50 protein-coding genes, 1 tRNA gene and 1 pseudogene (1 of these 52 only partly in view) are annotated in these 47,227 nt (G+C 50.1%); 32 read left to right on the top strand and 20 right to left on the bottom strand.

Annotation, left to right across the window (positions count from 1 at the left end):
* Positions 1-31 precede the first annotated feature (31 nt).
* Positions 32-139, top strand: coding sequence for a hypothetical protein (locus tag Hfont_RS15200; RefSeq protein ID WP_421800990.1), 108 nt, complete (start codon positions 32-34; stop codon positions 137-139).
* A gap of 96 nt (positions 140-235) precedes the next feature.
* Here Hfont_RS15200 and Hfont_RS07360 read toward each other — a convergent pair.
* Positions 236-427 (bottom strand): annotated as a pseudogene (locus Hfont_RS07360) (YkvA family protein); the annotation flags it as partial.
* A gap of 731 nt (positions 428-1,158) precedes the next feature.
* On the opposite strand from Hfont_RS07360, the gene Hfont_RS07355 reads away from it, so the two are divergent.
* Genes Hfont_RS07355 through Hfont_RS07345 form a run of 3 tightly spaced genes read left to right on the top strand, consistent with a single transcriptional unit; the run spans position 1,159 to position 3,904 of the window.
* On the top strand, positions 1,159-2,112 hold the full coding sequence (locus Hfont_RS07355) for a chromate resistance protein ChrB domain-containing protein (RefSeq protein ID WP_112991608.1): 954 nt from the start codon (positions 1,159-1,161) through the stop codon (positions 2,110-2,112).
* The gene (gene chrA / locus Hfont_RS07350; protein WP_112991607.1) at positions 2,109-3,494 is read left to right on the top strand and encodes a chromate efflux transporter; all 1,386 of its coding nucleotides are present in this window, start codon (positions 2,109-2,111) and stop codon (positions 3,492-3,494) included. Before Hfont_RS07355 ends, chrA begins: the two co-directional genes overlap by 4 nt.
* A gap of 59 nt (positions 3,495-3,553) precedes the next feature.
* The gene (locus Hfont_RS07345; protein ID WP_112991606.1) at positions 3,554-3,904 is read left to right on the top strand and encodes a DUF3147 family protein; all 351 of its coding nucleotides are present in this window, start codon (positions 3,554-3,556) and stop codon (positions 3,902-3,904) included.
* Positions 3,905-4,008: 104 nt separating this feature from the next.
* Here the strand turns inward: Hfont_RS07345 and Hfont_RS07340 are convergent, their stop codons facing one another.
* The 6 genes from Hfont_RS07340 to Hfont_RS07310 all read right to left on the bottom strand — a co-directional run bounded on the left by Hfont_RS07340 (position 4,009) and on the right by Hfont_RS07310 (position 9,882).
* Entirely contained in the window at positions 4,009-4,119 is a 111-nt protein-coding gene (locus Hfont_RS07340) for a YHYH domain-containing protein (RefSeq protein ID WP_241523042.1), read from the bottom strand.
* A 430-nt stretch (positions 4,120-4,549) separates the two neighbouring features.
* Positions 4,550-6,502, bottom strand: a complete 1,953-nt coding sequence (locus Hfont_RS07330; RefSeq protein ID WP_112991603.1) for a hybrid sensor histidine kinase/response regulator — start codon at positions 6,500-6,502, stop codon at positions 4,550-4,552.
* A gap of 1,401 nt (positions 6,503-7,903) precedes the next feature.
* The gene (locus Hfont_RS07325; RefSeq protein WP_112991602.1) at positions 7,904-8,287 is read right to left on the bottom strand and encodes a hypothetical protein; all 384 of its coding nucleotides are present in this window, start codon (positions 8,285-8,287) and stop codon (positions 7,904-7,906) included.
* Between the two features lie 14 nt (positions 8,288-8,301).
* The gene (locus Hfont_RS07320; RefSeq protein WP_112991601.1) at positions 8,302-8,538 is read right to left on the bottom strand and encodes an AlpA family phage regulatory protein; all 237 of its coding nucleotides are present in this window, start codon (positions 8,536-8,538) and stop codon (positions 8,302-8,304) included.
* Between the two features lie 147 nt (positions 8,539-8,685).
* Positions 8,686-9,372, bottom strand: a complete 687-nt coding sequence (locus Hfont_RS07315) for a hypothetical protein (RefSeq protein WP_112991600.1) — start codon at positions 9,370-9,372, stop codon at positions 8,686-8,688.
* Positions 9,373-9,805: 433 nt separating this feature from the next.
* Positions 9,806-9,882 (bottom strand) — tRNA-Arg (locus tag Hfont_RS07310).
* A 262-nt stretch (positions 9,883-10,144) separates the two neighbouring features.
* Between Hfont_RS07310 and Hfont_RS07305 the strand changes: the two genes are divergently transcribed.
* From Hfont_RS07305 to Hfont_RS07255, 11 genes are all read left to right on the top strand, one after another.
* Positions 10,145-11,635 (top strand): PAS domain-containing sensor histidine kinase, encoded by a 1,491-nt coding sequence (locus Hfont_RS07305; RefSeq protein WP_241523030.1) that lies wholly within the window; start codon positions 10,145-10,147, stop codon positions 11,633-11,635.
* Positions 11,636-11,762: 127 nt separating this feature from the next.
* On the top strand, positions 11,763-12,410 hold the full coding sequence (locus Hfont_RS07300; RefSeq protein ID WP_112991599.1) for a response regulator: 648 nt from the start codon (positions 11,763-11,765) through the stop codon (positions 12,408-12,410).
* A gap of 179 nt (positions 12,411-12,589) precedes the next feature.
* Positions 12,590-14,149, top strand: a complete 1,560-nt coding sequence (locus Hfont_RS07295; protein WP_112991598.1) for a GGDEF domain-containing protein — start codon at positions 12,590-12,592, stop codon at positions 14,147-14,149.
* Between the two features lie 491 nt (positions 14,150-14,640).
* The gene (locus Hfont_RS07290; protein WP_112991597.1) at positions 14,641-16,179 is read left to right on the top strand and encodes a flagellin N-terminal helical domain-containing protein; all 1,539 of its coding nucleotides are present in this window, start codon (positions 14,641-14,643) and stop codon (positions 16,177-16,179) included.
* Positions 16,180-16,258: 79 nt separating this feature from the next.
* On the top strand, positions 16,259-16,630 hold the full coding sequence (locus tag Hfont_RS07285; protein WP_112991596.1) for a flagellar protein FlaG: 372 nt from the start codon (positions 16,259-16,261) through the stop codon (positions 16,628-16,630).
* A 96-nt stretch (positions 16,631-16,726) separates the two neighbouring features.
* A complete protein-coding gene (gene fliD, locus Hfont_RS07280; protein ID WP_112991595.1) occupies positions 16,727-18,748 on the top strand; it encodes a flagellar filament capping protein FliD in 2,022 nt (673 codons plus the stop codon).
* Positions 18,749-18,772: 24 nt separating this feature from the next.
* Complete coding sequence (gene fliS / locus Hfont_RS07275; protein WP_112991594.1) at positions 18,773-19,261, top strand: flagellar export chaperone FliS; 489 nt, start codon at positions 18,773-18,775, stop codon at positions 19,259-19,261.
* A 3-nt stretch (positions 19,262-19,264) separates the two neighbouring features.
* Positions 19,265-19,603, top strand: a complete 339-nt coding sequence (locus Hfont_RS07270) for a flagellar protein FliT (protein ID WP_421800985.1) — start codon at positions 19,265-19,267, stop codon at positions 19,601-19,603.
* A 4-nt stretch (positions 19,604-19,607) separates the two neighbouring features.
* Positions 19,608-20,750 (top strand): flagellar hook-length control protein FliK, encoded by a 1,143-nt coding sequence (gene fliK / locus Hfont_RS07265; protein ID WP_112991593.1) that lies wholly within the window; start codon positions 19,608-19,610, stop codon positions 20,748-20,750.
* 5 nt (positions 20,751-20,755) lie between these two features.
* Complete coding sequence (locus Hfont_RS07260; protein ID WP_112991592.1) at positions 20,756-21,040, top strand: EscU/YscU/HrcU family type III secretion system export apparatus switch protein; 285 nt, start codon at positions 20,756-20,758, stop codon at positions 21,038-21,040.
* Between the two features lie 54 nt (positions 21,041-21,094).
* Positions 21,095-21,850, top strand: coding sequence for a flagellar brake protein (locus tag Hfont_RS07255; protein WP_112991591.1), 756 nt, complete (start codon positions 21,095-21,097; stop codon positions 21,848-21,850).
* Positions 21,851-21,969: 119 nt separating this feature from the next.
* Here Hfont_RS07255 and fliE read toward each other — a convergent pair whose 3' ends face one another.
* Positions 21,970-22,320, bottom strand: coding sequence for a flagellar hook-basal body complex protein FliE (gene fliE / locus Hfont_RS07250; RefSeq protein ID WP_112991590.1), 351 nt, complete (start codon positions 22,318-22,320; stop codon positions 21,970-21,972).
* 264 nt (positions 22,321-22,584) lie between these two features.
* Here fliE and fliF point away from each other — a divergent pair, with 264 nt between their 5' ends.
* The 13 genes from fliF (at position 22,585) to fliR (ending at position 33,728) form a co-directional block, all read left to right on the top strand.
* Positions 22,585-24,303, top strand: coding sequence for a flagellar basal-body MS-ring/collar protein FliF (gene fliF, locus Hfont_RS07245; protein WP_112991589.1), 1,719 nt, complete (start codon positions 22,585-22,587; stop codon positions 24,301-24,303).
* Positions 24,296-25,291, top strand: a complete 996-nt coding sequence (fliG, locus tag Hfont_RS07240; protein ID WP_112991588.1) for a flagellar motor switch protein FliG — start codon at positions 24,296-24,298, stop codon at positions 25,289-25,291. Before fliF ends, fliG begins: the two co-directional genes overlap by 8 nt.
* Positions 25,284-25,994, top strand: coding sequence for a flagellar assembly protein FliH (gene fliH, locus Hfont_RS07235; RefSeq protein WP_241523029.1), 711 nt, complete (start codon positions 25,284-25,286; stop codon positions 25,992-25,994). Before fliG ends, fliH begins: the two co-directional genes overlap by 8 nt.
* Positions 25,994-27,424: a flagellar protein export ATPase FliI gene (gene fliI, locus Hfont_RS07230; RefSeq protein ID WP_112991586.1), complete on the top strand. Its 1,431-nt coding sequence runs from the start codon at positions 25,994-25,996 to the stop codon at positions 27,422-27,424. The genes fliH and fliI overlap by 1 nt, the downstream gene beginning before the upstream one ends.
* Before the next feature lie 35 nt (positions 27,425-27,459).
* Complete coding sequence (fliJ, locus tag Hfont_RS07225; protein ID WP_112991585.1) at positions 27,460-27,900, top strand: flagellar export protein FliJ; 441 nt, start codon at positions 27,460-27,462, stop codon at positions 27,898-27,900.
* A 23-nt stretch (positions 27,901-27,923) separates the two neighbouring features.
* Entirely contained in the window at positions 27,924-29,120 is a 1,197-nt protein-coding gene (locus Hfont_RS07220) for a flagellar hook-length control protein FliK (protein ID WP_112991584.1), read from the top strand.
* Between the two features lie 387 nt (positions 29,121-29,507).
* On the top strand, positions 29,508-30,008 hold the full coding sequence (gene fliL / locus Hfont_RS07215) for a flagellar basal body-associated protein FliL (RefSeq protein WP_112991583.1): 501 nt from the start codon (positions 29,508-29,510) through the stop codon (positions 30,006-30,008).
* 3 nt (positions 30,009-30,011) lie between these two features.
* Positions 30,012-31,010, top strand: coding sequence for a flagellar motor switch protein FliM (gene fliM / locus Hfont_RS07210; RefSeq protein ID WP_112991582.1), 999 nt, complete (start codon positions 30,012-30,014; stop codon positions 31,008-31,010).
* Positions 31,003-31,428: a flagellar motor switch protein FliN gene (gene fliN / locus Hfont_RS07205; RefSeq protein ID WP_112991581.1), complete on the top strand. Its 426-nt coding sequence runs from the start codon at positions 31,003-31,005 to the stop codon at positions 31,426-31,428. Before fliM ends, fliN begins: the two co-directional genes overlap by 8 nt.
* On the top strand, positions 31,425-31,862 hold the full coding sequence (gene fliO, locus Hfont_RS07200; RefSeq protein WP_112991580.1) for a flagellar biosynthetic protein FliO: 438 nt from the start codon (positions 31,425-31,427) through the stop codon (positions 31,860-31,862). The genes fliN and fliO overlap by 4 nt, the downstream gene beginning before the upstream one ends.
* A gap of 10 nt (positions 31,863-31,872) precedes the next feature.
* Complete coding sequence (gene fliP / locus Hfont_RS07195) at positions 31,873-32,619, top strand: flagellar type III secretion system pore protein FliP (protein ID WP_277740104.1); 747 nt, start codon at positions 31,873-31,875, stop codon at positions 32,617-32,619.
* A gap of 10 nt (positions 32,620-32,629) precedes the next feature.
* On the top strand, positions 32,630-32,899 hold the full coding sequence (gene fliQ / locus Hfont_RS07190) for a flagellar biosynthesis protein FliQ (protein WP_112991578.1): 270 nt from the start codon (positions 32,630-32,632) through the stop codon (positions 32,897-32,899).
* A 34-nt stretch (positions 32,900-32,933) separates the two neighbouring features.
* Complete coding sequence (fliR, locus tag Hfont_RS07185) at positions 32,934-33,728, top strand: flagellar biosynthetic protein FliR (RefSeq protein WP_112991577.1); 795 nt, start codon at positions 32,934-32,936, stop codon at positions 33,726-33,728.
* 52 nt (positions 33,729-33,780) lie between these two features.
* On the opposite strand, the gene flgL is transcribed toward fliR, so the two are convergent.
* From flgL to flgB, 11 genes are all read right to left on the bottom strand, one after another.
* Positions 33,781-34,995 (bottom strand): flagellar hook-associated protein FlgL, encoded by a 1,215-nt coding sequence (gene flgL / locus Hfont_RS07180; RefSeq protein WP_112991576.1) that lies wholly within the window; start codon positions 34,993-34,995, stop codon positions 33,781-33,783.
* 15 nt (positions 34,996-35,010) lie between these two features.
* Complete coding sequence (gene flgK, locus Hfont_RS07175; RefSeq protein WP_112991575.1) at positions 35,011-36,948, bottom strand: flagellar hook-associated protein FlgK; 1,938 nt, start codon at positions 36,946-36,948, stop codon at positions 35,011-35,013.
* Between the two features lie 126 nt (positions 36,949-37,074).
* On the bottom strand, positions 37,075-38,004 hold the full coding sequence (flgJ, locus tag Hfont_RS07170) for a flagellar assembly peptidoglycan hydrolase FlgJ (RefSeq protein WP_112991574.1): 930 nt from the start codon (positions 38,002-38,004) through the stop codon (positions 37,075-37,077).
* A gap of 7 nt (positions 38,005-38,011) precedes the next feature.
* Entirely contained in the window at positions 38,012-39,064 is a 1,053-nt protein-coding gene (locus tag Hfont_RS07165; protein WP_241523028.1) for a flagellar basal body P-ring protein FlgI, read from the bottom strand.
* A 130-nt stretch (positions 39,065-39,194) separates the two neighbouring features.
* Entirely contained in the window at positions 39,195-39,863 is a 669-nt protein-coding gene (locus tag Hfont_RS07160; RefSeq protein ID WP_112991572.1) for a flagellar basal body L-ring protein FlgH, read from the bottom strand.
* 79 nt (positions 39,864-39,942) lie between these two features.
* Positions 39,943-40,725 carry a flagellar basal-body rod protein FlgG gene (flgG, locus tag Hfont_RS07155; protein WP_112991571.1) on the bottom strand — a complete coding sequence of 261 codons (783 nt, stop codon included), beginning with the start codon at positions 40,723-40,725 and terminating at the stop codon, positions 39,943-39,945.
* A gap of 69 nt (positions 40,726-40,794) precedes the next feature.
* Entirely contained in the window at positions 40,795-41,535 is a 741-nt protein-coding gene (gene flgF, locus Hfont_RS07150) for a flagellar basal-body rod protein FlgF (protein WP_112991570.1), read from the bottom strand.
* A gap of 104 nt (positions 41,536-41,639) precedes the next feature.
* A complete protein-coding gene (flgE, locus tag Hfont_RS07145; RefSeq protein ID WP_112991569.1) occupies positions 41,640-42,890 on the bottom strand; it encodes a flagellar hook protein FlgE in 1,251 nt (416 codons plus the stop codon).
* 49 nt (positions 42,891-42,939) lie between these two features.
* Complete coding sequence (locus Hfont_RS07140; protein WP_112991568.1) at positions 42,940-43,611, bottom strand: flagellar hook assembly protein FlgD; 672 nt, start codon at positions 43,609-43,611, stop codon at positions 42,940-42,942.
* Positions 43,612-43,630: 19 nt separating this feature from the next.
* Positions 43,631-44,035, bottom strand: a complete 405-nt coding sequence (flgC, locus tag Hfont_RS07135; RefSeq protein ID WP_112991567.1) for a flagellar basal body rod protein FlgC — start codon at positions 44,033-44,035, stop codon at positions 43,631-43,633.
* A 2-nt stretch (positions 44,036-44,037) separates the two neighbouring features.
* Positions 44,038-44,457 (bottom strand): flagellar basal body rod protein FlgB, encoded by a 420-nt coding sequence (gene flgB, locus Hfont_RS07130; RefSeq protein WP_112991566.1) that lies wholly within the window; start codon positions 44,455-44,457, stop codon positions 44,038-44,040.
* A 185-nt stretch (positions 44,458-44,642) separates the two neighbouring features.
* Here flgB and flgA point away from each other — a divergent pair, with 185 nt between their 5' ends.
* The 3 genes from flgA (at position 44,643) to Hfont_RS07115 (ending at position 46,271) form a co-directional block, all read left to right on the top strand.
* Positions 44,643-45,362, top strand: a complete 720-nt coding sequence (gene flgA, locus Hfont_RS07125; protein ID WP_112991565.1) for a flagellar basal body P-ring formation chaperone FlgA — start codon at positions 44,643-44,645, stop codon at positions 45,360-45,362.
* A gap of 120 nt (positions 45,363-45,482) precedes the next feature.
* Positions 45,483-45,785: a flagellar biosynthesis anti-sigma factor FlgM gene (flgM, locus tag Hfont_RS07120; RefSeq protein ID WP_112991564.1), complete on the top strand. Its 303-nt coding sequence runs from the start codon at positions 45,483-45,485 to the stop codon at positions 45,783-45,785.
* A gap of 6 nt (positions 45,786-45,791) precedes the next feature.
* Positions 45,792-46,271, top strand: a complete 480-nt coding sequence (locus tag Hfont_RS07115; RefSeq protein WP_112991563.1) for a flagella synthesis protein FlgN — start codon at positions 45,792-45,794, stop codon at positions 46,269-46,271.
* Positions 46,272-46,405: 134 nt separating this feature from the next.
* Here the strand turns inward: Hfont_RS07115 and Hfont_RS07110 are convergent, their stop codons facing one another.
* Positions 46,406-46,726 carry a hypothetical protein gene (locus tag Hfont_RS07110; RefSeq protein ID WP_112991562.1) on the bottom strand — a complete coding sequence of 107 codons (321 nt, stop codon included), beginning with the start codon at positions 46,724-46,726 and terminating at the stop codon, positions 46,406-46,408.
* A 168-nt stretch (positions 46,727-46,894) separates the two neighbouring features.
* On the opposite strand from Hfont_RS07110, the gene ompR reads away from it, so the two are divergent.
* Positions 46,895-47,227, top strand: the 5' end (the start) of a protein-coding gene (gene ompR / locus Hfont_RS07105) for an osmolarity response regulator transcription factor OmpR (RefSeq protein WP_112991561.1). It continues 435 nt past the right edge of the window; the window shows 333 of its 768 coding nt (coding positions 1-333); its start codon is at positions 46,895-46,897; the stop codon falls past the right edge of the window.

Below are 47,227 nucleotides of genomic sequence, written 5' to 3'. Positions count from 1 at the left end.
ACGGAAATCTGGTGCCGGGCTCGGCTTAGCAATTGTCAAATCCATTGTTGAAGCGCATGGCGGTACCGTGAAAGCTAGCTCACAAAACGGATGGAACAAGTTCCAGATAAACCTCCCTGTCATCCACGCGGCTAAATGAGTGCGTTTTACGTTTATTGACAATCTGTTCCCTTACTGAAGCCTATGTCAAGACCGTTGGGAGAACACGATCAGCAAGAAAATCAATGCCAACCAAAATAATATTCGAGGGCAGTAGGCATAGAGCAAGCCAAATTAGGGCGGGCAATAAAATCACATCGTCAACATCCCAGCACCGGAATAAAATCTGGAATTAGGTTAAGCGGACTTAACGCATAGGCTACTGTAAATACGCATAAAGCTTTAGCCAAAAAAGCGTGTCTTGAAGTCTACGAGCGAACCAAAGCATTACTGCATCTCGTTTAACACGCTTCGCCCAACATTTGATTTTTTGAAAATTGTCATTGCGGAAGTGCTTTCATCTCAAAGTGTATTTAGAAGAATAGTTTCATATTGAGATTCTCCCTTCTTCCATCGATCCCATAAAAGCTTTTCGCCTATCGGTATAGATGATCCTCGGCGGACCATGACACACTCCCGCTACCGGTATAGCCTTTGTCTGTTCTACCCAGCGGTTGAACCACCACCTGAATCGGCATTAACAAACTAAAGACTGCAGCGATATTACGATCTTTCGCCCCGAATAATTGAAATAAAACGGTAGTATCCAAAACGAAACTGACGATTTGAAGCGAGGGATGCTCGTAAACTTACCAAGTCAACCGAACAAGGCGTAGGGCCTTTGAATGGCAAACGCAGACTTCCATCAAGAGCAGCGCCTATCAAAAGTAGAATCTCTGGTAGCTGAACACATGCTATGGCGAGATTCTCATCCGTCTCAATGCACCTCATTAAATTCATAGCTTCTTGTCGAACCACGGTTTTGTCTATATCAACCAGCCAGCCACCTTCGTCTAACTCTTTTGAGCACGTGGACATCTCGGGCATATCCGCACAGTCTGGTCGCCATCTCTTGAACTCATTAATCATGTAATGATGTCTACAAATTGTATTTATTAATACATTTTAATGTAAAAATATAGTTTTGTAGAGCTATATGCATTGCGTAGAATCTGTTACATGAATAAATCTAGCTCATGGCTTCTTCTTATAGCGAGCCTACCCACCTCAAGTGCTACACCTCGTATGCGGCTGTGGCGCGCCTTGAAATCCCTTGGCTGCGCGCCATTGCGAGATGGCGCTTATCTCCTGCCAAACACTCCAATACATACAACAGCATTTGTCGAACTTGCAGAGCAGACAAATGCTGATGGTGGTCAAGCTTGGGTTGTGGATATGAGCGCAAGGTCTGGGAGCGATGATGCAAACTTTCAAGCATTGTTCGACCGTTCAAACGATTATGTAGAGCTCATCACCGCATTGAACCAAGCTCGTAAACAGTTGAGTACCCAGACTCAGGCAGAAGTAACGAAGACCTTTAAAAAGCTTCGAAAGGAGCGTGAAGCGCTCAAACGTGTTGATTTTTTCCCTAATGACGCTTCAATGGCTGCTGTCGCTGCTTGGTCAGACTTCGAAGATGCGACTAATACAGTTTTAGCGCCTGGAGAACCTAGCATGGAGTCGAGGCACATTCCATTGCTAAACATTGGCGACTATCAAGGGCGCGTATGGGCCACACGTCGTAATCCGTGGGTCGACCGTCTTGCGAGCGCATGGTTAATACGTCGTTTTATCGATTCTTCGGCCAAATTACTTTGGTTGGACAAGCCCGAAAACTGCCCTAAAGACGCATTGGGCTTTGACTTTGACAACGCAGCCTTCACGCATATTGATAACAAAGTTACGTTTGAAGTTTTACTCGCCAGTTTTGGATTAGAACAACCTGCACTTGTCCGCATGGGCGCTCTGGTTCATTACCTTGACGAAGGTGGAGCGCAGCCTCCAGAAGCAAGCGGCGTAGAAAGCGTCTTGGCAGGCTTACGAGAAACCGTTCAAAACGATGACCAACTTTTGGCAATGGCAAGCAGCTTATTCGATGGTCTTCTCAGTACATTTGAAAAAAATCCTCAATGAATACATCAGACACGGTTTTAAACGATAAGTCGCTTAATGAAGCCAATATATTGGACGATGTTCCTCCAAAAGAGGTCACGTTTCGACAAGCTCTGAAACTCTGGTTCAAGCTTGGCTTTCTTGGTTTCGGTGGTCCTGCCGCCCAGATAGCATTGATGCACCGAGAACTTGTGGAACAACGGCGTTGGATTAGCGAAAGGCGATTCCTGCATGCGTTGAACTATTGCATGCTTCTCCCCGGGCCTGAAGCACAACAACTTGCTACATACATGGGTTGGCTGATGCACCGCACGAAAGGCGGTATAGCAGCTGGTGTGTTATTCGTTCTACCGGGATTGTTCTTTCTAATCACGTTATCTTGGCTCTACATTGCTTATGGCCATGTACCGCTGATTGCAGGTCTGTTTTATGGCATTAAGCCAGCCATTACTGCTGTGGTTGTCCACGCTGTGCATCGCATCGGGTCACGAGCGTTGAAGAATAGTTGGATGTGGTCGATTGCAGCGGCTTCTTTTGTCGCTATTTTTGCATTGAACGTGCCGTTCCCTATCATCGTACTGACTGCGGCGCTGGTTGGGTATCTAGGTGGTCGTTATGTTCCTGAGAAGTTCACGGTAGGCGGAGGACATGGTGCAGCTAAGAAATCCTATGGCGCCGCTTTTATCGATGACAATACCCCGACCCCCGAACATGCGAAATTTCGCTGGCCTCGCTTACTCAAAATTGCTGTCGTTGGTGCCCTGCTGTGGTTTGTACCGATGGCATTCTTGACCCTGCAATTTGGGTGGGACCATACGCTTACCCAAATGGGCTGGTTCTTCACGAAGGCTGCATTGCTAACCTTTGGTGGCGCGTACGCTGTTCTTCCATACATTTATCAAGGTGCAATTGGCCATTACAACTGGCTGACGCCAACACAGATGATTGACGGACTCGCACTGGGCGAAGCGAACCCGGGACCTCTTATCATGGTGGTTGCGTTTGTTGGCTTCGTTGGCGCCTATGTTCAATCTGTTTTTGGCGCGGATTTGCAATTCGTGGCGGGGGTAACTGCAGCAGTTCTGGTAACTTGGTTCACCTTCTTGCCTTCATTTATTTTTATTCTGGCAGGCGGTCCACTGGTCGAGTCGACTCACGGCAATTTGAAGTTCACTGCGCCATTGACCGGAATCACTGCGGCTGTCGTGGGTGTGATTTTGAATCTGGCTGTGTTCTTTGCTTATCACGTGCTGTGGCCGCAAGGCTTTACTGGCTCTTTCGATTGGGTTGCAGCTCTTATGACTGTTGCCGCAGCGATTGCTCTGGTGAGATATAAACGTAACGTAATTCAGGTGATTGCAGTGAGTGCAATCATCGGCTTGTTACTGAAAACACTTGCTTAGAATGGAAGCGATTGAAACGTTTTCAGTAGCTCTTGGCAAAACATGAATTGAGGACAAAGATGTCTTGGTTAATCACTAAATATTTAATTACTGCTGGCGTCGTTGTGCTTATTTCTGAGTTAGCAAAACGTAGCGATAAACTCGGTGGATTAATTGCTGCACTACCGATGATTACGGTACTCACTCTGATTTGGCTTTATATCGAAAAGCAACCCGAAACAAAAATCGCAAATCACGCTTGGTACACATTTTGGTATGTCGTACCCACCCTGCCGATGTTTCTAATTTTTCCGATGTTACTGTCGCGGATAGGATTTTGGCCTACGCTTTTAGCATCGGTCGTAATAACGGTGATTTGTTTTGCTGCCTTCGCATTTGTTATGCGTCGTTTTGGCGTGGAACTGATGTAGAAGGTTGTTGAATTTATCAGATGTAGGCGTAGCCAGCTAAGAGGACTGCCGCGTTTACTTGGAACAAAAAAAACCGGCGCATGCCGGTTTTTTATATTGCAGGATTAATGACAGTGATAGCCGCCGTTTTTTCGGTCGTTGTGGCAACCGTTTTTATCAGTCCCGCCAGAGTGAGCAAAAGCAAACGAGGCTACCGCAGTGAGCAGTAATGTCATGATTATTTTCTTCATCGCTAATTCTCCTATATTATTTATCTGCATGGAGTGTAAGCGAGGGGGAGTTCTTTTACACCATGAATATGAAAATAGCAGCAATGTCACGCGCCTGTGCATCGTTACCGAGTAGGAAAACTGTGTGTCCGCTGGACCATTGATTACCACCCAGTTCCTCACATGAAAAATAGTGGTGCATTGACTTATGCGAATGGTCGGCGACTGTGAGATTCGAATTTGCGGTTACTTTCTGATGCGGCTTCCTGGCTATTTTCATGCGAATACTCACTGGCTCGTTTGTTCGGCAGCCAGTTTAGAGTAGCGGGAACGCGGTTAGACCTGCGCCACTCCTTTGGAAATATGAAAAACCCGACACTGCAGGGTTTTCATATTTCAGCTTTGCGATTCAATGTTTGAGGGGAAAATGGACGTCTTAGCAGATCGCGTCTAAAAACGTTTCGGCGTCAACTGGCCTCACAAAATGAGCGACAAATCCGGCTCGCTGAGATCGCTCCCTGTCAATTTGCTGACCAAATCCGCTCACTGCATACATCTTGCATGATGACGGATTGTCTAGAACTCCCCTTAAATGGAGAGCAAAATCATATCCGTTCATCACTGGCATTCCAATGTCGGTAATAAGTATTTCTGGCTGATACGATTTAGCTATGGCAAGTGCGGTAATAGGGTCGTAAGCCACCATTGTGGTGTGCCCATTTATCATGAGCAATTCATTGAGCGTGTCCGCCGCGTCTTTGTTATCGTCAACAATTAAAACTCGGCGGGTTGCGATGGAAATTTTACGTTTGAGCGGCTCAATGTTTGATTGAGAAACATTCTTCAGTAACGGCAGTCGAATTATAAATTCGCTTCCTTTGCCCTCGCCTTCACTAAAAGCTTGAACCGTACCGCCGTGAGCTAAGACAAGGCTGTTAACTAGTGACAAACCAATACCCAAACCACCTTTAGCACGTTCGCTTTTGCCTGGAACCTGATAGAAGAGCTCGAAGATTTTTGACAGAGCTGCTTCGGAAATACCAATTCCATTGTCGGCAACAGAGATGCATACGTGATCGTTTTCCTTCCACCACCGTAAAGAGATTCGCCCGTCCGAAGGCGTATAGTGGATTGCGTTAGTCAGGAGATTCGTAACGACTTGCGCCAATCTGATAGGGTCACCGTACCATTCTAATCCGCTAGCCTGTTCATCAATTTGTATAGTGTGATGTTTCTGTTCAGCCAACACGCTAACCATTTCTACTGCTTTTATTATGACCTCTCGCACAGCAGTGGTAGTCTTGCGCAGATCCACTTTACCGCGCGTTATTCGCGAGACATCAAGTAAATCATCAACTAGCCTAAGCAAATGCTTAACCTGCCGCTGAAGAATGCCGTACTCTTTGGTTGCACCTATATCACCGCGCATTTTCATCAGGTCTAATGCCGTTACGATCGGAGATAATGGGTTTCGTAATTCATGGCCGAGAATTGCCAGAAATTCATCTTTGGCGCGATCCGAGGCTTCCAGTTTCTGTAGCAGCGCGTCCCTCTCAGCTTCATTTCGTTTCTGCGCCTCCCTGGACCTAACCAACTCAGTGATGTCTACCGCCACAGCCATCATGCCGAAAATCTCACCCGAAGCGCGTTTCAACGCCTGAAGATTGAACTTCAGAACAAGATCTTCACGCTTTCCGCTCTTTATAAGTGTTGCATGATGCTCATCCGACGAGAACGATACGCCTGTTTCATACACCCTCTTAAGAATGTCTGGAAGAACCGTATCTCTTAACTCAGGAAAGGCTTCGAGATAGCTTTTACCTTCAAGGTCATTTCTTCCAACAATATGCTTGTACATATCGTTCGCTAGTTCAAAGGTATAGTTCGGACCAATCAAGAGAGCGGTCGCAACTGGTGCCTGAAGTAAAAGGTCATTACGCTCACTCAGCACTTGATCGCGAACGACTTTGTCGGTGACATCTCGTGTAAAACAGCGCGTATATATGAGCTTTCCATTTTCAAAACGACCATTAGAATGGATAAGCACATGTTTGATACTGCCGTCTTTGCATTTCAGGCGCGCAGGGTAATCAAGGATGGTGTCGCCATTAGTGAGAAGGCACAAGATATCGTTAATTGTGGCGGCATCCGCATGAAACTCTATAATGTTTCGCCCGATATATTCCTTCGGCGCATATCCAAGCAAGTCTAGTTCCGCTTTATTGGCCCAAAGAATGACTCCATCTGGGCCAACCTGATGTAAGCAAACCGCCGCATTTTCCACGAAATCGATAAATTCACGATCTCGCGCCTCCAGCGCAGCTTCAGCATGTTTACGTCTGCATGTTTCATACTTAAGCGCTGCGGCAAGTCCCAAATCTTTTTCCATTAGCCGTTCTATCCTTTGAATACATAGAATTAATCAAAGTTTAATTAAATTGTAGAGAAATATAAGTAGTAATTTCGGTATATCTGCGTGCTGATTAAGTTATTCAGCTACGCAGAAACATGGAATCCGCCGCCGCGCGTTTCATAATGGTACGCATATAAATTAAATTACGTTCAAACGCTGTCATCGTGAAGACGGAAATTGACAAGTGAGGCCTTCGACAATTAATGAAAAATTGAGGAGAGGCAACTTTGCGAGGGAATACACCCTCATACTTTCTGATGTGGCTGCAGGCTATTTTCATGCGAATGCTCAGAAAACTGAAATAAGAACGGTCCTTTTACTTTACGTAATTCTTACTCTACATTTAGTGAAGTTGACTTGAAGGCTTGGCAATTTTTCCAATAACAATAGGAAACATTTAGGAAACATTCAGACAACAAAAAACTACATGGAGATTAAAACGGGGATCAGCAGATACGCTAGATTTACCAAAATATCGCTTTTTATTATTAAATTGGGCAACCGCTGTAGGCATAGACCCGGTAAAAAGACTCTGCCTTTAAACCATAATCAATAAATTTAATCTGAATATCAACAGGATAAGTTGATAGCTGCTGCAGCAGGGTCAGGGTCGAGGGGCCCGCGCTCTCACTGTTGATTACCGCCGTTTCTCATATGGACCAAAGGGAAGGCACAGGCCGTTTAGATCTGGACTCAACAAGTCAACGCAACAAGTCGGCTGAATCGCTAAGCCGCGGATGCTACAACAACTTTTTCTTGATATCGTCACGGGCTTGAATGAAGAGGCTACGATAGATGGTTTCGTGTGACACGGGAAGTTTTCGTTGCATAGACAGATAAAATTGAACCAGCCAGCAACTGTTGTGGCGGGCAGTGGCATTAAAACTTGTCTGCCACGATGCGCCCCAGCCCGGCTCTCTGTTGGCTTACGGGATTTGGGTCAGCAGCAGGACAACATGATCGGTTTGCTGGCACGATAATATTTGCCACCGCCGTTGTGTTGGCTCTCACGACTGATGGTTGAAGGAGCGCCCCTGAGTCGTGCGGGATAGAACAGATTAATGCGATCACCGCCATAGCTCATGATATCTCTTCGCTTTCGGCCAAGCTCAGGGGCGACTACGAACGCCATCGAACCGGTGAGCGTATTCCGCCCGACTTCGACAGAATCCACTGTATTGAGCAATGCGATTCATCGAAAAACGCCGCGATCTGGTAAAGGCTTGCGCCTTCTTTCCAACATCATGTTGGATCGCTTTGCTTGTAATTACTTCGCGGTCCAATCATCTGCAATGCGCATCTTCCTTAAGCAGTTATTAATGGGTTGGATCCAAATATTAAGTCCAAGATCATCACTTTTACCTATAGCTGGTATGGCTATAGAAAGGTTTGTGAATGGGACGTCGCATAACCAACACAATGCCCGCGATCATTGTTATAAGGGATGCGGCCCTGACTAAAGGGTATATTTTGAGCCTGTGCGGTCATATTAGGAAGCGGCTGATGGAACGCCGAAGCAACTCCCATGGCCGAGGAGTGCTCTTTTTTTTCTTTCCTCAGTCGTGCCAATATCGTTTTAAAAGTAGCCAGTGAAATTTCCATTCCACTTGAATTGAGAATATCGACAAATCTTTTCAAAGGCATGCCACTGCCCACAAATTGCTCAATAGTCGGCAAAACTTTGCGCAACTCATTCGTTTTATTGTTCGTATGCCACTCTTCATGGGCAAGCAATTCTTGCAGCAGATTTACATTCAACATATGCACTCCGGTAATTAAATTGCTTGTATGTTGCGAGATAGATGCACGCGCTTTTCTAACCACTGATCAATCTCAAATTCAATCCAGCCAACGGATGCGGCTCCAAGATTGACCTGTTGCGGAAACGTCTCATCGTAGTACTTTGAATTTGGGTTGATCTTGTTATAGATCGTGCTGTTGGAAAGGCCGGTTTTAATCTTGACCTTCTTGATTCGCAGAATTGTGTATGACGCGTTGCTATTGGTTTTCATAAGACCTCCTTGGTTAAGAATCGATGGAGGAAGTTTAAGCAAACAAAAACGCTTCAGATAGTGGGGATTAGTAGCAAACCCAGATAGGTTTGGTACTAATCCCGTGAGTTTTTTCACCGAGGGATATTATTTTTTGCTCGTTTGAGATTATTTCTGAAATAAATCGAATCTATCCGGCATCTCAGACAACCATTCGCGAAGGGTATCGGTCGAAAAAGTTTTCCCAAGATTCCTGCCTTTTTCAGCGGCATACGCGCGAATGTCTTTCTCGATCGTTCTTATCGCATGGGATCTTGTTTCCCACTTTTTAGTTGGACAACGTTCTCGAACCAAGGAATATGCGTATGCGCGCAAATCTTCATAACCCTCATTACGTTTGGCTGCCCCTACTCTTCCCCGTTCTGCCAATACGTTTTTCTCGGCTGCTTTGAATTTATCCAAAGGGACCTTGTTGCCGCTGATCGCAACACCACACCAATACCTGGCATCAGATATGTACGACCATGCCATTTCCGCCTGCTGCTTTTCATACGCATTTTGCGCACGTGAACAATAGGTCGCTGCCACGATGATGGGAGCCAATGGGGAACGGGCAATCGAATCAATTCCACGGGCGCGATCCTCGTCTGACACTATGTTCATGAGAATATCACTCACATTCTCTAGGAGAGGATCATCGCCAACAATAATGAGATGCATCACCTCGGAAATAAACGTATCGAACGTCACGTCTTTTCTCAGTTCCCCATAGCAAACGACGAGATTATGTAGAGTTACGTTGATAAAAAACTGAATGTTACGATTCTCGCGAGGAATTTCTAAGGTGTCGGCCATATTTTTGAATAAAAATATGATTTTGGCAGATTCATAAAATTGCTGTGCAAATTAATGTTTTGTTCATGCCAGCCGATTTCAAAATCTAGATAATTCTATGCTTTTTGATTTACCCGCAGCATTCCTTTCAACTGACCCACCTTTCTGCCAGATGCGTCAGTACGCGTAAGGTATCGATCCACGAAACTCCGTGGTAGGGACCGACTCAAAACTACACTCTTGGAAATTTGAAAAAATTGGAACCCACTGATCACGACGACAGATATATAGCAGTAATGCTGTCATCAAATCAGAATGCAGGGAGTGAATTGATATTGATATGCAAAGTGACGGCTAACTTCTTACTTCAGTTTTTTTCTTACCAAACTTCTTACCAATTGGCTTTACAAAGCAAAAGGGGCTACGTCTTTTGAACGTAACCCCTTGATTATGCTGGTGCGGCTGGCAGGAATCGAACCCACGACCCCTTGGTTCGTAGCCAAGTACTCTATCCAGCTGAGCTACAGCCGCGAAAGACAAAATTATAGCATCAGTGCAATTCATTTGGGAAGCCCTATTCACAGACTTTATTCAAGATAGTTATTTATTTACGATGCAAACACCAAGACACATATAAAAAGACCAATCGTATTGCTGCTCTGTATATCTATCTTGCGAAAAAACTTGTGCCAAAGTCGGTCAATAACTTTTACACTCAATCAACTGATGGGCATTGCCGCTCACAAGCATATTAAATAAGCGGCTGCCTGCTCTACCATTTACATATTAATCAATGAAACCAGAAGCAAATATCATCAACAAGATGCATGCAGAATGGTTGCCCACCATTCTGCGAGGATCGTTCAGTGAAATTTATGTATTGAACTGCGACACGCTGCGCTTCGAGTACGTTAATCCCACCGCGACCAATAATCTGCAATACAGCACTGCCGAATTGGCAGAGATGGCGCCGACTGCAATCGCCAAGAACACCACGAACGAAGCCTATAGGCAATGTTTCCAGGAACTACGCGATGGCAATCAGGCTTCCGCCACTATCAATACTGTCCATACACGCAAAGACGGCACGACTTATCCGATTGAATTTCAATTGTTTTATCTAGCCTCGGATACCGGCCCAGTCATTATCGCCATTGGCAATGATGTCAGTTCACGTGATAAATCAGATAAGGCACTGCGTGCCAGTGAATCGCGACTCAGTGCGATGGTGTCAAATACGCCGGGCTTGGTTTATCAGTTTCTGTTAAGCAGCGCAGGGCAATTTTCATACCCTTATCTCAGCGATGGTTGCGAAGCCTTGCTGGGGATCTCCGCAGAAGAATTACGTGGTGATCCTGCCATGTTCGTTGAACTGATCTTGCCAGAAGACAGGCAATCCTATCGCGCTGCGATGCTGACTTCCATAGACCAGATGAGTAACTGGAACTGGGAAGGACGCATCTGGATCGAAAAATGGAAAGACGTTAAATGGATCAATCTTCGCGCCACGCCACGCACGCTGGAAGAACAAGCCGTGCAGTGGGAAGGCATCATGACCAACATCACCTCCAGCAAACTCGAACAGGAAGAAATCGTCAGTTCACGCGCGCAGTTGGCTGAGCTGTCGGCTCACATCAATACCGTCAAGGAAAAAGAACGTACACATATCGCACGCGAAATCCATGATGACCTCGGCGGCAATTTGACCGCCATCAAGATGGCGCTCGCATTATTAACGCGGCGCATGCCGAGCGATAATCCAGAATTGATTGAAAAAGCCGATTATGTCGAATCGCTGGTTGATCGCACAATTGAGACCGTACATAGAATCGCCGGCAACCTACGACCAGGCGTTCTCGATTTCGGGCTGGTTGCCGCTATAGATTGGCAAGCGAAGGAATTTGAAAAACAAGTCGGTATTCCCTGCGTATTCTCATCCAGTCATCCAGACATCGAACTGGATCTGGATCAGGCGACTGCCCTCTTCCGTATTTTTCAAGAGGCACTAACCAATATCGCCAAACATGCACAAGCCAGCATCGTGGATGTGCATCTAGTACATACGCGTCAATATGTACGACTGGAGATCATTGATAACGGTCGTGGCATCAAGATGGCAGATCGGACCAAGGCGAAGTCATTTGGCATACGCGGCATGGTGGAAAGATCCATCTCCATGGGAGGCAGTCTGTCCGTCAGTACCGCTCCCAAAGGTGGCACAATCGTTGCTATAAACGTACCGCTGATACCGTTGCCCGATATAACGAAGCAAAATCAGCATTAAAATAGATACTTTTGGAAAATACCTGACCGAATTTGCTTGTTCGGCCGTTTATCCATCCAAAATTTGTCACATCGACAAAAACAACAAGCTGGCATCTGTCATCACGCAGATCCTTTAAAGCAAAACAATGACAACGAAGAATGCAATAAAAGTCCTGATTGCCGACGATCACGCGATCGTGCGCGAAGGTCTTAAACAGATTTTGGCTGACACCAAGGATATAGTCGTCGCCGGTCATGCAGAAAACGGCAATGAAGCAATCAAGTTATGCCGCGAAGGTTCATGCGATGTCTTGCTACTCGATATCTCCATGCCCGATCGTAGCGGGATAGAAGTGCTCAAGCAGGTCAAGAAGGAAACTCCCGGCATTGCCATCCTCATGCTGTCCATGCATAGAGAAGATCAATATGCGATCCGCTCGCTCAAGGCTGGCGCTTCCGGCTATTTAAACAAGCAAAGCGCACCGGCGGAATTGGTCAACGCGATTCGCCAGGTTGCCAGCGGACGCAAATACATCAGTGCAGCATTGGCGCAAGAGTTGGCGAATCAGATCAATGACAATCACGAAACACCTTTGCATGAAACATTGTCAGATCGTGAATACCAAACCCTGACCATGATTGCGTCCGGCAAAACCGTCAGCGATATTGCCGCCGAACTAGTGTTATCAGTCAAAACGATCAGCATGTATCGTTCGCGCTTGTTGCAAAAAATGAAACTGCGCCACAACGCCGAGCTGACGCATTACGCGATCAAAAACCATCTGGTTGACTGATAAGTATCTGTTTTCAAAAAGAACTTATATTCTTTACACTCTTTTATTCAGTGAATAACAAAGCAGTAAAGTAACAAGCATTTGCAATGCTAATTCCATTATCAAATCTGTCTGCGTTGCCCTATTATTCAAGGATAGGCCGATCTCCGACCATCTAACAATAAAGCGTCCGCGCAGTCATGTCAGACAATAAACCAGCACAAAATCCTGCGGAACTTGCACGCGAAGCATTTCGCCAACTTGCCATTCGCAAGATCGCCCCAACGCCGGATGCCTACCGCAAGATTTACGATGAAATCGCCGGCTACGCACAAGAACCGACGCCAGAAGATATTTTCAGCGACTTTGCCAGCACCCTGCTTACCGCCCCTGATGGCGTTGCTCCTATAGGCAAAGCACTGCAAGTAGCCGCAGCGGCACCTTACTGGCCGGATTACGGCAAAGGCCTGGCCGAACTGGTCAAACACTATCAAACCCAGCTTTCAGCACGTGGCAGTAGTGTTGCCAGTCTGGGCTCGCCCTCCTTAATCGACGATCCGCAGCCGGCACTTTTGCGTGACTTGCTGACACGCACGCTGACACTGGCGGTTGCTTCGCTATTACAAGGTGTGCCAGCGCTTGCTGAAGAAGCTGAAATATTAGGTCGCTCCATCAAGGAAGCACAAACAGAGCAAGCGCTGCAAGAAGCATCGACCCGCCTGAAACAGCTCTGCTTCAAAATCGAACTGAAAAGCGGCGACATGGCAGAACAGCATGAACTACTGCTGCGCCTGTTCAATTTGCTGCTGGATAACGTCGGCAGCCTGCTCGATGACGACTCATGGATGCATGGTCAGATCGAAGCCGTGCAGAATCTGATCACCGGACCGATAGACGAAATCGCGCTAAAAGAAGTCATGCGCAGCCTCAAGGAAGTCATCTACAAACAAAGCACCTTGAAACACAGCCTCGTCGACGCCAAAGAAACTGTCAAAAACATGATGGTTACTTTCATTGATCGCCTGGGAGAAATTGCCACGACAACCGGTAACTATCACCAGAAAATCGACAGCTATTCAAGACAAATCAGTGCAACCGCAGATGTCGGCAAGCTGGGCAAGATCCTTGACGAAGTAATGAAAGAAACCCGCATTGCCCAAACCGAAGCCTTGCGCTCGCGCGATGCGATTTTGGCGGCACGCAAGGATGTGGAAGATGCAGAAGCGCGCATACACAATCTTGAAGCCAAGCTGGAGCAGATGAGCGAACTGGTACGTGAAGATCAATTGACCGGCAGCCTCAACCGCCGCGGACTGGAAGATGTATTCGAGCGCGAATTGGCCCGTTCCGAGCGCCGCAGCTCCCCGCTGTGTATTGCCATGCTCGATCTGGATGACTTTAAAAAGATCAATGACAACTACGGGCACACTGCCGGTGATGAAGCGCTGATCCATCTAGTACGTGTGATCAAGGAAACTCTGCGCACGATGGATGTCATTGCCCGTTTCGGTGGCGAAGAGTTCCTCATTGTCCTGCCCGATACTCCACTGGAAGAAGCGATTCAAACCATTACTCGTCTGCAGCGTGAATTGACCAAGCAAATTTTCATGCACAACCACACACGTTTGCTGATGACCTTCAGCGCGGGCGTCGCCTTGCGCAATGAACTCGAAGACCAGCAATCCATGATCAAGCGCGCAGATACTGCACTGTATGAAGCGAAAAGAAGCGGCAAAAACCGCGTCGTAGCCGCCACTTAAGCTTTTACAAACATTCAAAGCTGCTCAAAAGTATCAAAAGCCTATTCAGGCAAAGCAATCCGCCTTTCTTTTTCCCTCGCCGCCTGGCTTTTGGCGAGAGGAATTTTCCTCCTCCCCCGCCCCGCTTCAACAAAGTCACATTTTTTCACACTTATTTGCAATGCAATCAGGAGGCAGAAATACGTCAAAAATGATTTTTTTGGCAAGTCCCTACACGACAGGAAATTAGAAAAATAAAGGGCAAATACGCTTTATTTTTGTTTTAAATTTCAAGAAATTTCCTTAAAGGTTTTCCGTATAGCAACCGTGAAAGAAACTATCTGGCTGCAGTTTGGGTGAGACCGGAAAAAATTTAGTTTTGCAGTAGCACTAAACTTTTTCCGGAATCGTCCGATAAAACTTACAACGACGCTGACTATGCAAAATAACGCAAGGCAGACGTTGACAGTGCTTCAGTCAGACTTCCATCGGACTACAACAGGAGAATTATCATGGCAGCAGTCATTAACACCAACACCTCGTCGCTGAATGCACAACGCAATCTGACGACATCCCAGTCTTCCCTTGCAACATCACTGCAACGTTTGTCGTCAGGTCTGCGCATCAACAGCGCAAAAGATGATGCTGCAGGCTTGGCAATTTCCGATCGTATGACCAGCCAAATCAACGGCTTGAATCGTGCAGCACAAAATGCAAACGACGGTATCTCGATGGCACAAACCGCTGAAGGCGGCTTGGGTACAGCATCCGATCTGTTGCAACGTATGCGTACCCTGGCTGTACAGTCAGCCAACGGCACCAACTCAGCATCAGATCGCGCTTCGCTGCAAGAAGAAGTTAGCCAGCTTCAACAAGAGTTGAATCGCGTCGCAAACACAACTCAGTTCAACGGCCAGAACATTCTGGACGGATCGCTGAGCAACGCGCAGTTCCAAGTTGGCGCGAATGCTAACCAAACCATCAACTTTTCGATCAGCAGCGCTCAAGCGACAGCGATCGGCAACAATACCCTGACTGCAGCATCTGCCGGTACGATGGTTAACTCCACTACGGCGGCCGTTGCTTTCGGCAACAATAACGTTGCTGCTGGCACATTGACTATTCAAGGCAATGGGGCCACAAGCGGTGCTTTGACAGTCAATGCTGGGGAATCAGCCAAATCGCTCGCTGATAAAGTTAATGCTTCCTCCGGAGCAACTAACGTAACCGCTTCAGCTCAAACGAAGGCGACTCTGTCGGCTTTTACTGCCGGTACGGTCTCGCTCACATTGCAAGGTGCACCTACATCAACTGGCGCAAATAACCCAGTTACAGTAAGCGCTACACTCGCATCTGCAACCGATGTCAGTGCACTAGCTAAAGCGATCAATGATCAAACCGGCACAACGGGTATTACCGCTATTGCAGACTTGACAAACGGCAAGATTTCTTTGACCCAGTCACAAGGCTACGATATTAAAGTAGCAAACGGTCAAACTTCAACTGGCACTGTAAAGGTTGCTGGTGCCCCGACCACCGACGGCGGTAATTTTACGGACGTCACGCTGGCGATCGGCGACGGCGCTACTGCCACTGCAACTGACTCTACAACCGTTGGCGGCAAAGTTACATTTAACTCGCCAACAGCGTTCACCGCTTCGCAAAGTGCTGCCGGTATCGTTACCGGTGCAGGTGCTGCAACTTTAAGCAGCCAATTGAGCTCCGTCGCGCAGATCGACATCACCACTGTTGCAAACGGTATCCCTAGCGGCGCTAACGATGCTCTGCAAGTAATCGACTCCGCTCTGGCTAACCTGAGCTCGTCACGTGCATCACTCGGTGCGTTGCAAAACCGCTTCACTTCGGTTGTTGCTTCCCTGAGCACCACCAGCGAAAACTTGAGCGCAGCTCGCAGCCGTATCCTGGATGCTGACTTTGCTTCGGAAACAGCTAACCTGACACGTGGTCAGATCCTGCAACAAGCTGGTACCGCAATGTTGGCTCAGGCAAATGCCTTGCCAAACGGCGTACTCGCACTGTTGCGCGGCTAATCACTAGCAGCAGTACGGTAAGGAACGGTTCCCCGGCTGCAATTCAGTAGCCGGGGAATTGTCACAATGGGAGTGAATTATGGATATCGGACAAATCGGTAGTGCTAACAAAGCGACTGTGAGAGTCGACCAATCAGTACCGGTCGCTAATACAGGCCATGCCACTGTCAAAGCGCCAGCTGCTGTCATGACGGCAAATGCCGTACAGCAACCTGATGCAGCAGCAGCAGAAAACCAGGTCGGACAAGCATTACAAAGTATTAACAAGGCATTGCAAAAATTATCGTCGAACCTGGAGTTCACAGTCGACGCAGACAGCAATCGCACCATCGTTAAAGTCATGGATAATCAGACGAAAGAAGTCATTCGCCAGATGCCATCCGTGGAAGCAATCGAAATCTCCAAGGCGCTGGACAAGTTGCAGGGTTTACTCGTTAAGCAAAAAGCTTAAACTTGTTTTAAACAGGAAGGTAAATGCCCTTCTAACCTTCGCTTGCCATCTTCAGTTGCCGTTTATAGTATGGTTTTTCTCTAGCAGGAGAAGCAAATGGCCGTTTCCTCTATCGGCGTTGGCTCCGGTCTACCCCTCGACGATTTATTGACCAATATCATGAAGGCTGAAAGTCAGCCTCTGACATTGATGGCCCAGAAAGAAGCCAGCTATCAGGCCAAGCTGTCTGCTTACGGCAATCTCAAGGGCGCGCTCGCTACATTTCAGACTGCTATGGCAGCATTGGGCAAGAGCTCGACCTTCGAAAATCTGCAAACCAGCATCGCCGACAAAACGATTTTTACCGCAACGGCTACCAGCAAGGCAGCGTCCGGCAACTATCAAGTCAACGTCACACAAATGGCGCAGGCACACAGCATTTCGTCTACAGGTCAAACCAGCAAGACCGCGCTGATAGGCAGCGGCGCTGATACTACCTTGACGTTCCAGTTCGGAACCATCGCTGGCGGCACCCTCACAGATGGTATTTATAGTGGCGGCACGACTTTTACACAGGACGCCAATCAAAAAACCGGTACAGTCGTCATCAAGAATGGTGATAACTCCCTGCAAGGGATACGCGACGCGGTCAATGCTGCGAATATCGGTGTAACCGCAACTCTGGTTTCTGATGGTAGCGCGACGCCTGATCATTTGATCTTCACCTCCAACAAAACAGGTGAAGTATCCAGCATGAAAATTGACGTCGATGGCGATGCAGCTCTGCAAGGCATACTTGCTTATGACCCGGCCGGCACACAAACTCTGAAACAAACCAGCGTTGCGCAAAATACGCAACTAACGGTCAACGGTTTCTTCGTCAACAGTCCAACTAATGAAGTCAAGGAAGCAGTTCAAGGCGTTACCTTGAACGTCATCAAAACCGGCACCACGTCGATGACCCTCGCAAAAGATACTGCTGCGGTTGAGGCTAGCGTCAACAGTTTTGTAAAAGCCTATAACGACCTTACCAAAACTATCAAAAACCTGACTGGCTATAACGCAGATACAAAAGTAGGCGGCTTGCTGGTAGGCGATTCCACCGCACGTACAATTCAAGATCAACTTCGCAATACCTTGTCATCTGCCTTATCAGGTTTGAGTAATAGCAATATGTCGCTGCCTCAAATCGGTGTTGCCTTTCAAAAAGACGGCACTCTCGCTGTAGATTCGGTCAAGCTGAAAAAAGCGATGGACACCAACTACGGTGATATCGCAGGTCTGTTTGCGACAGTCGGTAAAGCGACTGACAGCTTGATCAATTTCACCAGCTCTACTTCTGCAACCAAGGCTGGCAGTTACGATATTAACGTTACCAAGCTGGCGACAAAAGGCAGCGTCACAGGCGACGTTGACCTGAATGCTGCGCCAACCATCATTGCACCAAACACGAAACTCAGCGTCACCATTGATGGCGTCGCCTCCAAAATTGCGCTGACTGAAGGAAGCTACACCTCGGCTCAATTAGCGGCATTAGTTCAATCGGCAATCAATGGCGCTTCCGAAATCTCGGCAGCTGGCTCCAAGGTCACCGCGACTATTGATAGCAATGGTTTCTTGAACTTGCAGTCGGATCGCTATGGATCGGCCTCCAAGGTCATCGTTAACTCGGATAGTGGAACACCTGCATCAGCCTTATTGGGTACAGTATCCACAGGCACAGATGGCGTTGATGTTGAAGGCACCATCGGCGGCGTAGTCGGAACAGGTTCAGGACAAATCCTCAGCGCAGGTAAAGGCTCGGACGCAGTCGGACTCAAAATCGAAATCGTGGGCGGCACATTAGGCAGCCGCGGTCGTATCGATTTCTCGCAAGGTTATGCAGATCGTCTGAATAAATTGACTGACCAATTCATCGGTTCCGACGGTTTGATTACCGGCAGTACCGATAGTTTGAATAGCAGCATTAAACGTATTACTGACGATGCCGATGCATTCAAGCTGCGTCTGGTTGATATAGAAGCGCGCTATCGCAAACAATTCTCGGCACTGGATTCAATGATCGCGAGTATGCAAAGAACGCAGACTTACCTGACCCAGCAACTCGCATCGATCGCTGCCAACAGCAGTTCGAGCTAATAGAACAGTTTCAGGAGAATCCACATGTTTGGATCAGTACAGAGCGGAGCGAACGCCTATGCCAAAGTCGGCATGGAAACCGGCGTCATCGCAGCGAATCCGCACAAGTTAATCGTCATGTTGTTTGAAGGTGCGCAAATCGCACTCAACAACGCATTGCAGCATATGCACGCCGGCAATATCCCGGAAAGAGGCAAAGCCCTTTCGAAGGCGATCGCCATTATCGAGAACGGCCTGCGTGCCAGTCTGGATAAAACAGTAGGCGGACAACTCGTGCTGAATCTGGATGCGCTGTACGAATACATGAACACCCAGTTGTTGTTGGCAAATCTGAATAATCAACCTGAACTCATTCAGGAAGTACAGGCGCTTTTGCATGACATCCAAGGCGCATGGGAAGAAATCGCACCAAAATCTGCAGCATCAACTCCGGTTGCAACATTGGCTGAACAGACCTCGTCTGCCTCCTATGATGCACTCGCACCGACCACACCACGATTAATGAAAGCCTGATCGATGATGAACGAACAAGAAGTCATTTATCTGTACGAAAACGTCGCCACTATCACCGACCAGATGCTGGCTGCTGCACGCGTAGGTGATTGGGAAAAACTGGCAACGCTGGAGTCACGTTGTGCCGACCAGGTCAATATTCTTAAAACCGGCGAATCACCAGTACCATTGACTGGTGTCAGTCGTGAACGCAAGGTTGCTATCATCAAGAAGATCCTCGCTGACGATAAAGAAATCCGCAATATTACCGAGCCGTGGATGAACAAATTGTCGATGATGATCAATAGCACCGGCACCGAACGCAAGCTCAATCGCGCTTATGGTGCAAATCAAACAGGATAAGTAAATGCTGCCACGGGCCGATATCACAGGGACCCGGCCCGTAGTCCTGGTTGAAGCCAGCGCCCCGGTAAATGCACTGGGACATGCCAGACAGGAATCAGTTGACCGGCTGCTCCAACTCACGCTGGGCAAGGAGTATCAGGCGCAGGTTTTATCGCGCCTGACCGATGGCAGCTTCCTGGTCAAAGTCGACGATGCCGTTGCCAGCATGAAGCTGCCGGCAGGTAGCAAAGCCGGCGACACGCTAGACCTCACCTTGCTCGCAACGCAGCCGCGCCCTACGTTCATCCTCGGCAAGGCAGAAGCAGGCGCGACCACTTCCATCAGCAATGCCGGACGTCTGATCGGCAACATGCTGCAACTTGCACAACAAGATGGCATGCCGAGCGCCGTTGTCGGGAAAACCCCGCTCGTCGCGACACCAGGCGCCAGCGCGCCGCAAATAGCCAGCGCCTTGCAAAATGCCGTCGCCTTCAGCGGACTCTTCTACGAATCACACGTCGCACAATGGGCGGCAGGCGAACGATCGGCGAGTGCTTTACTGCTCGAACCTGCGGCAAAACTGAGCAATACAGCACTCGCTCCTGCGGCCAACGGACAAGCCGTACCGGCTGACACTAACGGCAATGATCTTGGCCGCTTGATGTCGAATGTACGTGAATGGGTGGGCGGTGAACGCGCTTTAGCCGATTTATTGCGTACCTCACAGACCAAACAGGCGGATCAGGACAGCACCGTGCCGCTCCTCGGCAAACAACAGGATGTATCGGGTAATGAAGGCGTCAAGCTCATCAGCCTGCAGCTCGACACACTAGAGCAACGCCGCATCATGTGGCAAGGTGAACTCTTTCCCGGCCAGCCACTGGAATGGGAAATTTCCGACGACACGCCTGAACAAAAAACCGATCAGTCCGAACCAGAAAAATCATGGAACAGCACAGTCCGTTTTACGCTGCCCAGCCTGGGATCGGTCTCGGCGACTATCCGTTTGACCGGCGACCATGTGCAAGTACAAGTCAACACCCCCAATGAAGAAACCGCCACCACGCTGAGAAACCACGGCAAGTTATTGGCCGACGCGCTGGACTCTGCCGGCTCCACGCTGGATTCTCTGCTGATCAAGCAAGCGGACGGACGTAATGAATAACTGCAATGGATAACTTCAAGCCGCCACCAAATGCCGTAGCGCTGGCTTATCAGACTGGCGATTCTGCACCACGCATTGTCGCCAAAGGCCGTGGCATGATCGCCGAACAGATCATCGAACGGGCAAAAGAGCACGGCGTCGCGGTTCATGAATCAAAAGAGCTGGTAGCTTTACTCATGCAGGTAGAACTGGATGACCATATTCCTCCTGCACTTTATCGTGCAGTTGCCGAACTTTTAGCGTGGTTATATCGCGTCGAAGCTGCCCAACAGCGCGACGGCAATGTATGATGATCAGTTGAAAAAGTTTGATACCGATACCCTGTACTCTGTTTGAAAAGAATAATGACTCTCGCTAGTGAATACGAAAATGATGATTTGAACCCGTACCGGGTTCGTTCCCGTCGGGAAGTCATCGCCTTGCTGCGCAGCATAGGTGAACGCAATCAGTTGGTCCGGATGCTGATTAATCACGGCCACGACACAATTGTCACTTCAATTCTGAACATTGACGAAACAAATAATACGGTTCTACTGGATTGCGCACCTACCGCCATCATGAACCAGCGCGTCCTCGATAGCGAAAAATTATCTTTCGAAACCGTATTGGAAAATATCCGTATTCTGTTCCACTCGCCTGCAGCGGAGAGCTGCACATATGAAGGTTTGCCTGCCTTCCTAATTCCATTGCCGACCGACGTAGTCCGCTTGCAACGACGCGAGTTCTATCGCGTCCCTACTCCTTTCACTAATCCCGTGTATTGCACGATCCCTGTCAGAACAGAAGATCAGGTTATTCCTGTGGTAGCGACATTGCACAATATCAGCGGCGGTGGACTTTCGATTGTTGATGAGAAAAAGCTGATAGATACAACGCAAGGTCGCATCTATGAAAACTGCCGAATTGATTTGCCAGGCGGCACGGTGACAGTGAGTTTGCAAATCCGCAATCTGCTGGAAGTCACGTTGACCAATGGCAAGGTCATTAATCGAATAGGATGTGCGTTTGTGAATCCATCCAATGGAACATTGGGCGCGGTACAGAAGTACATTACCAAGCTCGAACGAGATCAGAATGCAAAGGCAACCGGGCTGGGTTAAGTAAGTAGCGGAGAGTAATCAGCAGGAACCTGCTGCTAGAGGCACAAGGGTCTTACAAAAGGCGACTACGATACAGCGCAACAGTCGTCTTGAAAAACTGCAAAAACACTATCCCGGCGCTACACCTGCATGTTCATCATTTCCTGATAGGCCGACACCAGCTTGTTGCGTACTTGCACCGTTGCCTGAAAAGAAATACTCGCTTTTTGCATAGAAATCATCACATCCGACAGATTGACACTGTCATCTCCCGACGAAAATCTTTCACCTAATTTGTCCGAGTGGTTTTGCGCGCTGGCCACATTATCAAGTGACGCCTTCAATGCCTGCGAAAAATCCACTTTCGTTGCTGATTTTTCAACTGAAGCAGCACCCATCAGATTAGCCGCGGGCTGCGAGCGGGCCGCCGCAGCCTTGAGCTGAGCGACCATGGCATCTATTGCCGTTGAATCAATTCCACCGACCTTCATCATTTTCTCCATCCGTGCGAGCCGAGCACTATAATTGCTTCAAGGCATCCATCTGGACCCCAGACAGGGATTCCAAGCTACCTCGCCAAGTTATCACGCACGTCAAATTGAATCGGTCTGATAAGGGATAGAAACATTGCTCTATTCCAAAGATTGAATTTCCTCGTAGCCTTGACAATTCATGCTACGGAAAAAAGTTTGAAGAGCGAGAATATCGATGAACAACCCAGTCCAATTTGACGATCGCCGCGCAGGAGCACAATCATGGCAGTAGTCGTAGCAGCTGAAGGCGGCCTTCCCCTAGGCGCAGAATCAAGCGGAAACAGTCCGAGCACCATTCTTGACATGGCGAAGTCGCCTAACGGTCGCAAGATCGTGTTAATGATAGGTATTGCTGCTGTCATTGCAGTCATGATCGGTTTGGTCTTGTGGGGCCAGAAGCCAGAATATCGCGTGCTCTTTTCCAACTTCTCGGATCGTGATGGTGGTGCCATCATGACCTCGCTGCAAGCGGCTAACGTCCCTTACAAATTTGCAGAAGGTGGCGGCGCAATTCTGGTACCTGCCGATAAAGTTCACGAAATCCGCCTGAAACTGGCGGCCGAAGGTTTGCCTAAAGGCGGCAGCGTCGGCTTCGAATTGATGGAAAACCAGAAGCTCGGCGTTTCACAATTCCTTGAGCAAGTGAATTTTCAGCGCGCATTGGAAGGCGAACTCGCTCGTTCCATTCAATCCGTCGGTGCAATACAAGCAGCGCGCGTACATCTCGCCTTGCCTAAAGCATCCGTCTTCGTACGTGACCAGCAAAAACCAACCGCATCGGTATTACTGAATCTGCATCCAGGACGTTTCCTGGATCAGCAACAAGTCAGCGCTATCGTGCATCTGGTCGCCAGCAGCGTACCGGAACTGTCACCAAAGAACGTAACGATCGTTGATCAGGCCGGCAATCTGCTGTCTGAAAACAATAAACCTGCCGGCACCAATACGCTGGATCCATCGCAACTCAAATACGTACAAGAGCTGCAACAAAGTATTACCAAACGCATCGAATCGATCATTACGCCCATCGTCGGTTTGAATAATATTCGTGCGGAAGCCACCGCCGATGTCGACTTCTCAACCAGCGAACAAGCGGCTGAAGTCTACAAACCAAATCAGGTAGCAAACAGCGCCACCGTACGCAGCATGCAAAGCAGCGAATCGTCGAATGGTGGCAACAACGCAACCGGTGTTCCAGGTGCACTGACCAATCAACCGGCACCAGCTGCCACTGCGCCGCTCAACACCACACCACCACCAGCGCCGCCAGGATCAGCGGCTGCAGCAGCAGGCACCCCAGGAGCCGCCGCGGCGACAGCTGCAGCAGGCACAACTGCTACGCCAACACAACGTGATATCACCACCAATTACGAAGTAGACAAAACCGTACGCTACGTTCAGCAACCTATGGGCGGCTTGAAACGTCTGTCCGTCGCAGTGGTCGTCAACTACAAGCGTGTCGTCGGTAAAGACGGCAAAGTCAGCGTTCTGCCATTAAGTGAAGTCGAGAAAACCCAAATCACCGATCTGGTGAAAGAAGCAATGGGCTACAACAAGGATAGAGGCGATACGCTGAATGTGGTCAACAGCCCGTTTGCCGGCGTAGACAAGGCGGAAGCCGCCAAACCTCCACTCTGGGAACGTCCTGAAGTGATAGACATGGGCATACAAGGAGCAAAGTATGTGTTGCTTGGCATCGTACTGTTGATCTTGTACCTTAAAGTATTGAAGCCTATGCTCAAGAAGTTGAACCCACCGCCACTGGTATTGACAGATGAAAGCGGTGAACCGATCAGCAGGGTTCAAGAACTGGAAGAGGAAGTCGGACCGATGGGCGAACAACGCACCTACCAGCAAAATCTGGAAGCTGCCAAAGAACTCGCCAGGAAAGACCCGAAAGTCGTCGCGAATATCGTCAAAGCGTGGGTGGGAAATGAGTGATAACGGCATACATAAAGGCGCGGTCTTGATGCTTGCGCTCGGCGCAAACGAAGCTGCCGAAGTGATGAAGTATCTGGGCCCGCGTGAAGTCCAAAAACTCGGTGCAGCGATGTCGACGATGAAAGCTATCCAGAGCCAGGAACTTATCTCCGTCCTCAGCGAATTCCGCGGTGAAACAGAAAAAAACACTTCGCTCGGCCTCGATTCGGATGAATACATACGCGACGTACTGACCAAGGCATTGGGCGACGACAAGGCCGCTTCCCTACTCAATCGCATACTTGGTGCGCGCGATTCCAGCGGCATTGAAAGTTTGAAATGGATGGATGCACAATCGGTCGCCGATCTGGTGCGCAACGAACATCCGCAAATCATCGCCACCATTCTGGTCCATCTGGAACGTGATCAAGCCAGCGAAGTGCTGGATCACTTTACCGAACGTCTGCGCAATGACTGCGTGTTGCGCATTGCCACACTCGACGGTGTGCAACCAGCCGCCTTGCGCGAACTGAATGAAGTGTTGACCAAACTGTTGACCGGCAATGAAAACCTGAAGAAAAAACCGATGGGCGGCATACGCGCAGCGGCAGAAATTCTCAACTTCTTCAATGGTGAAAACGAAATATCGGTCATGGCCAACCTCAAAGGTTACGACAACGATATGGCGCAAAAAATCATGGACGAAATGTTCGTGTTCGATAACATCATGGATATCGAAGACCGCGGCATTCAGCTGCTGCTGCGCGAAGTTCAGTCCGAGTCGCTGATCATCGCACTCAAGGGTGCAACACCGGAATTGCGCGAAAAATTCTTCAAGAACATGTCGCAACGTGCAGGCGAAATGATGCGCGAAGATCTCGAATCAAAAGGCCCTGTGCGTTTGTCCGAGGTCGAAGCCAATCAAAAAGAAATCCTGCAAATCGTGCGTCGCCTGGCCGACGAAGGTCAGCTGACCATAGGCGGCAAAGCGGAAGATGCTTATGTCTGACGTCATCCCAAAAGAAAAACAATCGGCGTATCAACGCTGGGAAATGACTTCGTTCGGCGAAGAAAAACCGAACGGCGGCAAGACCGGGCAGCACAACAGCGAAGCCAGTATCGCCGCAGAAAAAGCAGCCGCAAATGCTGCCGCGTCAGCACAAATGGCCAACATCGCTGCGATGGCCAAACAGATAGAAGAAGCGCGCGCGCAAGCGCATGCTGAAGGTTATGCAAGCGGGATGGAAGAAGGCCGTGCTGTCGGATTGACCGAAGGACGCGCACTGGCAGAACAGGAAAGACTCAGTTTGCAGCAAATTGCTGAAGCCTTCGGTACCGAGGTTGCGCAGGCTAATGAATTGATCGCGGTTGATATGCTGGACCTGTCGCTGGATCTTGCCAAAGCAATGCTGAAAACTGCATTGAATGTACGTCCGGAATTAATCATTCCCATCGTGCGCGAAGCGATACATTATCTGCCGACTTTGCAGCAACCTACCCTGCTGCATTTGCATCCTGATGATGCGGCTATCGTTACCACGCACATGAACGATGAATTGAATACAGCCGGTTGGCGCATTGTTGAAGATATCCATATGGATAGAGGCGGCTGCCGCGTCGAAACCGTGACGAATCAAATCGACGCAACGACATCGACCCGCTGGCAGCGCATCGCCGCTACTCTCGGCAAAGATGCCGACTGGCTCGTCTAATGTCCTCCACCCCGCCATCCGCAACATCCAAACCGGCCGCGCCCAACAGCAGCCGCTGGCAAGCCTATCTTCGCGATTGCGGCACCTTGCTGGATATCGCCGAACCGATGCTGGTATCCGGCCGCATCACACGCGTTGCCGGTCTGGTGATGGAAGCCGTCGGCTTGAAACTGGCGGTCGGTAGCGCATGCACGATTCCCCTTTCTAACGGCGCGCGCATCGAAGCTGAAGTGGTCGGCTTTGAAAACGACAAACTGTTCCTGATGCCGCAAAGCGATGTCGAAGGCATCGTGCCGGGCACACGCGTCTATCCTATTGAAGTCGTGCAATCGCTGCCACGTCCTGGCGCAGTAAGCCATCCGCGCCGCCGTCCCAGTGATAGAGGTCGTCACCTGCCGGTAGGTATCGAATTGTTGGGACGTGTACTCGATGGCGCTGGCCGGCCGCTCGACAATCTTGGCCCGCTCAATGCTACCCATGCTGCGCCGCTGAACGTGCGTGCAGCCAACCCCTTATCGCGTGCGCCTATCAAGGACATTCTCGACGTCGGCGTGCGTGCAATCAACAGCATGTTGACGGTCGGACGCGGTCAGCGCATGGGCCTGTTCGCAGGTTCCGGCGTCGGTAAAAGCGTATTGCTCGGCATGATGGCGCGCTACACCACTGCGGATGTCATCGTGGTCGGGCTGATCGGCGAACGGGGTCGTGAGGTCAAGGAATTCATCGAACAAATCCTGGGACCAGAAGGTTTGGCGCGCTCGGTCGTGGTTGCCGCACCGGCAGATACGCCACCACTGATGCGACTGCAAGGTGCTGCTTATGCAACTGCAATCGCTGAACATTTCCGCGATGAAGGCAAAGACGTTTTACTGATCATGGATTCGCTGACACGTTACGCCATGGCGCAACGCGAGATTGCTTTGGCGATTGGTGAGCCACCTGCGACCAAAGGTTATCCGCCATCGGTGTTCGCCAAATTGCCAGCCTTGGTGGAACGCGCCGGTAACGGCAAGGAAGGTGGCGGTTCGATCACCGCCTTCTATACAGTACTGACCGAGGGCGATGATCAGCAGGATCCGATTGCCGATGCGGCACGTGCGATTCTGGATGGCCATATCGTGTTGAACCGATCTTTGGCCGAAGCCGGACATTATCCTGCTATCGATATCGAGCAATCGATCAGCCGCGCGATGCACAACATTACAGCGCCGGATCATCAAAAGCAGACCCGTAAACTGAAGCAGCTGACTTCGCGCTACCAGCGCAATCGTGACTTGATCAGCGTAGGCGCTTATAGTGCAGGTTCTGACCCTGTACTGGACGAGGCGATCGCCCTGAACAGCAAAATAGAGTCATTCTTGCAACAGGATATTACTGAACGTAGCGACATAAACGAGAGCTTGGGGCAACTTGCCTCGCTATTCTCGTGATGGAATTTCTCCACCAAAAAATATAATTACCCAAAATGGCCACCTCCTCTGCACTGGACACACTGATAGAACTGGCAACCAAGGAGACTGACGAGGCTGCTGTACGTTTGGGACGCTGCATGAAAGCGGCCGAGGAAACAGAACAAAAGCTGGCCTTGCTGCTGCAATATCGCGACGATTATTCAGCGCGTTTTCAGCAAAACCTGACGACTGGTTTGACTGCAATGGGCTACCGCAATTTTCAGATTTTCATGGACAAGCTGGAACAGGCAATCAGCGGTCAGCAATTGGTAGTGCGGGATGCTCATGCACGTGTAGATCGCGAACGATCGGCATGGCAAGCCAGCGAACGCAAACGCATGTCATACGGAACATTGGCAAATCGGGCTTTGAAAGCCAAGCAACTGGCAGAAAACAAGCGCGACCAAAAACAGACAGACGAACACGCAGCAAGACAGTATCTGTACAAAAGATAAACGACCAAACAGGCGGCAGAATAATGAATACTCCAGCGATCAATAGCCCACTTGCCGTATTGACTCCAGCGGCGAACAACAGCAAGCAGGATGCATCTGCTTCGTCCGAGGCTGGCGCATTCAATCAGGTTCTTACGCGTGAAATCGCCGATCGCAACAATGCTGGCAACACAAATAATGAAGTAAGCAAAAACACACAAAAAGACACGTCAGGCAAAGACGACAAATCGGCAAACGGCACTACTAACAACGCAGGCAATGCAAGCGAAGCGTCTGGCACCACTGATGCTGCCAAAGCTACGGATGACGACAAAGCGGCAGCGCTCGTCGATGGCAAAAAAGAAGATGCCGATGCGATCGTCGCCGGCCCTTCCGCCGAGTTGCTCGCTTTTGTGGCGGCCTTGACGCAAGCCAATACAGCAGTTGCACAAACGCCTGTAACAGATGCTGCTGTTGAAACTGCCGCAAGCGCGAAGATCACCGATATAGATGCCAAGCTGGATACCACGCTCGGCATCGGTACGACTGCAACGACCATCAGCGAAAAAGACGCGATAGGCAAAAAATCTGATTTCGTCGCCGCACTTGATAAAGCAGCGACAGCAGCCGGCGATGGCAGCAAAGCACCAGTCGCAGCTGCGACATCGGCAAAACCCGAAGTCGACCTGGCAGCAGCCGTCGCCATCGCAGTGCCAAAAACAGCTGAAACCGTAGCCAATCCGCAAGCCATCGCCGCCGTCAGCACTGCTGCACTTCAGCAGTTGGCTGAAACAAGCGCCGTACACTCCAATAAACTGGCACCACAAGTCGGCAGCCCGGATTGGAGCCAAGCACTGGGGCAAAAAGTAGTGTGGATGGTTCAGGGTGCGCAACAAACCGCGACCCTGACCTTGAACCCGCCCGATCTCGGCCCTATGCAAGTAACCTTGAACGTCGCCAATAATCAGGCCACCGCAAACTTCACTGCACATCAGCCTGAAGTCCGGCATGCGCTGGAAGCCGCCATGCCGCGTTTGCGCGAGATGCTGAACGACGCCGGCATTCAACTCGGCCAGTCCAACGTTAGTGCCGGTACGCAGAATCAGCAAAACGCCTTCAGCGAACAACGCCAGGGCGGACGCCAATCGGGTCAAAACAGCAATGCAGCTGAACCTGTCGTTCATGTCAGTCACGTGCCTGTTCCGACTGTCGGCAACGGCATTGTCGACACGTTTGCCTGAGTAGTTCCGCCAAGCACGCAAGCCATTTCGCGAAGACTTGGCCTTTCCCATGCAAGTCCCGTGTACCCACAACTCAACTCATCTTGCGAATTTGGCGTTGGATCCGATGACGCACTCGCATACGTCCATCAAAAATCGTATTGTTTTTTCGCACGATGCGGGTGTCTGTCGCAATTAATAATGGTTTAATAGCACCTTAAGCAGGGATCCTGTAATTGGCGACTTTTTGGCCTTACGGTACTCGCGAAAAGAAGCGACCACAGGACGGGAAAGCGTGAATACGACGATATGCGTCATGTTCCCCTCTCTTTTCAATGCATCCTGTGTGTCGTTTTTTTTTAATAATGGTATGCATGAAAAAAAGCATTCCGCACTTGAGGAAAACAGATGGCAACAAAAGCAGCTCCTAAAGCAACCAGCGCGGACGAAGCAAAGCCGAAAAAATCAAAAACACTGATTATCGTGCTTGCTTTGGCTATCCTATTGGCTGGTGGTGGCGCTGGTGCATGGTATTTCATGACTCAAAAAGCGGTAGCACCGGCACATGCTGCAGAAAAAACCGCGGACGCAAAGCCACCTGTGTTTTTGCCCATGGAAGCATTCACCGTCAATCTGCAGGCTGAAAACGGCGAACAGTTTTTGCAAACCAGCGTGACGCTGCAAGTTTCTGATCAGGCTCAAGTTGAGTTAATCAAGTTATATCTGCCGCATGTGCGTAGTCGCATGTTGCTGCTGTTGTCGAGTAAAAAGGCTTCAGAAATCTTGAGCGTCGAAGGCAAGAACAAGTTGTCCGATGAAATTTTAAACATTTTCAAGCAACCGTTTACACCACAAGGACCGACCATCAAGGTAAGCAACGTACTGTTTACCTCATTCGTCGTGCAATAAACCATGGCCGATAATTTCCTCTCACAAGAAGAAGTTGATGCCCTTCTAAAGGGTGTCAACGGCGATCAGGATGAGACTGGCAAACCAGAAGATTCAGCGGGCGTACGTCCGTACAATCTGGCGACCCAGGAGCGTATCGTGCGCGGTCGCATGCCGACGCTGGAAATTATCAATGAACGTTTTTCACGCTTGTTGCGCATCGGCCTGTTCAACTTCCTGCACCGCAGTGCTGAGGTTTCTATCGGTCCTGTGCGCGTTTCCAAATACAGCGAATTCATACGCAATCTGGTCGTACCGACCAACCTGAATCTGATGCACATGAAGCCGCTGCGCGGCATCGGTTTGATCGTCATCGATCCAAATCTGGTGTTCCTGCTGGTCGATAACTTGTTCGGCGGCGATGGACGCTTCCATACCCGCGTCGAAGGCCGCGATTTTACCCAGACTGAACAACGCATCATTCAACGCATACTCGAAATCATTTTCGAAACCTACGCAAAATCGTGGGAGCCTGTGTATCCGGTCGAGTTCGAATACATCCGTTCGGAAATGAATACGCAGTTCGCCAACATTGCGACGCCGAATGAAGTTGTGGTTGCCACCACCTTCACAATCGAACTGGGGCCGGTGAGCGGCGATCTGCATTTCTGCGTGCCCTACTCGATGATCGAACCGATCCGCGATCTGCTGACCAGCAGCATGCAGGGCGAAACGCTGGAAATGGACAAGCGCTGGATACGTCTGATGACGCAGCAGATCCAGACTGCAGAAGTAGAAATTCTGGCGAACATGGGCTCGGCCAATGTCACGCTGGGCGACATCCTCAACATGAAAGTCGGCGATGTCATCTCGATCGCCGTACCGGATCACATCACTGCAGAAGTCGATGGCGTACCGGTAATGGAATGTTCGTACGGAAAATTGAATGGCCAATATGCATTGCGTGTGGAAAAACTGATCTACAGCGCAAACGACTCACTGCAAGGAGAAGAACATGAGTGACGAAAACGAATCCCAAAGCATCGCAGAAGACGATTGGGGTGCGGCCATGGCCGAGCAGGAGCAGACAGAAGCGGAAGCTGCTGCACTTGCTCCTAAACCGGCAACGGCGACCGTATTCAAGGATTTTGCCGGCGGCGACATGAAGACCGGCACGCACAACGATATCGACTTCATTCTCGATATTCCAGTGCAACTGACGGTTGAACTTGGCCGTACCAAAATCGCTATCAAAAATCTGCTGCAATTGGCACAGGGTTCGGTTGTCGAACTCGATGGCCTGGCAGGTGAACCGATGGACGTCTTGGTCAATGGCTGTTTGATTGCGCAGGGTGAAGTCGTGGTCGTCAATGACAAGTTTGGTATCCGCCTGACGGATATCATCACTCCGTCTGAACGCATCCGCAAGTTGAACAGATGATTCGTGCTTTTTCCTTTTTAGCTGCACTGTTTTCGATAAGCGCGGCTCACGCGCAAACTGCTGCAAGTACGGCAGCGACCACCAGCACATCGGCCACATCCACGGCCGGCAATCTGATGCAAGTCACCTTGGGTTTGCTGGTGGTACTTGGTTTGATGGCTGCCGCAGCATGGGTGTTACGTCGTTTTAATACCGCCAAAGGCAATAACGCTGCGCAAATCAAAATCATCGGTGGTGTCAGCGTCGGCAATCGCGAGCGCGTCATGGTGGTCGAAATAGCCGATCAATGGATAGTCGTCGGCGTTGCACCAGGTCGCGTCAATGCACTGGCCACGATGGCCAAGCAGGAAACAACGATAGTCACCGATGCAGCACCATCGAAAAACTTTTCGAGCTGGCTCGCGCAAACAATCGAAAAACGCAATGCCCAATAATTCATCCCCTATGCTGCGTCGTTTGTTGACCGCAACACTGCCGCTATTGCTGGCTTTGCCTATGGCAGCGATGGCACAGCAAGCAGGCTTGCCTGCATTTACCAGCACGCCAACTGCAGGTGGCGGCCAGACTTATTCGCTCAGCCTGCAAACACTATTGCTGCTGACCGGCTTGTCATTCCTGCCTGCCGTGCTGCTGATGATGACCAGCTTTACGCGCATCATCATCGTGTTGTCTTTATTGCGCCAGGCACTGGGCACACAAAGCTCGCCACCGAATCAAGTCATTATCGGCCTCGCGCTATTTCTGACCCTGTTTGTCATGAGCCCAGTGCTGGACAAAATTTATGTTGATGCTTACCAGCCCTTCACTGCCAACAAGATCAAGATGGAAGAAGCCATGGAGAAGGCTGTCGCCCCCTTGAAAACCTTCATGGTCAAGCAGACGCGCGAGTCGGATCTGGCGCTGTACGTCAAATTATCCAAAGGGCCGGAATTGCAAGGTCCGGAAGATATTCCACTGCGTATATTGGTACCGGCATTTATCACCAGTGAATTGAAAACCGCATTTCAAATCAGCTTCGCCATCTTCATTCCATTCTTGATCATCGATATGGTGGTCGCCAGTGTGCTGATGTCCATGGGTATGATGATGGTGTCGCCATCGATTGTGGCATTGCCGTTCAAGCTGATGCTGTTTGTACTGGTCGACGGTTGGCAGTTGCTGATCGGCTCGCTGGCACAGAGTTTTTACTGAGGATTTTGCGATGACTCCCGAAAGCGTTATGACTATGGGGCGCCATGCAATTGAAGTCACCTTGATGGTGGCAGCGCCCATGTTGCTGATCGCACTCGCGATCGGCTTGGTTGTCAGCATCTTCCAGGCGGCAACACAGATCAATGAAACCACGCTTTCCTTCATTCCAAAACTAGTTGGGATTTTTGTCGCATTGGTGATTGCCGGTCCGTGGATGTTGACCGTCATGCTGGATTACATGCGCGAAATGTTTACCAATATCCCACTGCTGGTCAGCTAGCGGCAATGCCGTCTCTCTCGCAGTCACCGATCGCATGATCAGCATCACCAGCGCCGAACTCAATACCTGGATCGCCTCACTTCTGTGGCCGCTTACACGGATCATGGGATTGATTGCTGTCGCGCCCTTGTTCGGCAATGTCAGCGTCCCAGCGCGCGTCAAGATCAGCCTCGGCATCATGCTGGCGTTGATCATTGCGCCTACCGTCCCGGCCATGCCTGCGATGGATCCGATATCGTCCACCGGCTTTCTGATTTTGATGCAGCAGTTGCTGATAGGCCTGACAATGGGCTTTGCGATGCGGATTGTGTTTGCCGGCGTTGAAATGGCGGGTGAAATTACCGGCATGACGATGGGCCTGGGTTTCGCGAGTTTTTTCGATCCGCAAACGCGTGCGCGTACCTCGGCAATCAGCCAGTTCCTGGCACTGTTGATCTTGATGATTTATCTCGCCACTAACCTGCATCTGGTAGTGCTATCGACACTTGCAAAAAGCTTTGAGCTTTTGCCGATTACGGGCAGCTTCGTTTCGACTGCGGGTTTGTTCGAAATCGTCAAATGGGGCGGGCGGATTTTCAGCGCAGGCGTACAACTGTCCCTGCCTATGGTCGCCGCCCTGCTGATCACGAATATCGCGCTCGGAATCTTGACCCGCGCCGCACCGCAACTGAATATTTTTGGTATCGGTTTTCCGATCACGATAGGCGTCGGCTTCATCATGATAGGCGTCGTGCTGCCTTACTTGATGAATCCGTTCATCAATCTGATGCAGGAAGGAATCGATGCGATGGGAAGAATTACCGTGGCGCTGGCACCGCTGCAGCAGTAAGCGCATGGTTTTGAATGGTTTGTTCTTGCCGTAACAAGAACAAACCATTCAATCAGTTCAACATATTGAACAGTGACAAGCCGGAGATTTTGATAAACGACTGACGTGCTGCTTCCAGTGTGTACTGTTGCTGCGTAAAGCTTGAATATGCCTCTACAGGATCGACTTCCTGCAATTGCTTCAAAGTCGCTGTGTATTTGACTTTCAAATCAGATCCTGCGCTATCGAGGTTATCGATTTCCTTCAAGCGCGAACCTATTGTCGTGCGTACAGCAGATACATTATCAAGCGCATTGGCGATACTGTTATTTGCTGCAGCCAGACCATTCGCCAATCGGGTTTGCCCTTGAGCGCCAACCGAAGTCGTTGAAATGGTTGCCAGCAGATCGGTAATTACCGTGAAAACACTTTGTTTTTGACTAGGTTTCACGCTAAAAGTATCACCATTCGCTGGTGCACCTTTAATGTCGAATTGCATGCCGCCAAAACTGATCGCTTGTCCGCTCACATAGGGTTGTGGCGTAGCCGGAATCGCCGGCGGTGGCGTTTCTGTCACCAGATAGGTCGTGACACCAGCTGCATCGATAGAGAACGTGACGGCATAGTCATTGCCAGTCAATTGCGTCTGATCGATTACCGCACCGGTACTGATCAAACCAGTGCCAGTATTGGCTGCGCCGGCTGCAGTAACAAAACGTCCATTGCCGTTCATGCCGCTTTCAAATACGGTAGAACCCGCATCGCTCACTGCCATTTGACGCGCCGCCCCCACCTGCAGCAAGCGTTGTCCCTGGTCACCGCTATAAGTAGCACCGGTGGCAGATTGATTATATGGCTGTACGCCTGTTTGATAGCCGGCAAAAATATAATTGCCACTGCTGTCGCGTGAATTCGCAAGCCCCATCAATTCATCAAAATTACTGCGTAACTGGGTCGCATACATCTGCCGCTGCTGGTCATCCAGCGCGCCATTACCGGCACCAACCACAACATCCTTGACCGACTGCAAAAGCAAAGTGACGCTTTGCAAAATGCTTTCTTCTTCAGATAATGAGCTTTTAGCGTTAGAACGATTGAGCGCAAACTGATCGTTGATGGCCAAAGCCTGATCCATACCCAATGCTGCTGCTGCCGCGACAGGATCATCCGCCGGCGTCAAAATACGCATACCGCTGGAAACCTGTTGCTGTGTCTTGACTAATGCAGACTGCAGGTCGCTGATCTGACGCGAGCCCAACTCATACATTGTATTTGTACTGATACGCATGATTAAGTGTTCCTATCAGTGTAAGGAAGCCAGAATATCAAACATGTCACTCACAGCCTGCATCACCTTGGCAGCTGCCTGGTACGCCTGTTGATACTGCAGCAAATTGGTCGCTTCTTCATCCAGATTCACACCCGATTCCGATTGCTGTGTAGTTTGCAAACTTTTCAGCAAACCACCTTCAGCAGCGCTATTGACCTGCAATTCGCGCGTCTTGTTACCGACCAGACTGACCAACTGACTGTAAGCTGTGTTGTAGTTTGCGGTCCCACCTTGCAAAATATTCTTGGTTTGTAATTCACCCAGCGCCAGCATATTGCGGTTATCGCCGCTACCATTGACGTTTGCGCTGATCTTGAATGTGTCACCATCTGCCGGCACGCCACTGAGTTTGATCTCTGCACCGCCAAACGAAATAGTCGAGCCAGCGGTATATGGAACCGGCGCACCTGCAGCGTAAGTTGTAGCCACGCCGTTCGTCGTTACTGTCACCGGCATCGCCGCAGGGAAACCGGTCAAAGTGCCGCCTGCTGCGTTGTAAGTCAGCGTTACAGGTGTAGCGACAGTCGCTGCAGTAAAGGCAGCATTGATGGAGCCGGCGCTGATCGCGCCCGTACCGGTATTGGTAGTCGTTGCAGCGGTAACGATAGGTGTGGCGGCGGCAATCGACGACAAATCCTTGATCAACACATTGAAGTCAGCCGCGCCATTGACTGTAGGCCGAACAACATACTTGTCGCCAGCTGCCATCGGACCGGACGTCATGGTCAGATCCACGCCATCAATGGTGGCCGTTGGGAAAGTCGCGCCTGAATACATAGACGCATTATCGGAAAGCCGCGTTACGCTGTAATTGGTGCCATCGTATGACACACGATAATCGCTGGTAGTCAGTGCACTGACGTTGCTGATCGTGGCACCGACTACTGCAGTGCCGGTGTTATTGAAATCGGAATTGACGGCCGGTTGTGCCGAGTTAAAAAAATCACCGCCCAAGGCGCCATTCTGATCTTGTCCAAGGCGATGTTGCGCATTGAAGGTTTCCGCTATACCCAGCGCGATGCGACCCAAAGAGTTTTGCATTGGATCCAGCGATTTACTGCGGAACTCAAACAAGCCACCCAGCTTGCCACCTGTCATCGAATTTTCCGGCAGGGTAACCGTCGTACCATTCGTGATATAGCCGACTTCCAAACGTCCGAGGTCGGTTGATGATGCAACAGTCGTCAACTCATAGGTCGTCGTGCCAACTACCAAAGGCTGACCATTACCGACAAACACGCTGTAACCGTTACTCTGCTTGTTAACCGTTACTTTGGTTTCCTTCGCCAATTCGCCAATCAGAAAATCGCGCTGATCGAGCAAATCGTTAGGTGGTTGTCCATCGGAATTCTGCGCTTTTGCAATCGCATTATTCAATTGACTGATCTGTTTTGCGTAGGCATTGATGTTGGTAACGCTGGCGGTGATTTCTGTGTTCACGCCTTCGCGTATCGAGCGAAACTGGCCATCCATCGTCTGAAAACGCGCTGCCAATGACTCTGCACCCGACAACATGGCCTGACGTGATGCGGCAGAACCAGGATTGGCAACCAGATCTTGTATGCCTTTGAAAAAATCCTGAATCACTGGTGTTAAGCCAGTGCTCGAATCGGCCATCATGTTATTGATCTTGCTAATTTGATCAGCGTAGCTTTGCAGCTGACTGGCACTACCTTGCGCAGCGACGACTTGTGTAGCGATGAAATCGTTATAGACGCGTCTTACGGTCTCTACCGTGGTACCACTGCCAATATAACCGCCACCCAGATTTTGTCCGCCCAATGACGCCTGGATCACCAGTTGTCGGCTATAGCCAGGTGTCTTCTGGTTTGCGATATTGTGCCCGGTCGTGGCAAGCCCCGCCTGGGCTGCGGCAAGTGCACTATTCGCGATACTGAGAATGTTGGCCATGGTCTATTTCTTTGAACGCTATATCGGTGTGAACGGCATATCGATGGAAAACTTGAGCCTTTGACGACGATATTGCAACTTTAACAAGGCATGGAGTTGCATCGCTTGTTACGTCAATTCAAACGGTCAGGCTGAAAGATTTCGATTGATAAGGTTGGTCAATTTCTCTGCGTACTTGGGATCCGTGGCGTAACCGGCCTTTTGCAAACCCTGTGCAAAGCCTTTTACGTCAGTGGCATTAGCCAATACTTTTTCGTAGCGTGGATTATCATGCAGCAATTTCGCGTAATCGCGGAATGAATCTGCGTAAGAATCGTAGGCACGGAATTTTTCTACGCGTTTCTGCGGAACGCCATTTACATATTCAGTAGTAACCGCATCCACGGTCTTCCCTTTCCAACTGCCTGTTGCCTTGATGCCGAACAGATTGTGGCTGGTGCCGCCATCAGCGGTACGTATGACATGCTTGCCCCAGCCGCTTTCCAGCGCAGCCTGGCCCAGCATGAATTTAGCGGGAATACCGGTAGTCTTGCTGGCCTCTTCCGCATGCGCGGTAAGTTTGTCCTGGAATGCCTGCACATGCTTGGGTTTATCAGTTGCAGCGACAGCCTCATCTCCCGATGTGCGTTGCGGTGCGCGTGCAGCGCGCTCTGATAGCGAACGCAGCAAGTCTGTTTTCAAACTGGAGCTCAAGTCGTCTGCGCCACCATTTTGCGTTGCAGCGTTTTCACTCGCCACTGCTGCATTCATTTGATTGCCCGACAGCTGGCGTATCAATACATCCGCCAAACCCACACCGCGGCTTGCCATGTTCTGGCTCAACTGTTGATCCAGCATCGATGTGTACATCTTGGTTTGCTGGTTATCGAACACACCTTCTTGCGGCGTCGCTTCGCGCATGCTCTTCATGATCATGTTCATGAACAGTGCTTCGAATTGCTTGGCCGCAGCCTTGATCGACTCGGGCGAGTTTTGCCGCGCCGATTGCTTCAGCGCCTCGACGCCTTTGGCATCGATAGCAAGACTGTTACTCGAATTGTCTGCAGGCGTAATCATGTGACGATTAAATAATTTCCAATTCTGCGCGCAGCGAACCCGAGGCTTTCATCGCTTGCAGAATTGCCAGCAAATCCTGCGGTGTTGCACCTATCGAATTCAAGGCCTTCACCACTTCTGCCAGCGACGTGGAGTTTTTCAGCAGGATGACCTTGCCAGGATCCTTGCTGATTTCAATTTGCGATTGCTGTGCAACCACTGTTTGTCCGCCAGAGAATGGCGCAGGCTGGCTGATGACAGGCTGCGTATTAATCACGACCGACAAATTGCCATGCGATACAGCACAACTATCCAGTGTCACCGCTTGATTCATTACGACTGAACCGGTACGCGCGTTCATGATGACCTTGGCACTTACTTGTGCTGGCGTGACATTGATACTTTCCAGCGCGCCGAGAAAAGCCACACGTGCATTGTTATCTGGCGGCGCAATAACGCGAATCACACGACCGTCTTGGGCAGAAGCAGTTTGTGGACCAAAACGTGCATTGACGGCATCGGCGACACGGCTCGCTGTAGAGAAATCACTTTCTTTCAACTCAAGATAAATAACGTCGCCCTGCCCTAATGCCGTTGCTACCGCGCGCTCGACCGTCGCACCTGCGGAAATGCGGCCTACGCTCAAATGATTGATCTGTGCCTTGCTGCCACTCGCTGCCGCACCGACACCACCGACGACAACGTTACCTTGCGCCATCGCGTAAATCTGACCATCCGCACCTTTAAGCGGGGTCATCAACAAGGTACCGCCACGTATGCTTTTTGCATTACCCATCGATGAAACGGTAATGTCCAGAGTTTGACCAGGTTGTGCAAACGCTGGCAACGAAGATGTCACCATCACGGCGGCGACGTTCTTCAATTGCAGATTAGTACCTTGCGGCAGATTGATGCCCATCTGCTGCAACATGCTGACGATGCTTTGTACGGTAAACGGTGTTTGTGTAGTCTGATCGCCGCTGCCATCCAGACCGACCACCAAACCGTAACCGATCAATTGATTCTGCCGCACGCCTTGTACGCTGGTCAGATCTTTCAGACGCTCTGCATGTGATGCCATTGGCAACAACAGGCACGCTGAACAAGCGATGACCCGCAGTGATTTTCTTAAAATGGACAGTGTGCTTCTCGTGCTGATTGCGGTTTTCATTTGTATTCCTTGCGCCTCATACAGAATCATTCAAACAGAATCAGAGAGGCAGTACGCTGAGGAAGAAGCGTGCCAGCATCGATGCCACTTCGGCGCCATCCACAGTGCTGTTGGTGCGATATTCGATTTTTGCATCGGCAACTTGCGTCGATGAAACAATGTTGCCGGAGTTGACAGTGCTTGGATCAATCACGCCCGAGAAGCGAATGAATTCAGAACCCTTGTCGAGAGAAACCTGCTTTTCGCCAGCCACGATCAAGTTGCCATTCGACAGCACATCGATCACGGTAACCGTCAATGTACTGATGAAATTATTGCTCGAAGTAACCGCACCTTTGTCTTCATACTTAATAGCATTCGATGCACTTGCATTCAGACGTCCGGTCACAGAACTGAACAAGCCGAATATATTTGGAGCACTCGCAGCCACAGATCCGGTTTTGCTGGCGGAACTACCCGCCAGTTTACCTGCCGAACTCTTCTCGTTAATGATGATGGTGATGGTGTCGCCAATCAGACGCGCACGCCTATCCTCGAACATCGGACGATAAGCCGCATTTTGGAAAATGGCGCCATTCGCCGGCGGGGCAATCGTATTCGATGCCTGAGGACGCGCCGTTAATGGTGTCTGCACTATGGTTTCCGGCATGACTGCGCAGCCGGCAAGCAACGCACTTGCTGCAACCATCATCACAAAATAATTCTTCATCACAAATCCTTTACCTCGTTTTACTCTTGCTGCTTTACTCGCACTGACTAGCTTCTGCGTGAGTGCATCACGTCACGTATTACATCTGCGTCAGACGCTGCAACATTTGATCCGAAGTAGTAATTGCCTTGCTGTTGATTTCGTAAGCGCGTTGGGTCTGGATCATGTTGACCAGTTCTTCCACCACGTTGACGTTCGATGTTTCTGTGTAATTCTGGACCATGACACCGGCGCCATTGGTGCCTGGTGTGTTGGTATTCGGATTGCCGGATGCGCCGCTTTCAACATACAGATTTTCGCCCTTGCTTTCCAGACCGGCCGGATTGATGAAGGTCGCCAATTGCAGGTTACCAACTTCAGTTGTCGCCACAGTACCTGCCAGCTTGACCGACACAATACCGTCACGGCTCACCGTCAAACCGGTAGCATCGACAGGGATGGTAATCGCCGGTTGAATCGGAAAGCCGCTGGAAGTAACCAGCTGCCCCTGATCATCCGTTTGAAACGAACCGTCACGTGTGTAAGCTGTTGTACCGTCCGGCAGCAAGACCTGAAAAAAACCGGGACCATTGATCGCGACGTCTTTGGAGTTACCCGTCAATTGCAAATTACCTTGTGTATGAATACGTTCAGTCGCAACCGGACGTACACCTGTACCCAATTGCAAACCCGAAGGCAAATTGGTTTGCTGCGACGAGGCAGCACCAGGCTGACGTATCGTCTGGTACAGCAAGTCTTCGAACACGGCACGTGTACGTTTAAAACCTGTGGTGCTGACGTTTGCCAAGTTATTGGAAATGACGTCCATCTGCGTTTGTTGCGCATCCAGACCTGTTTTTGAAATCCATAAGGAACGAATCATTTTTTTCTCCAATATTTCGGCAAACTGCCAATAGACTTTGCGTCCATTCTCATTTTGCGCGTAGCCGCATTAATTCAAAGCGAGAAATTCAGTAGCTTTCGCCGCATTACTCTCGGCATGCTTCAACATATTCATATGTAGCTCGAACTGTCTTGCAAGACTGATCATGTTGACCATTGCATCAACCGCATTGACGTTACTGCTCTCGACATAACCACCCGCCACCGTGACGTTTGCATCAACCTCGGCCGGCTCACCGTCTTTCGTCACAAACAAGCCATCGTCGGAACGCACCAGATTTTCCGTGGGCGGATTGACCAGCTTCAAGCGTGCCAGTTGAATTGAAACACCGGGTTCAGTACGTGCTTCCACGGTAGAAATCGTGCCGTCTTTCGCAATCGACAGCACCACATCCGGCGGAATCGTGATCGGTCCGGTATCGCTCAACACATTCAAACCATTTTGTGTTTGCAGCACACCGTTCTCGTTGACCTTCAAACTGCCGCTGCGCGTGTAACCTTCGCTACCGTCGGCACGCTCTACCGCCAGCCAGCCTTGACCTTCCAGCGCAACATCCAGCGGACGACCGGTTTGCTGCAGGGAGCCAGCACGAAAATCGCTACCTACCGTCGAATCCACCACGAAGGTGCGGGTAGGCAAGCCATTGCTGACCACCGGCACCGCACGAAAGGTATCCAGTTGTGCGCGAAAACCGTTTGTCGAAACGTTGGCCAGATTATTGGACACCGTCGCCTGCTGTTCCAGGATCTGCTTGGCACCCGACATCGCGGTATAAATCAGTCTATCCATCTCATTTCTCCTGGATCAGTCGCATCAGTTTTTTTAAAACGACTGATGCGACTACCATCACTGCCAGAACCTGGGCTCAGTTCAGATTCAGCTCAACTTCTGTCTTAACGCAAGTTCACCAGAGTTTGCAAAATCTGATCCTGCGTTTTGATCGTCTGTGCATTTGCCTGGTAATAGCGCTGTGCAGTAATCATGTTGACCAGTTCAGCCGTCAAATCGACGTTCGAATCTTCAACCCGTGAAGATTGGACCGCGCCCAAGCCGCTGCTGCCAGGTGTGCTTGTCAGCGGCACACCAGACTCAGCGGTTTCTACCCATTGGTTATCACCAATGTTTTGCAGACCGTTAGGATTGGCGAAAGACGACAGGATGACTTGTCCGAGAATATTGACTTGGCCATTCGTGTAACGACCGACGATCTCGCCATTTGTCGATACGCTGAAACCAGTCAATGTGCCGGCGGCATAGCCATCCGGCAGTTGTTTGGCCACACCAAAATCTTGTGCGAATTGCTGAGTTCCGGTGCTATCAATCGAAATATTAAAAGGTGTGGCCGCACCACTGGTCACGGCCATTGCCGCGACCAGAGGCGATGGTGTCGTACCAGTCAGCACGCCGCCGTTATTGAAGTCCATCGTACCAAGTGGCACCGGAGCTGCTGGTGGAACATAACCGATAGGCACGTCATCATTCGTCGCAAAAACGGTCCATGTAGCACCAGCTGCACCGCTCGCTGTCTTGACATAAAAAGTACGCAATATGTGGGAATTACCGAGGCTGTCAAAAACAGGAACCGAAGTCGAATCGCTGAACGTGGTCGGATCGGTAGGATCAAAACTGGCAGCCGGCAAAACTGCCTTGCGCGAATCCAGTGTCAGCTTCAATTCATAATTGGTCGTAGCAGCAGGTGCCAGATCGGCCTTGTCTATCCTCAACTCACCCGGAGCACCGATCGCTACCGTACCGTTTGCATCTGCCAGGTAACCCGTCAAGCGCTGACCGGAAGCACTTTCAATATAGCCTTCCTTGCTCAGGATGAACTGACCGTTACGTGCATAGCTGATCGCGCCGTTGTTACTCATGCGGAAAAAACCACCACCGTTGATCGCCATATCGAGCGGGTTATTGGAAGCGGTAACGTTACCCTGTGAAAATTGCTGGGCGACGCGCGACACCTGCGTACCGATACCGATCTGTGTGCCACCGGAACCAACCAGCGAGTTGGCATAGACATCGGAAAACTGAACCTGCGATTGCTTGAAGCCGACGGTATTCGCATTGGCGACGTTATTGCCGATTGCTTCGAGACTTTTGGTTGCGGCATTCAATCCGCTCAAACCTTGTTGGAAACTCATGTTTTTTTCTCCTGACGGTGAAGGTTTAATTCAATAGGATTGCGCTGCATTAAAGATACTGGCGAATATCGGACAATTCGAGTTCGCCCAAACCCGGGACATTCAGCTTGACGGCTTGGCCAGCTGCGGTGGTAACCGTAGCCACCATACCGAATTGCAGCTCAGTGGTTTCGACAGTTTTGCCGGCAAGCGTGGCCTTGACATCGAATGTATAAGTTCCATCAGGAGCGTCGGTGCCGTCGGCTTTTTTGCCGTTCCAGATAATCGGCTGGGAACCGGCTTTTTGCGCTGGCAGATCGATCGTCTGCACTACTTTGCCCGATGCATCTTTGATCTCGATGGTCGCGCTATCAACATCGGATGGAAACTCGACACCCATCAGTGCCTGTTTTTCCGACAGACCGGTTTGATTACCCGGAGCAAGTACACCTTTACCGATCAGCGATGCGGCTTGCAGCGTCTGACTGGTTTGGTAACTACCCATCAGCGATTCCACTGTGCTGTTCAATTTATCGATACCAGTAACGGTTGATAATTGCGCCAGTTGGCTGGTGACTTGTGCGTTATCCATAGGATTCAACGGATCCTGATTTTTCATCTGCGTAACCAGCAGAGTCAAAAACCGGTCCTGCGCTTCTGCTGCGGTCGATGCCGCGGAAGCTGCCTTTGGATTCATTGCATCGAGCAATGATTGCGGCAAGGTATTACTGATGGCGGCCATGATTATTCCTTTTTATTATTTACTGACCGAGCGTCAGTGTTTTAAGAAGCATTGTCTTGGCCGCATTCATGGTCTCGACATTGGTTTGATAAGAGCGTGAAGCGGAAATCATGTTGACCATTTCCTCTACCACATTGACATTGGGCATCGCGACGTGGCCGGTTTCATCGGCGTTGGGATGCTTGGGATCGAACACCATTTTCAATGGCGACGCGTCTTCGACGACGCGATTGACTTTGACGCCGGTTGACGTTGCACCAGACATGGGCACCGATTGAAATTCAACCTGCTTGGCGCGATAGGTCTGACCGTTGGCGCTGGTGGTGCTGTCCGCATTGGCGATATTGCTGGACACCACATTCAGGCGCTGGCTCTGTGCGCTCATGGCCGAACCGGCGACATTGAAGATATTAAATAGCGACATGATTATTGCCCCTGAATAGCGGTAAGCATACCCTTGATCTTGGAAGCGACCAGCGTAATGCCGACTTCATAGCGCATCGCGTTATCGGTAAACTGATTGCGCTGCACATCCATGTCGACCGTATTGCCGTCGACATTACCTTGCGCTGTATTGCTATACAGCAAAGGCGCACCGCCTATGGTTTTATTAACGCTGGAAGTCAGATGCGTGGTTGACGTTTTCGCAAGCTCGGCCGGCGATGTGGCACCGCTGGTGCTTTTGGCTAGCGCACCTTGCAATGCCTTGTTAAAATCGACGTCACGCGCCTTGTAATTAGGCGTATCCGCATTGGCAATATTCGATGCCAGCAACTGTTGGCGCTGCGCGCGCAGATTCAGGGCAGTTTCCTGAAAGCGCATCATGTCATCAAGTTTTCCGATCATTACGACCTCCGAAGTGTGCATTCAGGGAATCTTCCCCGCGCCTGTAATGGATTTCTATAGCGTTGATCATACGGAGCACCTTGTCACGTCGATCAAACGATAAGAAGACAAAAATCCATGCTATTCACGGTTTTGGCTGAACACTAAATCAGTACCATGGTCGTGCAATCCAACCACTGGCCGCCATGAAACTCTCTTTCAATTTCGCAATCGTCGCTCTTGCTCTTCCTTTCGCGCTGTCGGCCCAGTCCGCCGTCACGCAGGTCGCCGAGCCGGAAGCACGGCAGGATCTTGGCGCGTTGAAGCAAACGGCAGAACAGTTCCTGCGCACGCAGGCTTCCGGTCTGCCGGGCGAAGTCAAGGTGACTGTGGGCTCGATTGATCCGCGCATGAAATTGCCGACATGTACAACGCCGGAGGCATTTTTCCCGCCATCCAGCAAGGCATGGGGCAAAACTACAGTAGGCATACGTTGCAGCGTGCCATCACCATGGACAATTTATGTATCGGCCAAAGTACAGGTGCATGGCGATTATGTAGTCGCCGCAGTACCGCTGGCCCAGGGACAAAACATTACGCAAGCTGATATCGCCAAGGTAAAAGGTGATTTGACTGCGATGCCGGCCGGCATCATTACCGATGCGTCGCAGGCGATAGGCCGCACGGTAGCGAATTCCATCAGATTAGGTTCGCCATTACGCCAGGATGCATTGCGCAACCAGCAGGCAATTCAGCAAGGTCAGGCAGTACGGGTGATCGTGAATGGCGCTGGTTTCAGTGTATCGAGCGAAGCGCGTGCATTGAATAATGCGAACGAAGGGCAATTGACGCAGGTTAGAACCACTACCGGTCAAGTTATTAGCGGCATTGCCAAGTTGGGCGGGATTGTTGAGTTAACTTATTAACAATGAAATTAAGACGCAAAATTTTACCCTTGCTCCATTTAGTACTAAAGTTTAGCGCGATAACGCCGATAGACCAGACATGAGATAGGCGTTTTGCCGCGAACCAGACGGAGTGATGTCGTGAAAATTGATGACACAAGCAAGAAAACTGCAGCAATAGGCGTCACTACGACGCAAGCGCGCGCAGGTAAAGGGGCTGAAAAAGCCGGTGCCAGTACCAAGGCATCGTCCAGCAATGTCACACTGTCCACACAAGTACAGGCGTTGACTGCGCAGGTTTCCGGTGCCAGCGTATTTGATACAAAAAAAGTTGAAGAGATCAAGGCAGCGATTGCCAATGGTCAGTTCCAGGTGAATGCCGAGCGTGTTGCCGACGGACTGATGGATACGGTAAAAGACCTGATCTCCGCACGAAAAGGTTAAATCTACATGAGCTCATCCGATATCAACCCTGCCGACAGCCTGATTAAAGAACACCAAGCCGTCCGCGCATTGACAGAACTGTTGCAGCAGGAACAAGAACAGTTGGTCGCAGGGAATATCGAAGCCATCGCCGCTCTGACCGAACCCAAGGCAAAAGCGGCTGTACGTATGGCTGAACTGGCTGCAGGACGTCACCAGGCATTGGCAAAAGCCGGTTTTGAAGCGGATGAATCGGGAATGAAAGTCTGGCTGGCAACTCCAGCAGCGTCAGAAACCGCCCAGCAATCCTGGCGCGAGCTGATCGCATTGGCTGAAGTCGGGAAAGAATTGAATCGCGTCAACGGCACCCTGATCAACAAGCAGATGGTGCGCAATCAGAATGTATTGAATATTCTGCAGCATGGCAGTGTGCAAGGTAATGCGGTCTATGGACCGGATGGCCAGACTGCAAACAAGTCTGTTAAACGCCATATCGTTGCAGGCTGAATCTTCTAAAGCTTGATTGCAGTGCTGTTTATCTTTGGCGGCTGCAAAATGTAGCTGCAATCTCCGCAGCTACACCAACTGCAATATCAAACTCCCCTCAATCAGCATTTCCCGCAGAAACTCAGTGATCGTCTTTAGCGGCGTGGCGCATAGATATCGCGCCCGGCTTCGTCGATTTGACGGCGCAAGGCACGTCGCTCATCCGGTGACAATCTAGGATCGCGGCGCGATTGCTCCGCATTACGGTTAGCATTATTGTCGTTAAAACGATCAGCAGATTGGCGTCTGTCATCATTCCCGCGCTTGCCCTGATTCGACCGATTACGATCATCATTTTGCGTACCGTAACCGAATGCATATCCCTGAAAACCCGACTGAGCAAACACTGTCGACGTGCTGACCAAGGCACTTGCCAGCAACATCGTCATTCCTATTCTTTTCAATGTAATATTCATCGTCATCTTCCGCAGCGTTTTACTTATGTACGCTTATCGTTTATCCACATACAAAGTCTATGCTGCTTTGCTTCAGGCCCTAAGCCCATTTCCGTAAAGGTTGTAACACTTTGTAATGCCTGCATTCACCTCTATACCGAGTAGTCTTTCTGAAGTTACCATAGCAAAATGAATACGACAAATGCCTCCATGAAGGAAACGACCCATTCGACCAATTCGCATCAGACCAAGGTGCTGGTCGTTGATGACGATGTGCGTTTGCGCGACTTGCTGCGGCGCTATTTGTCGGAACAGGGATTCAATGTGGTCACCGCAGAAAACGCGCAAGCCATGAACAAGCTGTGGCTGCGTGAACGCTACGATCTGCTGGTGCTTGACCTGATGTTGCCGGGTGAAGATGGGCTGTCCATCTGCCGCCGTCTGCGCGGTGCGGGTGACAAGACGCCTATCATCATGCTGACTGCGAAGGGCGAAGACGTTGATCGCATCGTCGGCCTTGAA

Source organism: Herminiimonas fonticola, assembly GCF_003293745.1.
GTDB classification, from domain to species: domain Bacteria; phylum Pseudomonadota; class Gammaproteobacteria; order Burkholderiales; family Burkholderiaceae_D; genus Oxalicibacterium; species Oxalicibacterium fonticola.
This window is presented reverse-complemented; position numbering and strand designations above follow the sequence as displayed.

Coding starts and splice junctions, on each gene's coding strand:
- fliR (WP_112991577.1), top strand. CDS start 32,934: ATGATCAGCATCACCAGCGCCGAACTCAATACCTGGATCGCCTCACTT.
- Hfont_RS07140 (WP_112991568.1), bottom strand. CDS start 43,611: ATGGCCGCCATCAGTAATACCTTGCCGCAATCATTGCTCGATGCAATG.
- flgF (WP_112991570.1), bottom strand. CDS start 41,535: ATGGATAGACTGATTTATACCGCGATGTCGGGTGCCAAGCAGATCCTG.
- fliI (WP_112991586.1), top strand. CDS start 25,994: ATGTCCTCCACCCCGCCATCCGCAACATCCAAACCGGCCGCGCCCAAC.
- flgJ (WP_112991574.1), bottom strand. CDS start 38,004: ATGATTACGCCTGCAGACAATTCGAGTAACAGTCTTGCTATCGATGCC.
- fliQ (WP_112991578.1), top strand. CDS start 32,630: ATGACTCCCGAAAGCGTTATGACTATGGGGCGCCATGCAATTGAAGTC.
- flgG (WP_112991571.1), bottom strand. CDS start 40,725: ATGATTCGTTCCTTATGGATTTCAAAAACAGGTCTGGATGCGCAACAA.
- fliD (WP_112991595.1), top strand. CDS start 16,727: ATGGCCGTTTCCTCTATCGGCGTTGGCTCCGGTCTACCCCTCGACGAT.
- Hfont_RS07355 (WP_112991608.1), top strand. CDS start 1,159: ATGAATAAATCTAGCTCATGGCTTCTTCTTATAGCGAGCCTACCCACC.
- flgB (WP_112991566.1), bottom strand. CDS start 44,457: ATGATCGGAAAACTTGATGACATGATGCGCTTTCAGGAAACTGCCCTG.
- Hfont_RS07115 (WP_112991563.1), top strand. CDS start 45,792: ATGAGCTCATCCGATATCAACCCTGCCGACAGCCTGATTAAAGAACAC.
- Hfont_RS07345 (WP_112991606.1), top strand. CDS start 3,554: ATGTCTTGGTTAATCACTAAATATTTAATTACTGCTGGCGTCGTTGTG.
- fliP (WP_277740104.1), top strand. CDS start 31,873: ATGCTGCGTCGTTTGTTGACCGCAACACTGCCGCTATTGCTGGCTTTG.
- flgC (WP_112991567.1), bottom strand. CDS start 44,035: ATGTCGCTATTTAATATCTTCAATGTCGCCGGTTCGGCCATGAGCGCA.
- Hfont_RS07165 (WP_241523028.1), bottom strand. CDS start 39,064: ATGGCATCACATGCAGAGCGTCTGAAAGATCTGACCAGCGTACAAGGC.
- Hfont_RS07220 (WP_112991584.1), top strand. CDS start 27,924: ATGAATACTCCAGCGATCAATAGCCCACTTGCCGTATTGACTCCAGCG.
- fliK (WP_112991593.1), top strand. CDS start 19,608: ATGCTGCCACGGGCCGATATCACAGGGACCCGGCCCGTAGTCCTGGTT.
- Hfont_RS07330 (WP_112991603.1), bottom strand. CDS start 6,502: ATGGAAAAAGATTTGGGACTTGCCGCAGCGCTTAAGTATGAAACATGC.
- fliH (WP_241523029.1), top strand. CDS start 25,284: ATGTCTGACGTCATCCCAAAAGAAAAACAATCGGCGTATCAACGCTGG.
- Hfont_RS07315 (WP_112991600.1), bottom strand. CDS start 9,372: ATGGCCGACACCTTAGAAATTCCTCGCGAGAATCGTAACATTCAGTTT.
- Hfont_RS07340 (WP_241523042.1), bottom strand. CDS start 4,119: ATGACATTACTGCTCACTGCGGTAGCCTCGTTTGCTTTTGCTCACTCT.
- fliF (WP_112991589.1), top strand. CDS start 22,585: ATGGCAGTAGTCGTAGCAGCTGAAGGCGGCCTTCCCCTAGGCGCAGAA.
- Hfont_RS07270 (WP_421800985.1), top strand. CDS start 19,265: ATGATGAACGAACAAGAAGTCATTTATCTGTACGAAAACGTCGCCACT.
- fliO (WP_112991580.1), top strand. CDS start 31,425: ATGATTCGTGCTTTTTCCTTTTTAGCTGCACTGTTTTCGATAAGCGCG.
- Hfont_RS07320 (WP_112991601.1), bottom strand. CDS start 8,538: ATGAAAACCAATAGCAACGCGTCATACACAATTCTGCGAATCAAGAAG.
- flgL (WP_112991576.1), bottom strand. CDS start 34,995: ATGCGTATCAGTACAAATACAATGTATGAGTTGGGCTCGCGTCAGATC.
- flgK (WP_112991575.1), bottom strand. CDS start 36,948: ATGGCCAACATTCTCAGTATCGCGAATAGTGCACTTGCCGCAGCCCAG.
- fliN (WP_112991581.1), top strand. CDS start 31,003: ATGAGTGACGAAAACGAATCCCAAAGCATCGCAGAAGACGATTGGGGT.
- fliM (WP_112991582.1), top strand. CDS start 30,012: ATGGCCGATAATTTCCTCTCACAAGAAGAAGTTGATGCCCTTCTAAAG.
- Hfont_RS07290 (WP_112991597.1), top strand. CDS start 14,641: ATGGCAGCAGTCATTAACACCAACACCTCGTCGCTGAATGCACAACGC.
- fliS (WP_112991594.1), top strand. CDS start 18,773: ATGTTTGGATCAGTACAGAGCGGAGCGAACGCCTATGCCAAAGTCGGC.
- Hfont_RS07255 (WP_112991591.1), top strand. CDS start 21,095: ATGACTCTCGCTAGTGAATACGAAAATGATGATTTGAACCCGTACCGG.
- flgA (WP_112991565.1), top strand. CDS start 44,643: ATGAAACTCTCTTTCAATTTCGCAATCGTCGCTCTTGCTCTTCCTTTC.
- fliE (WP_112991590.1), bottom strand. CDS start 22,320: ATGAAGGTCGGTGGAATTGATTCAACGGCAATAGATGCCATGGTCGCT.
- Hfont_RS07300 (WP_112991599.1), top strand. CDS start 11,763: ATGACAACGAAGAATGCAATAAAAGTCCTGATTGCCGACGATCACGCG.
- Hfont_RS07305 (WP_241523030.1), top strand. CDS start 10,145: ATGAAACCAGAAGCAAATATCATCAACAAGATGCATGCAGAATGGTTG.
- fliJ (WP_112991585.1), top strand. CDS start 27,460: ATGGCCACCTCCTCTGCACTGGACACACTGATAGAACTGGCAACCAAG.
- fliG (WP_112991588.1), top strand. CDS start 24,296: ATGAGTGATAACGGCATACATAAAGGCGCGGTCTTGATGCTTGCGCTC.
- Hfont_RS07260 (WP_112991592.1), top strand. CDS start 20,756: ATGGATAACTTCAAGCCGCCACCAAATGCCGTAGCGCTGGCTTATCAG.
- Hfont_RS07160 (WP_112991572.1), bottom strand. CDS start 39,863: ATGAAGAATTATTTTGTGATGATGGTTGCAGCAAGTGCGTTGCTTGCC.
- Hfont_RS07325 (WP_112991602.1), bottom strand. CDS start 8,287: ATGTTGAATGTAAATCTGCTGCAAGAATTGCTTGCCCATGAAGAGTGG.
- Hfont_RS07110 (WP_112991562.1), bottom strand. CDS start 46,726: ATGAATATTACATTGAAAAGAATAGGAATGACGATGTTGCTGGCAAGT.
- Hfont_RS07285 (WP_112991596.1), top strand. CDS start 16,259: ATGGATATCGGACAAATCGGTAGTGCTAACAAAGCGACTGTGAGAGTC.
- flgE (WP_112991569.1), bottom strand. CDS start 42,890: ATGAGTTTCCAACAAGGTTTGAGCGGATTGAATGCCGCAACCAAAAGT.
- Hfont_RS07295 (WP_112991598.1), top strand. CDS start 12,590: ATGTCAGACAATAAACCAGCACAAAATCCTGCGGAACTTGCACGCGAA.
- fliL (WP_112991583.1), top strand. CDS start 29,508: ATGGCAACAAAAGCAGCTCCTAAAGCAACCAGCGCGGACGAAGCAAAG.
- chrA (WP_112991607.1), top strand. CDS start 2,109: ATGAATACATCAGACACGGTTTTAAACGATAAGTCGCTTAATGAAGCC.